The sequence below is a fragment of the Bradyrhizobium sp. TM102 genome (assembly GCF_009176685.1).
Lineage (GTDB): Bacteria > Pseudomonadota > Alphaproteobacteria > Rhizobiales > Xanthobacteraceae > Bradyrhizobium > Bradyrhizobium ottawaense.
Map to the genome: position 1 here is coordinate 6460298 of NZ_AP021855.1, position 57671 is coordinate 6517968.

Annotated in this window: 49 protein-coding genes and 2 pseudogenes (2 of these 51 running past the window's edge); 20 read left to right on the forward strand and 31 right to left on the reverse strand. The window is 60.4% G+C overall.

Translation table 11 applies throughout. The annotated features are described in order from the left end of the window. Positions 1 to 5423, reverse strand: partial view of an S-layer family protein gene (locus GDN70_RS30585; protein WP_173015896.1) — the beginning only. It extends 7996 nt beyond the left edge of the window; the window shows 5423 of its 13419 coding nt (coding positions 1-5423); it begins with the start codon at positions 5421 to 5423; its stop codon lies off the left edge, out of view. Between the two features lie 881 nt (positions 5424 to 6304). On the opposite strand from GDN70_RS30585, the gene GDN70_RS30590 reads away from it, so the two are divergent. Together GDN70_RS30590 and GDN70_RS35250 are read left to right on the forward strand one after the other, a co-directional pair. Next, complete coding sequence (locus GDN70_RS30590; protein WP_173015897.1) at positions 6305 to 7405, forward strand: helix-turn-helix transcriptional regulator; 1101 nt, start codon at positions 6305 to 6307, stop codon at positions 7403 to 7405. 260 nt (positions 7406 to 7665) lie between these two features. Next, positions 7666 to 7839 carry a hypothetical protein gene (locus GDN70_RS35250; RefSeq protein ID WP_157158179.1) on the forward strand — a complete coding sequence of 58 codons (174 nt, stop codon included), beginning with the start codon at positions 7666 to 7668 and terminating at the stop codon, positions 7837 to 7839. A gap of 176 nt (positions 7840 to 8015) precedes the next feature. Here the strand turns inward: GDN70_RS35250 and opgC are convergent, their stop codons facing one another. Continuing rightward, a complete protein-coding gene (gene opgC / locus GDN70_RS30595; RefSeq protein ID WP_152103418.1) occupies positions 8016 to 9443 on the reverse strand; it encodes an OpgC domain-containing protein in 1428 nt (475 codons plus the stop codon). Positions 9444 to 9943: 500 nt separating this feature from the next. Between opgC and GDN70_RS30600 the strand changes: the two genes are divergently transcribed. Then, the gene (locus GDN70_RS30600) at positions 9944 to 10603 is read left to right on the forward strand and encodes a response regulator transcription factor (protein ID WP_028144290.1); all 660 of its coding nucleotides are present in this window, start codon (positions 9944 to 9946) and stop codon (positions 10601 to 10603) included. On the opposite strand, the gene GDN70_RS30605 is transcribed toward GDN70_RS30600, so the two are convergent. Together GDN70_RS30605 and GDN70_RS35820 are read right to left on the reverse strand one after the other, a co-directional pair. Next, on the reverse strand, positions 10598 to 12718 hold the full coding sequence (locus GDN70_RS30605) for an MASE1 domain-containing protein (RefSeq protein WP_173015898.1): 2121 nt from the start codon (positions 12716 to 12718) through the stop codon (positions 10598 to 10600). The two genes, GDN70_RS30600 and GDN70_RS30605, sit on opposite strands and share 6 nt — an antisense overlap. Positions 12719 to 13923: 1205 nt before the next feature. Next, positions 13924 to 14319: a hypothetical protein gene (locus GDN70_RS35820; protein ID WP_038972552.1), complete on the reverse strand. Its 396-nt coding sequence runs from the start codon at positions 14317 to 14319 to the stop codon at positions 13924 to 13926. Positions 14320 to 14410: 91 nt separating this feature from the next. On the opposite strand from GDN70_RS35820, the gene terL reads away from it, so the two are divergent. After that, the gene (terL, locus tag GDN70_RS30615; RefSeq protein ID WP_050995697.1) at positions 14411 to 15136 is read left to right on the forward strand and encodes a phage terminase large subunit; all 726 of its coding nucleotides are present in this window, start codon (positions 14411 to 14413) and stop codon (positions 15134 to 15136) included. 341 nt (positions 15137 to 15477) lie between these two features. On the opposite strand, the gene GDN70_RS30620 is transcribed toward terL, so the two are convergent. Continuing rightward, positions 15478 to 15957 carry a hypothetical protein gene (locus GDN70_RS30620; RefSeq protein ID WP_240536459.1) on the reverse strand — a complete coding sequence of 160 codons (480 nt, stop codon included), beginning with the start codon at positions 15955 to 15957 and terminating at the stop codon, positions 15478 to 15480. A gap of 164 nt (positions 15958 to 16121) precedes the next feature. On the opposite strand from GDN70_RS30620, the gene GDN70_RS30625 reads away from it, so the two are divergent. From GDN70_RS30625 to GDN70_RS30635, 3 genes are read left to right on the forward strand one after another with little or no spacing between them, the layout of a single operon-like run. Then, a complete protein-coding gene (locus GDN70_RS30625; protein ID WP_371731598.1) occupies positions 16122 to 16967 on the forward strand; it encodes a YqaJ viral recombinase family protein in 846 nt (281 codons plus the stop codon). Next, positions 16951 to 18087 (forward strand): ERF family protein, encoded by a 1137-nt coding sequence (locus tag GDN70_RS30630; protein WP_038951187.1) that lies wholly within the window; start codon positions 16951 to 16953, stop codon positions 18085 to 18087. The genes GDN70_RS30625 and GDN70_RS30630 overlap by 17 nt, the downstream gene beginning before the upstream one ends. Further along, a complete protein-coding gene (locus GDN70_RS30635; protein WP_038951188.1) occupies positions 18084 to 18659 on the forward strand; it encodes a hypothetical protein in 576 nt (191 codons plus the stop codon). Before GDN70_RS30630 ends, GDN70_RS30635 begins: the two co-directional genes overlap by 4 nt. Before the next feature lie 674 nt (positions 18660 to 19333). Here GDN70_RS30635 and GDN70_RS30640 read toward each other — a convergent pair. Together GDN70_RS30640 and GDN70_RS30650 are read right to left on the reverse strand one after the other, a co-directional pair. Continuing rightward, on the reverse strand, positions 19334 to 19699 hold the full coding sequence (locus GDN70_RS30640; RefSeq protein ID WP_152103419.1) for a hypothetical protein: 366 nt from the start codon (positions 19697 to 19699) through the stop codon (positions 19334 to 19336). Positions 19700 to 20149: 450 nt separating this feature from the next. Continuing rightward, on the reverse strand, positions 20150 to 20380 hold the full coding sequence (locus GDN70_RS30650) for a hypothetical protein (RefSeq protein ID WP_028144296.1): 231 nt from the start codon (positions 20378 to 20380) through the stop codon (positions 20150 to 20152). 678 nt (positions 20381 to 21058) lie between these two features. Between GDN70_RS30650 and GDN70_RS30655 the strand changes: the two genes are divergently transcribed. Further along, the gene (locus GDN70_RS30655) at positions 21059 to 21319 is read left to right on the forward strand and encodes a hypothetical protein (RefSeq protein ID WP_028144298.1); all 261 of its coding nucleotides are present in this window, start codon (positions 21059 to 21061) and stop codon (positions 21317 to 21319) included. Positions 21320 to 21441: 122 nt separating this feature from the next. On the opposite strand, the gene GDN70_RS30660 is transcribed toward GDN70_RS30655, so the two are convergent. Then, positions 21442 to 22449 (reverse strand): ABC transporter substrate-binding protein, encoded by a 1008-nt coding sequence (locus GDN70_RS30660; RefSeq protein ID WP_081494362.1) that lies wholly within the window; start codon positions 22447 to 22449, stop codon positions 21442 to 21444. Between the two features lie 135 nt (positions 22450 to 22584). On the opposite strand from GDN70_RS30660, the pseudogene GDN70_RS30665 reads away from it, so the two are divergent. After that, positions 22585 to 22858: pseudogene (locus GDN70_RS30665) on the forward strand (single-stranded DNA-binding protein); the annotation flags it as partial. An 898-nt stretch (positions 22859 to 23756) separates the two neighbouring features. On the opposite strand, the gene GDN70_RS30675 reads toward GDN70_RS30665, so the two are convergent. The 5 genes from GDN70_RS30675 to GDN70_RS30695 form a co-directional block, all read right to left on the reverse strand. Beyond that, positions 23757 to 24140: a hypothetical protein gene (locus GDN70_RS30675; protein ID WP_152103421.1), complete on the reverse strand. Its 384-nt coding sequence runs from the start codon at positions 24138 to 24140 to the stop codon at positions 23757 to 23759. Between the two features lie 377 nt (positions 24141 to 24517). Next, entirely contained in the window at positions 24518 to 26152 is a 1635-nt protein-coding gene (locus GDN70_RS30680; RefSeq protein ID WP_152103422.1) for a calcium-binding protein, read from the reverse strand. Between the two features lie 414 nt (positions 26153 to 26566). Continuing rightward, positions 26567 to 27469 (reverse strand): SMP-30/gluconolactonase/LRE family protein, encoded by a 903-nt coding sequence (locus GDN70_RS30685; protein ID WP_050995742.1) that lies wholly within the window; start codon positions 27467 to 27469, stop codon positions 26567 to 26569. Then, complete coding sequence (locus GDN70_RS30690; RefSeq protein WP_038949624.1) at positions 27466 to 28638, reverse strand: Xaa-Pro peptidase family protein; 1173 nt, start codon at positions 28636 to 28638, stop codon at positions 27466 to 27468. Before GDN70_RS30690 ends, GDN70_RS30685 begins: the two co-directional genes overlap by 4 nt. 48 nt (positions 28639 to 28686) lie before the next feature. After that, on the reverse strand, positions 28687 to 29346 hold the full coding sequence (locus GDN70_RS30695) for a GntR family transcriptional regulator (protein WP_028142367.1): 660 nt from the start codon (positions 29344 to 29346) through the stop codon (positions 28687 to 28689). Between the two features lie 227 nt (positions 29347 to 29573). Between GDN70_RS30695 and GDN70_RS30700 the strand changes: the two genes are divergently transcribed. From GDN70_RS30700 to GDN70_RS30730, 7 genes are all read left to right on the forward strand, one after another. Next, a complete protein-coding gene (locus tag GDN70_RS30700) occupies positions 29574 to 30593 on the forward strand; it encodes a TRAP transporter substrate-binding protein (protein ID WP_028142366.1) in 1020 nt (339 codons plus the stop codon). Positions 30594 to 30664: 71 nt separating this feature from the next. After that, entirely contained in the window at positions 30665 to 31174 is a 510-nt protein-coding gene (locus GDN70_RS30705) for a TRAP transporter small permease (RefSeq protein ID WP_028142365.1), read from the forward strand. Positions 31175 to 31232: 58 nt separating this feature from the next. Continuing rightward, positions 31233 to 32513, forward strand: coding sequence for a TRAP transporter large permease (locus GDN70_RS30710; protein WP_028142364.1), 1281 nt, complete (start codon positions 31233 to 31235; stop codon positions 32511 to 32513). A 31-nt stretch (positions 32514 to 32544) separates the two neighbouring features. Next, a complete protein-coding gene (locus tag GDN70_RS30715; RefSeq protein WP_038973344.1) occupies positions 32545 to 33039 on the forward strand; it encodes a type II 3-dehydroquinate dehydratase in 495 nt (164 codons plus the stop codon). 2 nt (positions 33040 to 33041) lie between these two features. Further along, positions 33042 to 33710 carry a hypothetical protein gene (locus GDN70_RS30720; RefSeq protein ID WP_240536517.1) on the forward strand — a complete coding sequence of 223 codons (669 nt, stop codon included), beginning with the start codon at positions 33042 to 33044 and terminating at the stop codon, positions 33708 to 33710. Further along, positions 33710 to 34525 (forward strand): sugar phosphate isomerase/epimerase, encoded by an 816-nt coding sequence (locus GDN70_RS30725; protein ID WP_038973319.1) that lies wholly within the window; start codon positions 33710 to 33712, stop codon positions 34523 to 34525. Before GDN70_RS30720 ends, GDN70_RS30725 begins: the two co-directional genes overlap by 1 nt. 16 nt (positions 34526 to 34541) lie before the next feature. Then, positions 34542 to 36251: an FAD-dependent oxidoreductase gene (locus tag GDN70_RS30730; protein ID WP_038973320.1), complete on the forward strand. Its 1710-nt coding sequence runs from the start codon at positions 34542 to 34544 to the stop codon at positions 36249 to 36251. Between the two features lie 282 nt (positions 36252 to 36533). Here GDN70_RS30730 and GDN70_RS30735 read toward each other — a convergent pair. The 12 genes and pseudogenes from GDN70_RS30735 to GDN70_RS30790 form a co-directional block, all read right to left on the reverse strand. After that, positions 36534 to 37551 (reverse strand): annotated as a pseudogene (locus GDN70_RS30735) (Gfo/Idh/MocA family protein); the annotation flags it as partial. A gap of 6 nt (positions 37552 to 37557) precedes the next feature. Further along, positions 37558 to 38007, reverse strand: coding sequence for a type II 3-dehydroquinate dehydratase (gene aroQ, locus GDN70_RS30740; protein ID WP_038973321.1), 450 nt, complete (start codon positions 38005 to 38007; stop codon positions 37558 to 37560). 13 nt (positions 38008 to 38020) lie between these two features. After that, complete coding sequence (locus tag GDN70_RS30745) at positions 38021 to 38767, reverse strand: amino acid ABC transporter ATP-binding protein (protein WP_028142358.1); 747 nt, start codon at positions 38765 to 38767, stop codon at positions 38021 to 38023. A 59-nt stretch (positions 38768 to 38826) separates the two neighbouring features. Next, complete coding sequence (locus GDN70_RS30750) at positions 38827 to 39654, reverse strand: transporter substrate-binding domain-containing protein (RefSeq protein ID WP_152103423.1); 828 nt, start codon at positions 39652 to 39654, stop codon at positions 38827 to 38829. Positions 39655 to 39705: 51 nt separating this feature from the next. Further along, entirely contained in the window at positions 39706 to 40362 is a 657-nt protein-coding gene (locus GDN70_RS30755) for an amino acid ABC transporter permease (RefSeq protein ID WP_038973323.1), read from the reverse strand. 12 nt (positions 40363 to 40374) lie between these two features. Then, positions 40375 to 41043, reverse strand: a complete 669-nt coding sequence (locus GDN70_RS30760) for an amino acid ABC transporter permease (RefSeq protein WP_038973324.1) — start codon at positions 41041 to 41043, stop codon at positions 40375 to 40377. A 51-nt stretch (positions 41044 to 41094) separates the two neighbouring features. Next, positions 41095 to 41958 (reverse strand): shikimate dehydrogenase, encoded by an 864-nt coding sequence (locus GDN70_RS30765; protein WP_028142354.1) that lies wholly within the window; start codon positions 41956 to 41958, stop codon positions 41095 to 41097. 6 nt (positions 41959 to 41964) lie between these two features. Continuing rightward, positions 41965 to 42792 carry a shikimate dehydrogenase gene (aroE, locus tag GDN70_RS30770; RefSeq protein ID WP_038973325.1) on the reverse strand — a complete coding sequence of 276 codons (828 nt, stop codon included), beginning with the start codon at positions 42790 to 42792 and terminating at the stop codon, positions 41965 to 41967. 3 nt (positions 42793 to 42795) lie between these two features. Further along, positions 42796 to 44022 (reverse strand): CaiB/BaiF CoA-transferase family protein, encoded by a 1227-nt coding sequence (locus GDN70_RS30775; protein WP_038949614.1) that lies wholly within the window; start codon positions 44020 to 44022, stop codon positions 42796 to 42798. Next, positions 44019 to 44489, reverse strand: coding sequence for a MaoC/PaaZ C-terminal domain-containing protein (locus GDN70_RS30780; RefSeq protein ID WP_038949613.1), 471 nt, complete (start codon positions 44487 to 44489; stop codon positions 44019 to 44021). The genes GDN70_RS30775 and GDN70_RS30780 overlap by 4 nt, the downstream gene beginning before the upstream one ends. Positions 44490 to 44501: 12 nt before the next feature. After that, a complete protein-coding gene (locus tag GDN70_RS30785; RefSeq protein WP_028142350.1) occupies positions 44502 to 44888 on the reverse strand; it encodes a VOC family protein in 387 nt (128 codons plus the stop codon). Positions 44889 to 44892: 4 nt separating this feature from the next. Beyond that, complete coding sequence (locus GDN70_RS30790) at positions 44893 to 45837, reverse strand: ketopantoate reductase family protein (protein WP_028142349.1); 945 nt, start codon at positions 45835 to 45837, stop codon at positions 44893 to 44895. A 102-nt stretch (positions 45838 to 45939) separates the two neighbouring features. Between GDN70_RS30790 and GDN70_RS30795 the strand changes: the two genes are divergently transcribed. Continuing rightward, on the forward strand, positions 45940 to 46920 hold the full coding sequence (locus tag GDN70_RS30795; protein ID WP_152103424.1) for a LysR family transcriptional regulator: 981 nt from the start codon (positions 45940 to 45942) through the stop codon (positions 46918 to 46920). Between the two features lie 781 nt (positions 46921 to 47701). Here the strand turns inward: GDN70_RS30795 and GDN70_RS30800 are convergent. The 3 genes from GDN70_RS30800 to GDN70_RS35625 form a co-directional block, all read right to left on the reverse strand. Continuing rightward, positions 47702 to 47893, reverse strand: coding sequence for a hypothetical protein (locus GDN70_RS30800; RefSeq protein ID WP_028142347.1), 192 nt, complete (start codon positions 47891 to 47893; stop codon positions 47702 to 47704). A gap of 326 nt (positions 47894 to 48219) precedes the next feature. Then, entirely contained in the window at positions 48220 to 49188 is a 969-nt protein-coding gene (locus GDN70_RS30805) for an ABC transporter substrate-binding protein (RefSeq protein WP_049824211.1), read from the reverse strand. A gap of 599 nt (positions 49189 to 49787) precedes the next feature. Next, positions 49788 to 49952, reverse strand: coding sequence for an H-NS family nucleoid-associated regulatory protein (locus GDN70_RS35625; protein WP_371731599.1), 165 nt, complete (start codon positions 49950 to 49952; stop codon positions 49788 to 49790). A 368-nt stretch (positions 49953 to 50320) separates the two neighbouring features. Between GDN70_RS35625 and GDN70_RS30815 the strand changes: the two genes are divergently transcribed. After that, entirely contained in the window at positions 50321 to 50854 is a 534-nt protein-coding gene (locus tag GDN70_RS30815) for a transglutaminase-like cysteine peptidase (protein WP_240536525.1), read from the forward strand. A 267-nt stretch (positions 50855 to 51121) separates the two neighbouring features. Then, entirely contained in the window at positions 51122 to 52213 is a 1092-nt protein-coding gene (gene gmd / locus GDN70_RS30820; RefSeq protein WP_028142344.1) for a GDP-mannose 4,6-dehydratase, read from the forward strand. A gap of 92 nt (positions 52214 to 52305) precedes the next feature. On the opposite strand, the gene GDN70_RS30825 is transcribed toward gmd, so the two are convergent. The 3 genes from GDN70_RS30825 to GDN70_RS30840 all read right to left on the reverse strand — a co-directional run bounded on the left by GDN70_RS30825 (position 52306) and on the right by GDN70_RS30840 (position 56408). Then, a complete protein-coding gene (locus GDN70_RS30825) occupies positions 52306 to 53613 on the reverse strand; it encodes a WcaI family glycosyltransferase (protein WP_028142343.1) in 1308 nt (435 codons plus the stop codon). A 63-nt stretch (positions 53614 to 53676) separates the two neighbouring features. Then, positions 53677 to 54651, reverse strand: a complete 975-nt coding sequence (locus GDN70_RS30830; protein WP_028142342.1) for a GDP-L-fucose synthase — start codon at positions 54649 to 54651, stop codon at positions 53677 to 53679. 755 nt (positions 54652 to 55406) lie between these two features. After that, on the reverse strand, positions 55407 to 56408 hold the full coding sequence (locus tag GDN70_RS30840; protein ID WP_240536519.1) for an ABC transporter substrate-binding protein: 1002 nt from the start codon (positions 56406 to 56408) through the stop codon (positions 55407 to 55409). Positions 56409 to 56659: 251 nt separating this feature from the next. On the opposite strand from GDN70_RS30840, the gene GDN70_RS30845 reads away from it, so the two are divergent. Continuing rightward, positions 56660 to 57671: the 5' portion of an undecaprenyl-phosphate glucose phosphotransferase gene (locus tag GDN70_RS30845; protein ID WP_244625837.1), read on the forward strand. 488 nt of this gene lie beyond the right edge of the window; only the first 1012 of its 1500 coding nucleotides appear in the window; it begins with the start codon at positions 56660 to 56662; its stop codon lies beyond the right edge, outside the window.

Sequence of the window (57671 nt, forward strand, 5' to 3'; positions counted from 1 at the left end):
TCGTTGAAATTGGACCCCAGGACATTGAACACGCCGCCCGTGATGGTGTCGTGGCCGACCGAGCCGTCGCCGTCGGCGGTGCCCGCAGTGAGGTTGACGGTCACGCCGGCAGTGGCGTTGTTGTACTGAATCTGCGTCGCGCCGTTGCCGGTGATCTGGTCGTTGCCGCCCTGCCCCTGGAACGAGGTCCCGTTCGGACCAGAGAATCCCGTTGCGTCGAAGATGTCGGCAAAGTTGCTGCCCAGGGCGCTGTTGACGCCGGTGAACGTGTCGTGACCGGTCGAGCCGTCGCCGGTGGCGGTGCCGCCCGCGAGATTGATGGTCACCCCGCCGGTCGCGTTGGCGAAGATCAGGCGCGTGTTGCCGTTACCGGTGATGACGTCGTCACCGCTCAGCCCTTCGAACTGGTTGAAGGTCCCGTTGTTGCCGACATTCGCGCCGGCCACCCCGTAACCGGTCGCATCGTAGGTATCGTCGAAGTTGGTGCCCTGAATGCCCTCGATCGAACGAAGCGTATCCGTGCCGTTCGAGGCGTCTCCGGTGACGATGCCGGCCGCCATATTGACGGTGATGCTTCCCGTGATGAAGAAGATGTTGTTGTAGGACGAGACGTCGAAGCCGCCGCGGCCGTCGATATAGTCGTTGCCGGCGAGGCCGGTGAAGGTGTCGTTGGTCGCCCCGCCCAGCAGCGTGTCGTCAAACATCGAGGCCTGGACGGCGTTGACGCCGGTGAAATGATCGGTGCCGACGGATGAATCGCCGGTGGCGGTGCCGGTGACGAAGTCGACCTGGACTCCGGCCGTCGCGTTGTTGAAACCGAGCCGCGTGAAGCCGTTGCCGGTGATGGTGTCGTCGCCGCCATTGCCGGTGAACTCGTTGAACGTCCCGTTCGAGCCGGCGTTGACGCTGCCCGAGCCGAAACCGGTGGCATTGTAGGTATCGGCGAAGTTGGTGCCGCGGATCGCCTCGATCCCGCGCAACGTATCCGTGCCGACGGTCGCATCGCCGGTGACGGATCCGGCGGCGAGATTGACCGTAATTCCCGTCGTGGTGTTCGGATCGACGTTGTAGTCCACGCGGTCGTAGCCACCGCGGCCGTCAATGTAGTCGTTGCCCGCAAAGCCCGAATACACCTCTGCGGTGAACATCGGATTGTTGCTGCCCAGAATCGTGTCGTTATGCGCGGAGCCCCAGACGCCGTTGAAGCCGGACCCGACGAGGGTGTCGTGGCCCACCGATGCATCACCTTGGGCATAGCCGGCGACGAGATCCACCGTCACCGCGCCGGTGGCGCTGACATAGGAGACGCGCGTCAGCTCGGCGCCCTGGCTGTTGGTGTTGCTGATGATGGTGTCGTCGCCGCCTCCGCCTTCGAACTCGTTGTAGCCGACAGGGCTACCCGGGACATGTGCATCGCCGGTGAAGCCAGCCCCGTTGAATGTATCGGCAAAGTCGCTGCCGACGGCAGCTTCGATGTTGACGAGGGTGTCCGTCCCCACGCCGGCGCCGGACGCCGTTCCGGCCGCCAGATCGATCGTGACGCCGCCGGTCGCGTCGGTATAGACGGCGCGGTCGAAGCCCGGGCCACCGTCGAGGATATCGTCACCCGAACCGCCGCCGAGATAGTCCTTGCCAGCGCCGCCAAAGAGGATGTCGTTTCCGTCGCCACCGCTGATGCGATCGTTGCCGTCCTGGCCATCGATCAGATCGTTACCACCTCCGCCCGAAAGCACGTCATCGCCGAGCGAGCCCAACAAGGCGCTACCGACCGGGATCAGCACGGCATTCGCAACCTCAGTGTCGAGATTATCGACAAAACGGTCTGTGAGCTGATCAATCGATTGTTGATCCGAAAAATCGGTCGCGGCGAGTTGGTCGGCAGCCGCGCCTTGAGCGACTTGGCCGGCCTGCGCCAATTCAGTGACGTTCGTGGCAGCCTGAATGCTGTCGTTCGCGGCAGCAACGACCTCGATAACCGTCGCGGCGGCCGCCGCATCGACGCCGGAGGATGTGACGACGCTCTGAACCGTATCGGAAGATGCCAGATCGAAGACGGGCGCGCCGGGGCCGCTCAGAGACGCCGTAATAGCGCTTGCAATCGCTGTAATGACCGCGCCCGTCTCCACGCCGACGGCCGACACCTGGGCGACCGTGCTTTGGACCTGGATAGCCGCCGCAAGCACCGCCGTTGCCGTCGGATCGCCATTCACCGCAGCGGGCACCGGATCGTACGACAGCAGGTCAATGGGGTTGGCAGGATCAGAGGCGAGATCGACGTTGAACGCGGCCGCAATGGCGCTCATGGCCTGGTCCGCCGTCAGCGGGTGCTCATCGTTTGCCGTGCTGTCGACCAGTGCGGCGATCAGCGTCGTCAGCGGAGTGATGACGGTGGAGCCCTCCGGCGCCCTCAGCACGCCGGCGACCTGCAATCCCGTCGAGATATCGACGCCGCCGATACTCACGAGCGGACCGGAGCCGCCCGCCAACGTAAAACTGCCGTCAGCCCGTGTCGTCGTGTGCGCCTCGCCTGCGTCGAGTATTCCGTTGTTGTTGGCGTCAGCAAATACGGTTGCGCCGCCGATATAGCCGTCGATATCCAGCGCGTTGATCTCGTTGGCACCGGACGTCACGGTCAGCGCGAGCTCGGCCGAGCTCACCGCCTGATGAACGCCGTCGTCGGAGATGGCGGTGACCTGCAGGGTGAACGGATCCGCGCTGCCGACGGCATGGTTCGGGATCAGGACGACGTTCTGGATTGAGTCGCCCGTCACGAGCCAGGCGCCGTCCCCGATCGCTGCGCCGTTCTGTACCGTAAAGCTCGACGGCACCCCCTCGATCTTCACCGACAAGGTGCTGCCCAGATCGACCTTGTCGGCCGCTATGTGAAGCGTGATGTTTCCGTCGGCGGCGCCCGACGAGTCCTGTACGCTCAGATTCGGTGCGTCCTGCGCGCCATGGATATCGAAGCTGATATTCTTGGTCGTGCCGTCGACGGACGTGACCGTGAAAGTCTCCGTCTTGGTGTCATTGGCGCCGAGATACTGAATAGCGGCGTTGTCGACCGAATAGGTGTAGTGGCCGTCGGCCAGCAGCGTCACCGTGCCGAGGTTGCCTTGTGCCGTGATCTCGCTGGCCTGGAACGCGGCCTGGTTCTGGTCGGCATCGACGATGGACAGCTGCCCGGACGCTGTCAGTTGGCCGTCCTCGGTGACCTCGTGATCCCCGACATTGCCAATGGTCGCGCCGTCATTCTCGCCGTGGATCGTGAACGTGACGTCCTTGGAGGTGCCATCCTGAGAGGTGACCCGGAACGTATCGATCTTGGTTTCGCCGGCTCCGAGATATTGCGCGGCGTTGTTGGCGACAGCGTAGGTGTAGCCGCCGTTGGCCGAGAGGTTCAGCGTGCCGAGATTGCCCGGCCCTGTGAGCACGCCGGCCTGGAATGACGACTGGCCCGCATCCGGGTCGCTGACCGAGATGCTGCCCACCGCGGTCAGATTCCCGGCGTTGTTCGCCGCAAGGTCTTCCGTCACGTCCGCAATGGTGGGATCGCCGATCGTCGCCGCGTGATTGCCGCCGGCCGGGCCATGAACGGTGAAGCTGACCTGCTTGGTGGTGCCATCGACAGCGGTCACGGTGAAGGTGTCGACCTTGACGGCGCCGGCCGCCAGATTGTGCGCAGCACTTTCGGCCACGACGTAGACATAGCTGCCGTCGCCCGACAGCAGCAGGAAGCCCAGATTGCCGGCAGCGGAGCCAACGGCCGGCTTGAACGCCGCCTCGCCCTGATCAACATCCGTGATGCCGATGCTGCCGGACGCGGTGAGCACGAGCGCCGACGGATTGTCGTAGACGTCGTGAACCGTGGGTGTGCCAATCACCGCTGCGTCATTGACGCCCTTGATGACGAAAGAGACCTGCTTGGCCGTGCCGTCGAACGACTTGACGGTGAAGGTTTCGACCTTGGTGTCCCCCGCACCAAGATATTGCACGGCGCTGTTGGCGACCGAATAGCTGTAGGTGCCGTTGGCATTCAGCGTCAGTGCGCCCAGATTGCCCTGCCCCGTGATCACGCCGGCCTGGAACGTGGACTGGTTCTGGTCGGCATCCGAGATCGAGATCGTGCCTGACACCGACAGCGTCGGCGCGCTGGCGTCTTCGGTGACGGTGGTGAAGGCGGGCGCACCGACCACGGCGGCGTCGTTGGTGCCGTGAACCGTGAAGGAGACCTGCTTGGCCGTGCCGTCCAGCGCGCTGACCGTAAACGTCTCGACCCTGGTCTCGCCGGCGCCGAGATATTGAACGGCACTGTTGGCGATCGAATAGGTGTAGCTGCCGTCGGCCTTCAGGGACAGGGTGCCGAAATTGCCCAAGGCGGATACCACGGTGGTCTTGAACGCCGATTCGCCCTGATCGACGTCGGAGATCGCGATCGTTCCAGTGAGCTTCAGGGTCGGATTGCGGGAATCCTCGGTGACATCGGCAGCCGAGGGTGTGCCGATGATTGCGGCATCGTTGGCGCCCTGGATCGTGACGGTCGCCGTCGCCGTCGATGTCAGGCCGGCGCTGTTGGTTACGGTGTAGGTGAAGGTCTCGGTCGCGGACTGGCCGGCGCGCAGCGACTGGAACGCAGAACCCGGGGTATAGGCGATGTTGTGGCCGTCGGCGGCGATGCTGACCGTCCCCAAAATTCCCTGTGTATTGACGGAGGTGACGCGCAGCGTCCCGCCCGCGGGGTTGGTGTCATTGGCGAGCACGTTGATCGCGGTGACGCCGGCATCCTCGCCGATCGTGACCGCATCGGCATTGGCGACCGGTTTTTGCACGAGCGAAACCTGGAAGACGGCGTCGTTGTAGTCGGCGTCGCCCGGCGCGGTGTAGCTGCCGTTGGACCTGCGCGTCGCGGCGGTATCCTCCCAGGCGATGGTGCCGGTCGCGCCGTCGGCAGTGTCGCCGGCGAGCTTGGCTGCCGTCTGCTGGCTGCCCGTGACCGACGAGGCATAATCGACGCCGCCCGCGTTCTTGGAGGTCTCGGTAAACAACGCATTGGCGCCGGCGCCCGTGAGCAGATCGGGCTTGCCGGCAACGTAGATGACGTTGCCGTTGGCATCGACATCAGCGACCGCCCAGGTGCCGTCCGAAAGCTTGATGACCTTGATGGCGCCGGTGAGATCGTCGGCATCGTTGCGGCCCTGCGCCGCACCATCCGGAATGAGGAAGAACTGGATCTTGCCGAGATCGGCGGTGTTCACCGCGAAGTCGACATGGGAGACACCGGGGGTGAGGGCGCCAGCCCCTTGCGAATCCGCATTTGCAAACAGGATTCCGCCGAGCCCCGTTGAGCTGTTGTACCAACCAAAGGTGTTGCGAAAGGCCGCGGACTCCGAGACAAAACTGGCGCGCAAAATCGTCTGGTCGCTCATGGCGAGCCCCCCCTTTAACATTCTGATGCTCAAAGTTCGCCGTCAGCCCAACGGCGCGAGTTGGAAATGAAATGGTCTTGTTATGGTTGTATTGGGTATCGATTCGACGAGGCGTCGTTGCCTGACGGCGAACGGCGAAGTCCTGTCACGGAGCGAAGGACTTCTGATAATTGCAAATTGTTTCCATTGTTGCGTGACTGCGTCAAGGCAGCACAGCTGCTAACCTTAAGCGCGGCGTGAATTGAACAGCGCAGCCGAGAGAGCGTGTGTCCCGGCTTTGCGATTGCGCCCGAGTTCGGCAGACCATGGGGTCGAAGCTTTGCCGAACTGCAGCACAATACGGGATGGAATGAAGCGATCGCCTTGCCTCCCCGGCTGGCCTTGACCAGATCGCTTAAGCTGCCGAGAAAATGGATTGCGACCGTTGATAGCGCGGCTGAACAATTCGCGCCGCGCCTGGGGACACGTATTGCGACATTCTGACGCGCCCAAATATCCCTGCTGCAGCTCGATATCGGGAGCCGAAAGCCGACGCCGAAATCCGACTGACTCAAGCAAAGCAATGTCATCTCAATTCCTGGTGCAGCAAATATTCCTCGTCCATGGAATAGCGCCGGCACATCTGGACGCATGACCCGAATGGGTCATTCCGGTCCGGGCGCCGCCGCCTTCCGCAGCCATCCGCTAGACTTTCGTCAAGTGCGTTTTTTTCAGGAAAAACAGGCAAGGGGGCTTGCTTCGAGCCGCCTCCTCACGAAGCATCGCCGGTCGGGGAAACGCGTTGGAGGGCCTCAGATGTCGGGGACTTTCTGCCCGGCATGCAGCAAGAATGCATGCCGGGCTGCAACGAAATGCGCGGGGCTGGGCGAAGGGGACCGCGCTTGAAAGCCGACAAAATCGACGGTGCAGGACTGTCGAGGGTCCTCAATCGACTTGGCGAGGCCGCCGTGAATCCGGAAGCATGGCGCGACATCATGGATGACATCTGCAGGGCGGTGGGCGCGTCGGCGGCCATACTCCTTCAAAGTGACGTCAGGACTCCCGACGTTCCACGCACGGCATCGATCGCCGAGGCCACCGATCTCTACTTCAGGAACAACTGGCACTTAAGAGACCCGCGCGCCAAGGCTTTTCCGCGCATGATGGCGGGCGAGGTCGTGACCGACCTCGATATGATGACCCCGGAGCAGATTCGCGCCGATCCCATGTACAACGAGGTGCTGTTCCCGTTCGGATACCGGTGGTTCGCCGGCATCGGCTTCTGGGCCGACAGCGCAGCGTGGGCATTGACGATCCAGCGAACCGGCCACGAAGGCGCATTCGAGGCACCCGACAAGCAACTGCTTGCCCAATTGGCGCCGCGCCTGACCGAGACCGCCACGCTCGCGACGGTGATGGGAAGGGTCGCGCTCACCTCGATGACCGATGTGCTCGACCGGGTCCAACAGCCCGCATTGATCCTCAATCGGGAAGGAATGGTCCTGCGCACCAACACGGCAGCCGAAGCCGGATTCGACAACGAGATCCGCATCAGGGAGCGGCGCCTCGTTGTTCACGACAAGCAGGCGATGACAAGGCTCGATCAGCTGATCAGCATGATCCGATCGACGCCGGATGCCGCGGCCATGCCCGCCTCTCCGATCCTTGTCCGCCGGACGACAAAGCCACCGGTCGTGTTGCGGATCCTGCCGGTGGACGGCGCGGCGCGCTCCGTCTTCCTCGGCGCTCGCGCCATGCTGATCCTGTCCAACCTCATCCCGCGCGCCGCGCCGGACCCGGCGCTGATCGGCCAGGCCTTCGATCTCACGCCGGCGGAATCCCGGCTGGCCGCCCTGCTTGCAACCGGCACATCGCTCGCCAGCGCGTCCGAGCACCTGCGCATCTCGCGCGAAACCGCCCGCAACCACCTCAAGTCGATCTTCTCGAAGACGGGCGCGCACCGCCAGTCGGAGCTTGTCAGTCTGGTTTCGCAACTTGGTTGATTTGCATCGTCCAGCTCGGGGACCGGGACCGGGGTCCCCGAACCGCACGATTGCGCGCTGCGCACGATGGAGCGGGCGCTGACCATAACGAACGGGTCATTCCCTGCGAACAGGGAAATTTACAGGGAAAACGCCCACCGCAGGACCCGCCTTGGCAACGAGAGTTGGCGGGAACCACTTGAAAATCCGCAGAAATCCCGAGCGTCGCGGTCGCATCGGAACAGGGAATTTTTCGCTGGCAAACAGGGACTCTCCTGGCCGTGAGCACGGAAAAATATCCGGCGGACTTCAGTGGCGCGCCTGTCGGACACTGGCAACGCGGCTACAGTGACAAGGTGACCCCGATCATCGACCGGTTTTGCACGGTGCATGCCAAAGCTGACTTTCGGCTCCTGGCCTATGCTCAATCTGCCCGCTGCGGCTGCGTGCTGTGACCTTCGAAATGGCTCCGTACATCAGCAACACGGCGGAACGCCAGATGGCGACTGAACCGTACGATTCCCGTTGCTGAGACATTCGGCCTCTCGCTGCGAAGAAACGCGATCCTTCACCTCCTAGTGATCTCTCAGAGCGGCTTCGAGGTCTGCCGGAACTTTTCCGTGCCGATGCGTCAAAAGCCATATTCCGCCGATGGAATGGTCGCTGTTGCATTCCTGGCTGCAGGCTTCGGCGACGCCGCGATGACATCCGCCTTCGGCCGTACTAATCCGTCTGCGAGGCCAAACACCTGGTACACTCGGTGGGATTGCCTATCCACGAACCAGCAATTGATGACGGGATTCCGGCCGCCGGCCCATCCGAGCTCGCGCAGTCCTCGGCGGAACGCCTCCAAGGGGCGCCAGCCAACGGTGCCCCAGGCAGCCGGCGGGACGCGCACGCCTGCAGCCAGAGCAACAGTCGGCTGCAGCCGGGGCGTGATCTTGACCAAGTTCAGCAGCGTCGCTGCCACGATCATCATGAGGACTCCACCAACGCTGAGCGTGATCTGCATCGCAAGCCCTTCCGATATGTCGAGCAGCGCCAGGAGGCTAGCGAGCGTCAGCAGGACGCCGAGGCAGAAGATTGGCAACGAGTGCTTGCCACAGAGGATGGCGCCGCGCATCACCGCACTCGTCAATGCTTGCCGATTGGGCGGCGCGAACCATACCGCCACAACCGCTAGAGCCAAGAAATGCAATAGACGCAACGGATCGAGATTGGATTTGTCTAGCGGGTAAGCCAATTTGGTCAGCCCCTGCGGGATCAACGCTTCCAACGGCTTGATTCTCCAGCTCAATGCGATGACGAGGCTGAAGATCAGATAGAGAGCGGCGGGCACGAGCACCGTGCGAGACGTTAGCCAGGGGCGCACTCTTTCGCCCTCGATTATCATCCACGCACCAAGAACCGCCAATAGCTGCCAGGCCAGTGGATTGAAAGCCCAATGGCCGCTCGGCCACGCCGGCATGGACCAGCCGAACATTTGCACCAGCGCATAAAGCGCCAGCGAGGCGCCAAGCGTCACGTTCGGCATTCGGAGCAGCAACCACAGCAACGGCGCGAAAAAGAGGTGGAGAAGCACGAAGTTCGGCAATACGTCGGTATTGACCGGACGGTATTGCAGAATCGCTGCGTGGGCGAGCGCCGAGCCCGGCTGATCCAACAGAATGCGCGTATTGCTCTCATCAGCAAGACGGTCCCCGCCTGCGAGGTGAACCAAGATGGCGCAGGCGAGCGTCAGCAGCAGAAATGCGACATAGATGTCCCAACTTCGCCGCAGGGTCCGGCGGATCACGCTGGTCCACCCCTCGCAACTCCGTACTTTGCCGTAGGCTAGCGCGCAGGTGACTCCCGAGACGAACATGAACACTTCCGCGGCATCGCTGAAGCCGTAGTTCCGTAGCGTCAGCCAACTTCCAATGTTATTGGGGACATGATCAAGAAAGATGCACCAGAGCGCGATGCCGCGGCAGGCATCAATGCGAGGGTCGCGGCTGTTGACTTTGAGCTCCGGCGGAGCGCCCGCAAATAGCTTCGGGGATGCGGTCCGATCCTGCATTGGCTTGCCTCGTCCAGGGTACGCGCAGGCTTCGAGAGGAACGATCGAGAGGAACTGAATGTAACAAAAAGCACGCTGCGGGATTCTGACAGCGACGCAGTCCAGAATTGCTTCACACCGACCCGGCCACAACAGCAACTGCGACAATGACGATATGGCCGGGCTGCGCAAAACCCTCTGGTGGAATGGCTGACTGTCGTCATCATCGTGCAAGCGCCGCAGCCTGTAAATCGGCCGGAGGTCGGTACAGAGAGGTGCCTAGGTCCTATGACCAAGGTACCGTCCGTCCTGCCGTCCGTTTGACCTTGGTCAGACATATGATGAGCAATTCATCGCTCGCATTAGAAGGGGCCCGCGAGCTGCGCGCTTCACGTAGTCCGCTCCCTTCTTACCTGACGGCGAACCGCCGGCCGGAGCCGAGATAGAAGATGGACGATTTCGAAGGTGGGTATATGATTTCCTATTGATCTCCGGGCGGCCAGAAGACGGAGACCTTTTCTATGAAGGTGCTTGTTGTTGACGATCACACATTGATTCGGGCCGCGCTGCACGCTGTCCTGAAGCAACTAAAGCGAGAAGCCGTTATATTCGAAGCTTCGAGCGGCCGAGAGGCCATGCACATCGTCGAGGAGCATCCCGACATCAGCCTCATTCTGCTTGATATCAATTTGCCTGATCGCGACGGCTTCTCCGTCCTTTGCGAACTGCGCGATCGCTATGCGAGGACTGCCGTCGTCATTCTCTCGTCCTCCGATGATCAAGACACAGTCAGGCGCGCCTTCAAATTCGGCGCGCTGGGTTTCATTCCGAAAACCACGGAACGCGAGGTGATGCTCAAGGCTATTGAATTGGTGTTCTCCGGCGGAGTTTACATCCCGTTGGAGATACTGGAGAAGACAGCGGGCCCACGGCATGCAAACAAGCCAATGGCGCCCGACTCGCTCAAGGGGCTCGGGTTGACCGATCGGCAGATTGAAGTACTTGCGCTCCTGATGAAGGGGAAGAGCAATAAGGTCATTGCCAGGATGCTCAATATGGCAGTGCCTACGGTGAAGAATCACATCACGGTCGTTCTCAAGGCGCTCGGCGTAGCGACGCGCACCGAGGCCATCATAAAGGTCGGAAAAATGGGCTGGGAGTGGCCGAAATCTGGATCATGAAACTGCCCCAGCGTCTCTCCCACCATCGTGATCCCTAAACAGCTTGTGCATGACAGCGCGGAGCTGCATTGGGTCGACAGGCTTATGCAGCAAAACGTATCCTCTATCCTTGGCGTCCCGCAGTGGTTCAGCTGCCGTATCGCCGCTGATGAGAATGGCAGGAATTGACGAGCCAAACGCCGCATTGATTTGTTCAATTGCCCTGATTCCGGTCTTCCCGCGTGCGAGATGATAGTCCGAGATTATGAGGTCGGGGCGTTGTTCGCGCTCAGCAAGTCGAACCAGTGCGGCTTCGTCGGATCCGGCGGCAAGAACCGAACATCCCCATTTGCTGAGCAATCCGCCCGTTCCCTCCTGCACGATGGGAGTATCGGCAATAACAAGAATTGCCTTGCCGTCGACTGCAAAAGCGCCGGGGTGTGGTAAGTCGGCGGGCGCTGCGGCTCTGACGCATTCGTCGACCTTCGGAACCAGAATCGTGAATCGCGAACCGCGACCCACAGTCGAAGCGAGCTCAATGGGATGGTTGAGAAGCAAGCGAAGCCTGTCGACAATGGCAAGGCCGAGCCCCAGGCCGCCGGACCGGTTCTGCTCCGGAGCAGGAACTTGAAAAAACTCGCCAAAGATATTCTGCTTCTGATCCTCGGGAATGCCGGGACCGGTATCGTATACTTCGATGCGCAGCATTTCACCGCGCCGACGGCATCCGACCAGGATCCCGCCCTTTAACGTATAGCGCACAGCATTGGATACCAGATTCAGCAATATGCGTTCGAGCAGCATGGCGTCGCTCCGTACCCAGGCGTCACTTGGCCTGACCCGTAAGCGCACGCCTTTTTCTCGCGTCGCCTGATCAAACGCCGTCTCGCTTTTTTGCAACAGGCGTCCGATCGGGAATTCGGTAATGTAAGGGATGAGCATCCCGGCATCGAGTCTCGAAATGTCCAGCAGCGAATTGAACATTTCATCCATTTCCTTGCGCGTTGCGTCGACCCGCTCGATCGTCTTTGCCCTCTCCCCCGGTTCGAGCGGCGTGCGCAGCTGGGCAACAAACAGCCCTAATGCATGTAACGGTTGCCGCAAATCATGGCTTGCCATGGCAAAAAAGCGTGACTTTGCGGCACTGGCGAGCTCCAGCTCTTGCGTTCGCTCTGCGACCTTCTGCTCGAGTTCGACGCGCGCGCGGCGCAGACGCTCCTCCGCTTTCTTGCGCACCTCGACATCGGCGCTCAGCAACAAGCTTGGAACGGTAATGCTGATCAAGAACATCAACACCAGCAGGAACGATGCGTTAAGGTCCGTAGTTGCGAACGGGCCGCCGCCCGTGAGCGTGCCCCAGATCGTGATGCCCGCAAGCATCAGGGCGACCGTCGCGGTATCGCGTGGACCGCGGCGCAGCGCCGCCCACAACATCGGCAAGATCGCCAGAAAACCCAGTGGATCTCGGCCGGGCGTTTGCTCAATCAAAGGGCTGAAAGCAATGAGTCCAACAACCGCCGCTGTCGTGAGGACGCCAACCGTCTCCTGAAGCGCATGGCGTTCGAAGTCATGATCGCGGCTTGATGCCCAAAGCACGATAACGGGAGTAATGACCAGTGCGCCTGTCACGTCTCCCAGCCACCAGGTGATCCACGCGTCCGCGAAACTTTTCTGTTCGATGTACCCGAAGATTGTCAGACTGGTCAGTCCAATGCTGGCGCTGATCGGCGTCGCGATGACGACGCAGATCACCGCAAACTTTGCGACAGAATCGGGGGTTGAAAACGTGTTACATCCGCTCGACCACCGATTAATGAGGTAAGCGCCTACAATCGCTTCAAGAGCGTTGCCGGCCGCAATCGCGATTGCGGTAGCAACCGAGCCCGCCGTCGTCGCATTTGCAATCAACGCTGCCGCAAAAATTGCTGGCCAGGTCCGATATCCCCCCAACAGCACCGCCGCCAGCGCGACACCTGTCGGCGGCCAAATTGGCGTTGAACTGGGATGAATGGACGCGAGAGCAAGCCCACCTTTGGCCAAGACGAGATAGATGGCGCCGATTGCGACCAGACAACCGACGTAGCTGACAACTCGGCTAGAATTTGTCTCGGGAGCTAATGATCGAGGATTGGACATCGTCCACGTCCTGGACTAGGCAAATGCTTCGTCTATCGAAACTGACTTTTGATCTCTGGATCTAACATCGCTAGATGGATACTGGCAGATGCACTCAGGTCCAATTGATCACAGCAGTTTGCTGGCGGACTAAGAGACGGCACGTGATCGAGCTGGCCGACTTGCTGTTCAATCCCCGCCGATTGCGTTAGAACCAGTGGGACGAACAGGGCACCGTTGCACCCCGAGGAATTCGCGCCATCTCGTGTTCACCCCGAGCTTTTGGGGGATGCATCGTACGACGAAGATAGGCGCTCCGAAAGCCGGATCTGGACCTGGACCAGGTCGCTGTGCGCGACAAAGGCCTATCTCTCGTTGGAGTCTCGGGACTGAACCACTTGCACGATAGCTTGCTGCGACGTGACGAGGAAGCGGAAGCTTCGCAGAAGCATCTCCATGACCGATGAGGCGACGAGTCCGTTGCGTGGGCCGTGGCGTTTGCGATGGGCGGTGCAAATCGGCCTTGATCGAACAACCGTAAAGAAGCCTGTGATCGAGTGACATCGTTCGACGACTTGCGCGGCGGTCATCAAGTTTGAAGCGCTGCGTCCTTTGTTCGCTATCGCTGACAAAACGGCGCACTCACTTCACCGCATTCAAGCATCTTTGAAAAAGCAGCACTGGCGTGCTCACGCCGCCAGCGGGCGGCAATTAATCACTTGCGTGGGCATCCGAAGACGAATGCGCCGTACTACACGGCCTTCGTCCGGATTGATCAAAGCGAATTGGCGGGCATACCGAAGATTCGCCGGTGTCCCGGCATGCCGGCGATCGTCTTGCTCGCGACCGCTCACCGGGCCGCGTTCGAGTCCACCGTCGGCCGCTCGCATGTCATTCGATCAATCATTCCGACACAAATGACGTGTGAAACGCTTGATAGCCTCTTGCTCTTAAGCGCCAGCCGCACGTTTCGGCGCGCAGTGAGATTACGCCGCTGTAATAGCGACATACCGGCTCGGTCAAGGGATGGCGTGAGAAATCGGATTACTCCTGAGAATATGAAGTCTCGAGATTTCATCGATTTTGGCGTAGGCCGCTCTACAGCCCAAAGCCTCGGCCAATCTCCCGCATCAGCCTGAGCGCGGCGTCAGTATGGCGGCCAATAGAACAGCGCGCGATCAAGCTGCGAAAAGATGCCCATTCCAAATAGCGCGATAGCAACGCCTCTAAGCATGGTTGGGGAAAGCCGGCCAATAGAACGCAGTTGATGGTTCGCCACCGTTGAAGGCCATTGCTGCACATGAGGAGGAATTCCGCTCGATGGGGCCCGATATCGCCGAGCAAGAAAAGAAGCAATGATGTAACGTCTCGACTGGCCCAAAGGCGACGATCGCGATGGCGTCCCGCCGATCAGCAGCCAAGGCCACACCGGAGCTGGTGGCCCACGCGGACGGATCCACGCGAATGACCCATAGGTAGCCGCCACGCGTGATCAGGCGCACGCGGTCGCCATCGCGCTCCAGTCGGAGCCGATAACCGTCGTATTTTACTTCGTGGAGCCAATCGGGGCCGACCGGGACCGCAATGCCCTTCGTCGGCAGGCAAAACTCAAATGAACGCATGCGGGAAGAATAGGCATTCTCGGCTGATTTGCGAGAGGCGGCCCGAGGGCAAGTTCGCAATCAAGTTCATGGCTTGGGCGGCATGGGAGCGATGTCGGTACCACCGCTGTCGGCAATAACTTGCTCCACTGCCGATGCGAGCACATCAAGGTTAGGAGAGGCGCTGCATCCGGTCCATGAATCGATCAAGACGCTGCGCAAGCTGCGCCAGACGCTCGGGCCGGACGTGTTTGCGGCGCAGTACCAGCAGGCGCCGGTGCCGGCCGGCGGCGCCATGATCAAGCGCGATTGGCTGCGATATTACGACGAAGCCCCCTCAAGAGATGTGCTGGGCTGCCGCGTCATCCAGAGTTGGGATACGGCCGCCAAAAATGGCGCGCAGAACGACTGGTCTGTCTGTACGACGTGGCTGGTCATTGACGGGAATTACTACCTGCTCGACCTTGTGCGCGGTCGGTTCGAATATCCCGCCCTCCGCGACACCGCACTCCAGCTCGCCAAGCGCTTCAAGCCGCACGAGATCCTGGTCGAAGAGGCCTCGACCGGAATTGCCCTGGCGCAGGAACTCCGAGACCAGGGCGACTGCTTCGTCAACCCTATCAAAATCAATCATGATAAGGTTGGTCGGCTCTACGTCCAGCAGAGCAAATTTGCCGCCGGACGCGTACTGTTTCCGAGAAATGCGTCGTTCCTGGCCGAGCTCGAGATGGAGCTACTGACCTTTCCGCAGGGCCGCCACGACGACCAGGTCGACAGCATCAGCCAGGCGCTGGCCTACGAGGACAACGGCTACGATTACACGCTGAGTTGGGTCTGATGAGGCCGCGAGCTTCTCCATCACCCTCATGCAGCCCGAGCCGCAGGTGGTCGAGCCGAGTTCGCGACGGGTCCAGACGTGAACATCAAAACGATCGTCGGGGGCGCTCAGCGCCCCCTTCGGCGAAGGGCGTCGACGTGGTGGCATTTGTCGCGGTCGCCAGGCGCTCGGCGGTGAAGCCGTGAAGCTGTTAGTGGAATAGTTATGGGTACCAGGGCGCAGTTCGGGCCCCAAGCAGCCCCACGCGCTAAGCTCCGCCAGACTTACGTGGCCCTGAGGAGCTTCGCCGCAGCTGTGGACCAATGCAGTCAATTTCCCGAACGAAGCCAAGTGCGCGCGCGTCAACCTTCCGTGGTGCCTAGCGAGCGAAGCGCCCGCCGCTGTTGCGCCAAAGCGTACCGCTCATAGCGCTCAAGCGCTTTGAGGCGTTTGAGGCCTGCCGGAATGGGGTCGGCCAAAAGCCCGGCCAACATGTCCTGCCGCAAACGGCGGAGCCGCAGCAGCGCGAGCTTGGACCGCGCCAGCGCCAGCGCCGAGGCCGGGGTGACCCCATGCCCGAGCCCAGAAGCAATCGCGACTGCAAAATTCGCGGTCTCCGCCGGATCGCCGATCGCGCTCCGCGCCAAGCCATGGCGCAGCGCATTTTGGCTGGACCTTGTCTTTCCACCCGCCGATTTCGGTCCGGTGCTGCGTGTGGCATTGCGGCGATTGGCTTCGATTTGTCGAACTGACGCCATGTCCCAGGTCCTCGGTTTTGGCTGATCATAGCCATTGGAAAGATCGCTCCAACGCATTGAAAAATAAAGGGTTTTCAGGCCCAAAGAACAGCAAATTCGCTGCAGAAAGGACTGGCATTCCCGCGCAAAAGGAGCGTTAATCACAAGACCGGCCGGGGGCTCTTGGCCCCGGTCTCTCCCCTCGCAGTGGCGGGGCTTTTGGTGGTGCGGCGGCAAGCCGCGTAACCCAGGAGAGACCGGTGACCACGATTGCAACCGACGGCGCCGCGGCGCCCCGTTCCGTCATCACATTCAACCGCCACGACCGCCGCGCCTTCATCGGCGGCTCGGACGCCCGCATCATCATGGGCGATGATCAGGACGAACTGCTGCGCCTGTGGCAGGAAAAACGCGGCGAGAGCGCGCCGCAAGATTTGTCCCGCAACCTGATCGTTCAGCTTGGCATCGCCACCGAAGACCTCAACCGCAGCTGGTACCAGGACGCCACGGGTCACACGATCACCGACGTCCAGAAGCGGGTGCGGCACCCCGTCCATACCTGGATGGCGGCCACGCTGGACGGCATCGTCGCGCCGACCGGCGCGGTGTTCGAGGCCAAGTTCATGCTGCCCTGGGCTTTTACCGAGGAGGCGGCGGCCGACAAGCACATGGCGCAGCTGCAACACAACATGTGGGTGGTCGCGGCGCGCGCGGCCGTGCTCTCGATCATCACCGGCGGCGGCAAATGGGTCGAGATCACCGTCCATGCCGACCCGCTCTACCAGCATCTGCTGCTGACCGCGGAAAAGAAGTTCTGGCGCTGCGTGCAGAGCGGCGAGCCCCCGCTGCTGTTTGGCATCGACACCCCGCGGCCGCGGCTCGCCGCCGTCAAGGTGGTCGACATGACTGCCTCCAATCTCTGGGCCGCATGCGCGGCGACCTATTTGCGCACCCGCGAGGCCCATGGCGAGCACGAACTGGCCAAGAGCGAGCTCAAGAAGCTGCTGCCTGAGGATGCGAAGGAAGCGTTCGGCCACGGCATTCGCGCCAAGCGCTCCGGGGCCATCAGCTTTGATCCGGTTGAGATGGAGGCCGTCCATGCACCAGGCCAGTGAGCATATCGGGGCGATCGCGGCGGCGCTGGCCCGCGCCCAAGCCGAACTGACCAACCCGGAAAAGACCCTGACCGCTCAGATCCGCTCGCCGTTCCTGCGCGATGACGACCGCACCTTTCGCTACGCCTCGCTGGCGAGCGGCCTCGACATCGTGCGCAAGACGCTGAGCCAGCAGGAGATCGCCGCCATCCAGACCACCCGGGTCGAGGCAACCTCCGGCCACATCCATCTCACCACCCTGCTCGCCCATTCCTCCGGCGAATGGATCTCCTCGGACTGGCCGGTCTGCGCCGCACGGGACATCGAGGCCCCGCATCGGATGGGCGCGGCGCTCACCTACGCGCGACGCTACGCCCTGTTCGCGCTGGTCGGGATTGCCGGCGAGGATGATCTAGACGCCCCGGATACGGCCGCGGGTTCCCCCGCACCACCTAACCTCAAGGCCTCGCCCGGCAAGGGCGCTCTCAACCGTGCCCCGGTGCTGCGGCCGGGGGAGTCCGCCGCACTCCGGGAGCAGCTGTTGCGCCAGCTCGAAGCGCTGCCCGCCAGCACCGATCTGCTCAGCTGGGCCATGGCGAGCCTCCCGCTCAAGAACAGCCTGCAGGAGCCGGATGCCCGGCGCGTCGAGGCAGCTTATCAGGCCAAGCTTGAGGACGCTGGCCGTGCTCAGGCGGAGCAGGCGGCCGACTTGGCTGGCATGCCAAACCTGCCCGCAGCGCCTGCTGCTGACGCCGAGGCCGCGCTGCAACCCGCGCTCCCCGAGGCCGGGCTCGCCTATCCCAAGGAGCCGCCGCGCAAACGCAGCAAGGCGCACCTGTTGTTTGTTAGGGGGCAGCCCTGCCTGGCGTGCCGGCAAACCCCGTGCGATGCGCATCATCTGAAATTCGCTCAAGCCCGGGCGCTCGGCCGTAAGGTCAGCGATGAGTTCACTGTCCCCCTGTGCCGCGCGCATCACCAGGAGCTGCATCAGCACGGCAACGAACGGGCGTGGTGGGCGAACCTGCAGATCGCGCCGTTGCCGGTGGCACAGGAGCTGTGGGCGGCGAGCCCCGTCCACGATCCTGCCAACGTCGCCGCCGCGCCTGTGGCTATCAGCTTTGGGTCGGAGGCCGCCCGATGAACGGCCTGTTCCCAACCGGGCGCGCGCTAGCCATAACGGCGTTGCCGGCCGAGTTTGAGTCGTTGGCGCCCCCGCCCCTGCTGCTGCCGGGCGAACAGCTCGAACACTACCAGGCGCTCCGGCAGGCGATCTTTGCCGACCTCGCGCCGCGGTCTGCCATCGAGTGGCTGCTCGCCATTGACGTCGCCGAGCTGTCCTGGGACATCCAGCGCTACCGCATGTTGCGGCATAAATTGCTCGAGGCCTATCGCCACAAGGCGGTTGAGGCGGCGCTGCGGCGCATCGACATGGTTGGAATTGATCCCGAGTTCGAAGCGGAGGCCGAGACCTACACGCTACAAAATGCACTGAGCTGGCGGATGGATCCCGTCGCTGCGTCCGAGATCGAGGCGCGGCTCGCGGCCTATGGCTTTGACCAACACGCCATCACCACCGAAGTCTACGTTCAGGCGCGCGAGGTCCTGGTCTTGTTCGAGGGGCTGCTCAACGCAGCACAAACCAAGCGCATGCTGCTCCTTCGCGAAATCAGGAATCAGCGCCTCCTCAGTGGACCGCTGCGCCGGCCGCGTTGAAGAATAGCTTTGGTCATGGAGCACGTGCCCCTATTCAGATTTACGCTCAAGGACAATTTCAGTCGGATCGCACTTTGAACGGCGCCGAACCCGTGTGAGACCGGATTCTTCGCAATCCCTCATGTATGGATGGGCCCGTGGCTGCCCTTCGCTCACAGGACTGCGATGTAGCTTTCGGAACTGAGCCGAACATCGCAATTCGAGAGCCAAGGGCAGCCTTTCACCGGTCCATGATGTCGGTATCACCGCTGTCGGCAATAACTTGCTCCACTGCCGATGCGACACGTCAAGGTGTTCAGCCCATCTGACAACAACTCGCGCTTTTTGAGATCAGTCGCCAGGTTGCGAATAAGGGCGCACTCAGCGGCGTCTCGGCGAAGCTTCTCGGACTGGACCTGCCTGTCTTTCATAGCAGTCGCCAAGTTCCTGGTTGGAACATTACAAATATCTGTTCCCGGTCACAAGTGAACACAGCGGTATCGCCGACTGGGACTAGCCTCCAATTGCATGGCGCTCCTCAGCGCCAGCCGTCGGACCGCCTTGGCCCCGCACTGTCCCCTCCAGCCCCTAGGGGCCAAGGCTGGCCCGAGGGGCTTTGCAGCATTAAGAGCACGGGGGATTGTTTCGCGATCAGCCGATGCAACAGTGAGACGCCTTTGGTCAGCCGGCTAGTACTACGTTTTAGCAGCCTGACCATTTCCAGCCCTCAACGCATTAGCTCGTAGTGTGGCAACGGCTTTTCGAGCCGCTTCGCTCCGTAGTTTTGCTGCGGCGTTTGCTGCACGTGTGACAGCAGCCTTCTTCCCGGCGTCTTTCATGTAGGCGTTGGTGCGTTTTCCTTTCACTTCCTGCCCGTGAGCAGGTTGCGCCTTCAGCGCAGCAAGCGAAAAAAGACCAACGATGGTGATTGCACAGCCACGCGAGATTGTCTGGATCATTATTCGACGCCTCATGCCGTCCCCCGCCGGTGGCGCAAGAACGGTCAGCTCTTCTAGCGCGAACTCATCTTTGCAGTGATCGCATCGGGTGGCTTTGAGCATGCGTGCATTTGCATTCAGTTGTGGCGGAATTCGGTAGGTTCTTACTCCCTGCGCTAAGGCGCGCGCCTCCAGTTAGACGATGGTCTGGGCTTTGCATTAGTTGCGGAACGCGGCGAAGCAAAGTCGCGGGCGTTGCAGATTTACCACCCAAATAAGCATTCAAGATACTAAGCTCGTCAATGGAGACGGGCCGAACCATACTTTCATAGCTTACTTTTCATTCGAATAGCGGGGACGGAAAGTGTTTGATGTTTATCGCAATGAGAGGCGCGACTTTCTGGTTCTAAGCGCAGGCTCTGCAATACCCATTGTTTGCTCTCAGAATAAGTGGCGCAAGAGCAGAAAACGAGTTCTCAAAGTCAGCAGCGAGATCAAGTCAGCCGTTCAAAGACAGGGCTATTACCTTCGCAGTTTGCGCATCACCAAGGAGCGGATGATCTAGGTCGAGCGCTAAAGGCTCTGTGGGCGGTTAGGTTTCGCCGCATCATCCAGCTGCGCCAGCCCAGCCTCGATCACGATGATATCTTCCTCGATCTGCTGAATGGTTGTCCGGCAGTCAAAGCCGGTGCGTGCCTTCAGGTCCACGGCCAGCTTCCGGCGCTGTATGCGCAAATCATCGAGAGCTATCCTGTCATTGAGGCGAACGTAACCGTCCACAATAAGCTCGATCGCCTTTGGCATCACCGACCCCAGTCCTAGTCACCCGCAACCATTAGCCCGCGACACTCTTCACAACGGCATCCCTTCGCAGATTGTGGCCGGCAGCCGTCAAATGGGACCCTATGATCAGACCGAGCCGGCTTAACGTCAGAAGGGAAAGAGGGTCGCAGAGTTCGATGGAAAGTCCGGCTCCCAATATCGCAATGGCGCGTTTTTGATCGCTATCGAGATCGGCCCATGAAATGTCCATCACGCGCCTCCGCGCTAAAAGGAGTTATCTAAAACCCAAACGCGTGCCTGATTTGCCGCAGCATATCCGCGGCCGCGTCGGTGTACCGACCGTTAGTTAGATATCGGTCCAGCTGCGCTGTGCTAATCAGCGCCACAACTGCCACCGTGAAGCCCTTAAACATTGGGCCTCTCCTTCAAGAGACCGCCAACAGGGCGGTCGAAGTATTAAACTGGTTCTCGGAATTGCGCTGGCCGCCTGTGGCGACCTAATACAGCAAATGGTGACAGCGACTAGTAACGAGTTCCTTAACGGGCGCAAATATGGATGCGAGCGCCATGGGATGAGCGAAGACGCTGCAAACGGCCGCCGCCCGGTGATGCGCGGTGATGGCGGCTCCGAAGGAAGATCGAGCCCCAGCACAAGTTCTGAACACTTGTCACGGTGTGCTTCGGCCCGATATTCGACGTATGCAACTTACCGATATCCACGACCAAGCAATTCAAGCCCGCATGGCGCTCATCGTCGGCGCAAGGACGTTCGACCGTCTCTTCGCAGGCGTGCGGTTCGATAAAGTCGATGGGGACATCCCGTTCGTCTACGCTAAGGATGAGGACACCGCCGCGAAGATCGAGGACGAATTCGCGTTGCACATATCGATCATTGCCTCAAAGATGTTGGAGCGGGAGATCAACATCGTGATGGTATTCCCGAGACAGCTCGTAAGTTGAGCTTACGAGTGAGGCCGGGAGAGCAGCGGTGGACGTGGCAATGTCCGGTCTTCTGCCGCCAGCCGTGGGAATTCGACTGGTGTATGTTCGCTCAGGGGCCGTGAGCAGGAAGTATGCCTTCCTCACTCGATCACTTCGTCGGCGCGGGCGAGGAGCCCTGCCGGCATAGCCACGTCGAGAGCCTTTGCCGTCTTGAGGTTGACTGCCAACCAAAGCTTGCTTGGAAATTCGATGGGAAGATCGCCGGGTTGAGCCCCCCTACGTATCTTGTCCACAAAATAGCCGGCGCGACGATAGCACCAGCGCAAGTCAACGCCATAGCTCACAAGGCCGCCGTGGATGACGTGCTCGCGATAGCCGAAGACCGTTGGCAGCCATTTTTCAAGGGCGATAGCGCCGATCTGTTCGCTCATGTTGAGCAGAAGATTGGTCTGAAGGACGACCGCGACATCGACTCCTTCGCTCGCCAGCGCAGTGAGCGCCTTTGGAACGTCCTGCGCCGTACTGGCATCGGCCTCGACGACGCTGAGGCTCAAAGCAACACAAGCTGCCCTCAAATCCCCGACTTGAGGCGGACCCTTGGGATCGTTCATGTTGGTCAGCAGTCCCACCCGACTTGCTTTTGGCACGATTTCTCGCGCGAGTTCAATTTGCTTGGTCGGCAAACCCGCGATGTATGGCGCAATGCCAGTTACATTTCCTCCCGGGCGAGCTTCGCTGGCAATCAAGCCGAGATGGACCGCATCGGCAAGCGCGGGGCAGACAATCGGTATTGTCGATGTTGCCTTTCGGGCAGCGACGGCTTCCAGTGTTGCAGGCGCAGCGATGACATCGGGCTTGAGCAGAGCCACCATCTCCTCAATCGATGGTACCCGGTCCGGGAAAACGTCCGTTCGCCGAATGATATCGATGTTACGACCTAGCTCGTAGCCGAAGTCAGAAAGCCCCTTGACGAAATTGCCGAACACCAATTCCACCATGAATTGGGGCAACTTCATCCCCGGAGGTGGAGCTCCTGCCCATGCGATGACCGGTCGTTTTCGCACAGGCTGCGCGCTGGAGCCCGGACCAAACAGTGTCGATCCGGCTGCGCCAAGAACGCCGAGCCCCAGGAAGTCCCGTCGTCGCATGTGCCCCCTCTAATGGCCACGCTATTGAGCCTGAGATTAGCACCTTGCGTCGGACAGTGGAGATTTTTAGCGAGCCCTTTTTACTTGAGGCTGCCGAAGTCCGCCTCAGGGTCACAAGTAACGCTCGTTGGCAAGCGCAGCCCTCCCTGCCTTGTCTGCAAGCAGACGCCCTGCGATCCCCACCATCTCAAATTCGCGCAACCGAGTTCTATCGGCCGTAAGGTCAGTGACGAATTTACGGTGCCCTTGTGCCGCTCGCATCATCAACAGCTGCACCGGCACGGAAACGAAAAAGCGTGGTAGTCGAAACATGCAGATCTCGCCGCTGACCGTTGCAAGCGAGTTGTGGGCAGCGAGCCCAATCCATGAGCATGCCCCGGGCCCGGTCGTTGAGACGACCCCACGATGAATGGTCGTTCCTGGCTCGCAGCCCTCGCAGATCTACGTGGGTGCTTCTGTTCACGACCTCAGCTTCCGTGCTGTGCAGCAGATCCGATGCGTCCGCTTTAGGGCCGGAACGGGATCTTTGAAAATTTGCACACCTAAGTCATATCCGGCACCCGTTGAAACCGGTGAATGGAGAGTCCGTGTCACTGCCCTAGCTGAAGCTGCTTGAGTCCATCCTCGATCACTCGGAGGTCATCAAGTAATGCATCCCGAGAGTCAGCCGGATTAACGCTTGATGTGGACTGTAGCTGTTCGAGCAATTGGCGGCGAAGGTCTCGCATATTCTCCAACGCTTGCCGGTTCTTCAGACGTACATAAGCCGAAACAATCTCTTCAATGTTTGTTTGCCAATGGGTAGATCCAAGAACCAAACTCTAACATTGGTTGTATTGTAACCACTTCGAGATAATGAGCAAGCCGCCGTCATATAGACTTTAGCAACCGCCCAAGGTGCCCTTGGGACGGGCCGTGGGGATGTAGGTACTTATGCGTCCTTGATCGCGGCATGCCCGACCTCCTCCGCCTTACCAACGACAAGGCCAGCTGGCTTCTGCGGCGAGGTAGTCACGCACACTCTCTCGCCGCACACACCACCGGGCTGCCGCATAGAGCGTCACTGCAGAGCGTCTTTTAGCGTTGCAGCATCGATAGAAGCCGCGGCGTGATTGTCACGGACTGCTAGAGTCTGCTCAACAAGTGCAGCCGCGAACCGGCTGTTACTGGAATCGCCGTCCGAAGCCGTCGATCCGGCCTTGGCGGCGAAGGCGACCATGGTATTCGGACTGGCAGCGCCTAGCTGCCGCGCCGAGCGGACCTTCGACAGACGCGACGCAACTTCGCAGATGCGCCCGCAGCTATCGTCAGCTACCTGACTTTACTTCTGCAATCGCTTCAAGCAATCGCTCCGCGATGCTCTCCAGCTGCGCCGCCGCCCGGAGATAAGTGCGAGCGATGATGGTCAGTGTTTGGCGACGGGCCGCCGTCACCGCGAGTTCAGCCAGTTGTTCTGCCTCGGCAGCGTTGTCGCGGTATCGCTTTGCTTCAGCAATGCATTGATCGGATCGTCCTGCCGAAGCAAGTTCGCCGGTTATTAGGCATACACGACCCCAGCCTTCGGTGGTGGTAATTGCGCTACTAGTAAGTGAGGTCGAAAGCAAGGCTGTGATCTTCGGAGGTGTTACGGAGGCGAACCTGCCGCAGGATCTTAAAAACTCGCGCCGATCGTCTTCTTCTGGAGAGGACATTGCGGCTTCCTGTGATTTGTTTGAAATATTTACTAGTCGATTAGAGAGTTAAGCAGCTCAATTATGAAATGTAACTATATCCCATGTCGTATCGGAGACCCGCCGCCGCGGGCATTGAAATTTTGACGAGGTCCGGTGCGGGTCAAAATGCGAAGACCTCGAACTGAGCAAATCTGGTCCGCTCTGCCTCAACGAGCGGACTTCCGACCGCCGAGGCGCAACTTCGCAGATGGGCCACAACCGGACTCATGTATTGCCGCAACTTTCAGGCTTGGTGTTGACCACGTTGAAAAAGCATGCATCACGACGAGACGGTCCGAGCGCAAGGAACGAGGTTTAGAACGCATGTGCGGTATGCGGGCAGTGTTAGTATCGGCTCAGGTCAACAGATCGTACTGAGAAGGCGCGAAAATGAAATCTTCAGGCCTGAGCGTTTGCTCGCTGAGCACAACCACGTCGTTGCCCGGACTGAACGTGACCGTGCTCTCGTGCGTGACAGGATCGAACGGTGAGATGCTCAGATCGCTGAAGTCCTCGATACCGAGCGCAGAGACGTCGATGTGATCGGCGCCCCGATTCGAGAGTCCCTGTCCGAAGTCCTCGACTTTATCGTGCCCGTTATCGAAATCGAACACGAACGTGTCGTTCCCTCCTTGGGCAAAGCCGAGCATCATCTGGGCATCGCCCCAGATGTTATCGTTTCCCGTGCCGCTAACCAGCTTGTCGTTGCCGCCGCGCGCGTAGTCGGACATGGATTGGGCGTCGCCGACGAGAATGGTCTCGTAGCTGTCCGCGGCACGCGGATACGGATCATTGCCGCCGACCAAGGTGTCATTGCCGCCAAGCGCGCGGCCCGACATAGTCGACGCATCGCCATATGCTTGATTGATGAGCTGGGAAAATACGTTGCCGCCGAGATAGCTGTCGTCGCCGCCAACGGCCTGATCGCCCATATTGCCGCCAGCATCGCCGTAGAAGAGATTCTGGTTTTGCGTGCCTGAGGCCTGGAATGTGTCATTGCCGCCGTTGGCACGACCAGACATGTCGCCCGCGGCGTCGCCATAGAACGTACTTCCCCCTAAGCCGGTCTTGTTGAACGTGTCGTCCCCTCCGTGGGCAGAGCCGGACAGGTTTCCGCCAGCATCGCCGGAAAAGACATTTCGGTCGGCGAGTGTTGCATCGCTAGAGTCGTCGAACCTGTCGTTTCCGCCGGCGGCAGAAGCGGACATATTTGCACCGGCATCGCCAAAGACGAAATTGAACGGATTAATCCCGCTCACAGCGAAACTATCGTTGCCGCCGGCCGCATGACCGGCCATGTCGCCTCCGGCGTCACCATAGAGATAGTTGTTGTACTCGGATCCGCTCGCAGTGAAGCTGTCATTGCCGCCGCGGGTATGCCCGAGCAAGCCTCCGCCAGCGTCGCCATAGAACACAAAACTGCCATCCGGTCCGATGTGACCAACGAATGTGTCATTACCGCCGACCGCGCAATTGATCAGGTTTCCACCCGCGTCTCCATACACGGTAATTGTTTGATGTCCGCCAGCGGTGACACCGAAGTTGTCGTCACCACCCTTGGACTGACCGGACAATATCTCGCCAGCGTCGCCATAGGCATTCACCCTCGCTCCGGGCGTAAAGGCCAGGGGCAACTCGAGATTGAACATGTCATTGCCCGCAATGGCCCAGTCCGAGATATTGCCTCCAGCGTCACCGTACATATCCAGGCTGAAAGTCTCGCCAGGAATTATAGCGGACGCCGGTAATTGAGCGGACAACGTGTCGCTGCCACCCCGGGCATGATGAGAAATGTTTCCGCCCGCATCACCGAATAGGCTTCCAGAGCCGGACGTCAGCAACGTGTCGTTGCCGCCGATCGCGCGGCCGAGCAAGTCCACGCCAGCATCCCCGAACAGTGTGTTTGTCGGATGGGAACCAACCAGTGTTTGCGCTGCGCCATGCTGTCGTCCCGTGAGTGATCCACTTGTGTCGCCAAAGAGAACAGCCATGTGACCCTCCCTCGTGGTTTGCAGGTTGCCGCGGAGATGCGTCCCAATGACTTACAACGTTTCGTTGTTAAAATTAAATCACATTTTCAAACTAATTAAATCACATATTTAAATAGATTCTGGGTGGGTAAGCGGCGGCGGTTTCGCAACTGAGCCGCTCCTATCCAGCCTACATTGGCAATCATGACTACCGGCCAGGACCCACGGGCTTCCGCTCCAGGTCAAATGCTGCCATCGCGCACCATGCCGCGATTGGTCAGCTGAGGGCCACAACCGGGCACATGTATTGCCGCAACTTTCAGGCTTGGTGTTGACGACGTTGAAAAACATGCATCACGACTCCGAGCGCAAGGAACGAGGTTTGGAACGCACGCGAAGCCGAAGTCAGCCATGGGCAGTAGCGAACATGCAATTTCAGCGGGAGCTGGACACGAAACGATGTTCAAAAAGCCCCTCGGCAATGCCGTGGACCGCAAGAAGATGTCCCGCCCGAGTTTCTGCCCACAATTGATGCGGATCTAGAAACTTCCTCGCCGATGTGATGAACAGCGTTTTGAGATCGCTGCCTCCAAAACACACGCAGGTCGGATTCGTCAGCGGTAAGTCAATGACCGTGTCAATCTCGCCGTTCGGCCTATAACGCGCCACCCGTCCGCCCGAAAAGAACGCCGTCCAAATCCCTCCGTCGACATCTACGCACGCACCATCTGGCCGCTGCTGCGAGGAACTGTAATCCGCAAACAGGCGCCGGTTGCGGATTACGCCGTCGTCGAGATCGAAGTCGAACATCCAAGTGCGGTAGCGCCGCGTGTCTGTGAAATAAAGCGTGCGATTGTCAGGCGAGAATGCGATCCCGTTGGTCACGATCACGTCGCCGAAAGACCGCGTCACCTCGCCATTTCCCGTCACACAGTAGAGCGAGCCGTTCGGACGGTGTAGCTGATTGTCCATGGTGCCGATCCACAATCTGCCACGCGCGTCAACGCGGCCGTCATTCAGCCTGTTGTCAAGCCCGCCTTCGACTTCGCACACTTGGGCTATCGGCGCGCCGTCGGCACCTTGGCGAAACAGACGCAGATCCTGCGCAAGCAGGTGCGCGCCGTCCGCCGTCAAAGCCTGGCTGCCCAGGAATTGGCAATCGTAGGAGGATGTCTGGTAGGCACCCGTCGACGGATCGAACGATTGGTGCAGCCTTCTATCGATGTCGATCCACCACAGCTTGCGGGAACGATCGCACCACAGGGGCGTCTCGCCAAGGATGTCTGCGCTGGCAACGGCAGTCTCGACTCTGGACGCGGGAATCAAATTGGCGCTCATGCCGAAATCCGATACCAGTCGCGCGCGTCATCCCCGAAGGCCTGAAAGCCGGTCGCGGTCACGGCGATGGTATCTTCGAGCTTGATGAAGCCACGCCGCGAATGCGGCAGCGTGGTCTCGATCGAAATGACCATCCCAGCTTCGAGAGGTACATGGGCGTCGTCGGCGGGATAGGGAATGGGGCCGGTCGCCATAAGCCGTGGCGCTTCGTGGCTGACGATGCCCATGCCATGGGCCACGAACTGCAGCTGCTTGCCGTGAGGCGACCGCGCCAGCGCTTCCGTGGCGGCGGCGTAAATCTCGCTACCCATCAGGCCCGCGCGAATTGGGGCGCGCGCGGCCTGTTGGATCAGGTCGATTTCAGCGAGCAGATCGACAAGCTCGCTGTCCGGCGTCCCGTGCACCGCCATTCGGCAAAGATCGCCGATGTAACCTCGGTAGTTGCCGCCCGAATCCAGCGAGATGATATCGCCGGGCTTGAGACGTTGGTGCGAGGGAGCCCGATTGAGGCTCGTTCCCATCGTCACCAGGGCGTATTCGAAGGTCATGTCACGGGACAATTCGGCTTGCCGCAGACGATCTATGATCTCGCGCTTGCTCTGCCCGAGGCCGGTTTGACTGGCTGCCTCCATCATGGAGGCGACCACCCGCTCGGACGCTTCGCGGAGGATCTCCAGCTCGCCCGCGGTTTTGATCGATCGTAGTTTCTCCAGCGGCCGCATGGCCTCGACGAGCTGACAATGCGGGAGCTCCGTGCGCAGCACGTCGGCTGCGTCCAGCGGTAGGAACGACGCCTCAACGCCGATACGAAGCGCAGGCGTCGCCATCGTCTTGATGTGTTTGAGCGCGAGCGTCATAGCCTCGACCGAGGTTGACGATCCAAACACGACCGCCGGCAACCAGCATCCGTCGATCGTCCTGTTCTGGATGCTGTCCCCCTCGTTCCGATTGGCGATGTAGACCGACTTGTCGAGCGCGCCCTTCACGTAGACGAAGATGGGGAGATATCGGCTGATGCCGATCGCCTCCATGTAATCGAATTGGAAGTGATAGTACCCGCCGAGAAGGTACCGGATGTTGTGCTTCGAGGTGACAATCAAGATGTCGATGTTGAAGTCGTCGAGCAGGCCATCCAGCTTGACCGTGGAGAACGGGATTGTCGCGCTCATTGATCGTTCTTCTGCATCGACGATTTGATCCCGGGGCAGACCCAAAAGTCAGCTGTCCTTCCAGGAGGACAGCGCATGCGCGACACAGCCATTGATGTGCTCGCTGAGGACGGCCTTAGCGCTCTTGATGTCCCGCTTCAGGGCGCATTCAAGCAGCGCCTTGTGCTGGTTGATCGTCTCCCTGCCGCGATAGCGCAGCGCATAGCGGAAATATTTGTCGAACACGATCGCGTGAGTATGCATAAGCTCGCGCGACCCGCAGCTGGAGATCAGCGCTTGATGGAATTCGCCGTCGTAGCGCTTGCGCAACTCGGGATCGTCGCCGTCCTTAAGGACAGTGCGCTCGGTGGCTGACAGCTTGTGATGCGCTGACACCACGCGGCCCTCCCACTCGACGTCCCCGGCCCGAAACGACTCCGCCATAGCGTGATGCTCAAGCAGGATCCGCAGATCGGCAAGCTCGCGCAGGTTCTGGATCGAGATAGGCGCCACCTCAAAGCCACGCTGGCCTTCGGCGACCACAAAACCTTCCGACGCTAGGCGATTGAGAATCTCACGCAGCGTCGAGATGCTGACGCCGTAGTCCTCCTTGACCGCATCGAGCTTGAGACGGCCCGCGGGCCTGAGCACGCCGAAAATGATGTCGGACCGAATGCGCTGATAGCCGCTGTCGCCCGCTGATAAGGGCCGTTCCTCAAGTGCCGTCATTGCCTCTGATCTCGCTTGACCGATCATGCTCCACCGGGAGGCGAGCCGAACCATCTTTACCGCAAGGATTATAGGACCGCAATCACCTCTGACGTTCTAAGCTATCTCATATGACCTTTGATCTATCATTTGACATCCAAATCGATGTATGATGTCTAAAAACAGCTAAAGGCACGAAACGAGCGCCGAAGTCGCCGGTCGCGCCCGGTCAAACCAGGGAGGAAACGATGAGCTTGTTGGTACGGGCGCTGTCTGCGACGGCGATCTGCGTAGCGCTGACGGTCGGGGCGTCCGCCGCCGACGACATCCAGGATCGGACGATCAGGTGGGGGCACCTCAACAACACCGATCATCCCGTCAGCTTTGGCGTGCAAAAGTTCGCTGAGATCCTGCTGGCCAAAAGCGGGGGCAAGATGAAGGTGCGCGAGTTCGCCGCTTCGCAGCTCGGCAACGAATTGCAACAGCAATCGGCGCTACGGGGCGGCACGCAGGAGATGCTGTCGGCCTCGACGACGTCGCTCGCGACCGTCATTCCAGAGTTCGGCCTGATCGATTTCCCGTTCCTGTTCAACACGACCGAGCAGGCCGATGCTCTCGCGACCGGCAAATTCGGCAAGGCGATGATGGATGCGCTGCCGTCGAAAGGGCTGATTGGCCTCGGATATTGGGGCCTGGGCTTCCGCAACGTCACGAACAGCACTCGCCCGATCACCAAGCTTGAGGACTTCAGCGGCCTCAAGCTTCGTGTGATTCCGAATCCGGTCTATCTCGAAAGCTTCAGTGCCTTTAAGGCAAATCCGGTCCCGATGGCTTTCGGTGAGCTGTATTCGGCGCTCGAGACCCGCACCGTCGACGGCCAGGAGAATCCATACACGGTCATTCTCTCGAACAAATTCTACGAAGTGCAGAAATACGTTTCCGCCACAAATCACACCTTTACTCTGAACATCATCCTGGTGAGTAAGATCTTCTGGGACAAGCTGTCGCCGACCGAGCAGGGCCTGATGCGTGAAGCTTATGAAGAAAGCCGCGGCTATCAGAAGGAGCAGACCCGCCTTCAGACCGACAAGGCTCTGGCGGAGCTGCAGGCCAAGGGCATGCAGTACAACGCGATCGCTCCCGAAGAAACGGAGCGCATGCGGAAGGCGGCGCAGCCGGTCGCGGACAAGACGTCGGCCAACCTTCGTCCCGAGACGGTGAAGCTCTTCAACGAAGAAGTCGAGCGCATCCGCAAGGACGTGAAGTAGTCGACTTCTTTTATAACGCAGGCCGAGCCGGCCAGTGGCCGGCTCCGCTCTCAGATGCCCGGACGTCACGCATGGCGCGAGTTCTCGACCTCTATTGCACGTTCCTGAAGGCCGTCATTGCCGCGTGCCTCGCGGTCATGGTGGTCCTGGTCTTCGGCAATGTCGTTCTGCGTTACGGCTTCAACTCCGGAATCACGATTTCCGAAGAGTTGTCGCGCTGGTTGCTGGTCTGGTTGACCTTCCTCGGCGCAATCGTCGCGCTTCGCGAACACGCTCATCTTGGCGTCGATAGCCTCGTCCGGATGCTGCCGGCTTCTGGCAAGCGCATATGCTTCGTCATCAACTATTGCCTGATGCTCTTCGCCGACTGGCTGTTGCTGTCGGGAAGCTGGCGCCAGACCATCATTAACATCGACGATCGCGCGCCGGCGACTGGTCTCTCGATGGCGATCTTTTACGGGGTTGGCGTGATCTTCGGCGTGTCGGCCGCAGTCATCCTTCTCTACGACCTCCTCCGCGTGCTTACGGGACAGGCGAGCGAATCCGACATGGTGGCCGTCAAGGAATCGGAAGAGCACTGATGTCTCATCGAACCGCGCCAGGCAGCATCCACCTCCAGCAGTCCACCGGGATCGAGTCATGACGATCGCCGTCTTCACATTCTCGCTGCTGGGCGCCATGGCTCTGGGCATGCCGATCGCCTTCGCGCTCATCGTCTGCGGCGTGGCCCTGATGAGCACGATCGGCATGTTCGATGCCCAGATCGTGGCGCAGAACGTCATCAACGGGGCCGACAGCTTTCCGCTGATGGCGATTCCCTTCTTCATGCTCGCAGGCGAGATCATGAACAAGGGAGGGCTGGCCAAGCGTATCGTCAACGTCGCGCTGGTCGCGGTGGGGCATTTCCGTGGCGGGCTCGGCTATGTCACGATCCTTGCGTCCTGCATCCTCGCGTCGCTGTCTGGCTCGGCGGCTGCCGATGCAGCGGCGCTCGCGGCCCTTCTGGTGCCCATGATGGTGGCGGCGGGGCACAAGAAGTCCTATGCGGCGGGCCTCGTGGCGGCGGGCGGCATCATTGCTCCCGTCATCCCTCCCAGCATCGGCTTCGTCATCTTCGGCGTCGCCGCGGGCGTATCTATCTCGAAACTGTTTCTGGCTGGCATCGTGCCGGGGCTGCTGCTCGGCGCAGGGCTTTGTCTGGCCTGGGCGTGGGTGGTGCGGAAAGAGAACCTTTCGCCGCCGCCACGGGCCTCGTGGTCGGAGATCGTCAAGGCCGTCGTCGACGGTTTCTGGGCGCTGATGCTGCCGGTCATCATCGTGGTCGGCCTGCGTTTCGGCATCTTCACGCCCACGGAAGCCGCGGTGGTCGTCGCCGTCTACTCCCTGTTCGTGGCGACCTGCGTCTACCGCGAGCTGAAACTTTCGCAGCTCTACGCGATCTTCGTCTCCTCTGCCGTGACGACGAGCATCGTCATGTTCCTGGTTGCTGCGGCGCTGGTATCATCCTGGCTCATCACCGTGTCGGAGATATCCGCACAGGTCGTGACCCTGTTGAAGCCCTTCATGGGCGACAAGACGCTGCTGATGCTCGCGATCATGGTCGTGGTTGTCATCGTGGGGACGGCGCTCGACATGACGCCGACGATCCTCATTCTCACACCGATCCTGATGCCGATCGTCAAGGCGGCGGGCATCGACCCCGTCTATTTCGGCGTGCTCTTCATCATCAACAATGCCATCGGCTTGATCACGCCCCCGGTGGGCATCGTGCTCAATGTCGTCTGCGGCGTCTCCAGGATCAGCATGGAGGATATCATCAAGGGTGTCTGGCCCTTCATGATCGCGCAACTCATCGTCCTGTTCGCGATGGTGCTGTTCCCGGGGTTGGTGACGATCCCGGCAAAATGGTTTGGCGGCTAGTCGCGCGTTGGCAAAGGACAAGAGGGACAAAATGGCCGCTCAAATCATGATTCTCAATGGACCCAATCTCAATTTCCTCGGCATCCGCGAGCCTCACATCTACGGCTCGACGACGCTTGAGCAGATCGAGGCGAGCTGCCAGGCGCTGGCCGATCAGCTCGGAGTTTCGATGTCGTTCCATCAATCGAACATAGAGGGCGAACTCGTCAGCCTGATCCAGTCCGCCCATGGCAACGCGGATGCCATCATCATGAATCCCGCGGCCTATTCATTTACCTCGATCGCGCTGATCGATGCGCTGAAGATCTTCGAGGGCGTGAAGATCGAGGTGCATATCTCGAACATTCACGCGCGGGACGAGCTGCACCGCCACTCCATCACCTCGAGTGCCTGCACGGCGGTCATTTGCGGCCTGGGTCCTTATGGCTATCTTGCTGCGATCCTGGCCGCCGTGCAGCGGCTGGGGCAATTGCCTGGTACCATTCCGTCGGCTCTGCACGGGCTTGCGGCCGGCAGCAGAGCGTAGGCATGGAGGGCGGGATGCGCGGCAGAGGATTTCTCGCCATCTGGAGCGACGTCGAGGCACACGACCTGACCAATTACCGGCACTGGTTGACGCGTGAGCACACGACCGAGCGCGTGACAACGAGGGGATTCCTGGCATCGCGTGTGTTCCGGGCGGCAAGGGACGACATCAACCGCTTCTTCATTTTGTATGAGCTGGAAGCACCCGAAGTGCTCGACGGCGAGGCCTATCTGGCGCGCCTCAACGCACCGACGCCGTGGTCACAGCGCATCATGCCGAAGCTCGGCAATTTCATGCGCGGCGGCGGCGTTATGGTGGCGCGCGCAGGACGGGGCGAGGGAGCCACGATCACGGCGCAGCGGATCGAAAAGCTGCCAGCCAGCCCGCAAAACCTCGCCGATGCGCTTGTAGCCTGCGATGGGGTCGCCGCCGTCCAGATCGGCGCGACCGACCAGGCGCGGACATCGGTGCAGACAATTGAAAAGGGCATGCGGAAGGATGAGGGCTTTTTCTCGGGTCTTCTGGTGATCGAGGCGCTCGACGCTACCTCCTTGCGGGCTGCTTTGCAGCAGGCGCGGACGGTAGCTCCTGACGTCATGGGCCGGGCCAGCGAGCCGGAAGTCTATTTGGGAATGTTTGCGCTCGAGGCCCGCATTGCGGATTTCGGCTAATGGCCATGTTCTCTCTCGCTGCGCTGACCGTGCTCGAGCTGGCACCTCCCGAGATGATTGAACTCGCGGCCCGTTGCGGCTACGACAAAGTAGGACTGAGGCTGTTACCCGCAACGCCTGGCGGAGTTGCATATCGCCTGATGGACGATGCACCGCTGCTACGGGCAACTTTGCAACGGTTGCAGTCGACGGGAATAACCGTCGCCGATCTCGAGGTCGTTGCGTTCAGACCGGACACCGACATTGCCTTTTTCGCCCCCTTCTTCGAGGCCGGGGCCCGCCTCGGGGCCAAGCACATCCTTGTCGCATCCTATGATCCAGATCTGGCAAGGTTCGAGGACCGCTACCGGCAGTTTTGCGAAGCTGGAGCGGAGTATGGCCTCACGTCCGACCTCGAGTTCATGCCATGGACTAGCGTTCCAGATCTGCGGACAGCGCTGCGGCTCGTCAGCGACCTCGCTCATCCCGCGGCCGGCATTCTAGTCGACGCGCTGCATTTTGATCGATCGCGAAGCTCGCTTGCGGACCTTCGCTCCATCCCCACCGATCGTCTTCATTATTGGCAGATCTGCGACGGCCCGGCCGAGCGCCCGCTGAACACGGAACAGCTCATCCATGCCGCGCGCGAGGAGCGCATGTTTCCGGGCGAGGGTGGCATCGATCTGGTCAGCTTGACTAAGGCGATGCCGGACAGTCTGACGATCAGTGTCGAGGTTCCGACCGTTCGATTGGCAAAGACCATAGACGCCGAAGCGCGGGCGCGCCGAGCGCTGGCAGCGGCCAAGGTCATTGTCGAGAGGGCGCGCGCGACGTGAAAGAAGGCGGCTTGAGATGGTGCAAGCCAATCACTCCTGGGACGGTGAGACCGATCTCCTAGTCATCGGCGCCGGTGCGGCGGGCATGACGGCCGCACTTGTGGCCGCCCTCGAAGGGCTTCAGGTTATCCTCTGCGAGAAGTCGGACATGGTGGGCGGCACGACCGCAACCTCCGCCGGCACCGTCTGGATCCCGGGTAGTCGGCAAGGACGGCTCACCGGAAAGCCTGATACGCCCGAGGGCGCCCGCACCTATCTTGCTGCAATGCTCGGTGACCACGCGACCGACCAACGCCTGGACATGTATCTCAAGGCGGGTCCGATCGTGCTCGACTATCTCGAACAGAAAACGAGCGTCCGGTTCGCGGCGCCCCCAGTCCATCCCGACTACAAAGACCTTCCGGGCGCCGCGATCGCCGGCCGCGCACTCGGAGCAGTTCCGTTTAACGGACGCGAGCTCGGAGACGACTTCGCCCGGATCAGACCGCCACGCCGCGAATTCATGGTTCTCGGCGGGATGATGGTTGGGAAGGCGGACATTCCGCCGCTATTGGCGCCTTTCCGCGACTGGTCCAGTTTTCGGCATGCCGCAGGTCTGCTCACCCGGTATGCGCTGGATCGTGTCAACTACAGGCGCGGCACACGCCTGATTATGGGCAATGCGCTTGTGGCTCGACTTTTTGACAGCATTCGGCGCGCCAATGTCACTCTTCGCTTTGAGACGGGGTTGAGCGAGTTGATCAGCGACCGCGGTGCGATCGTAGGGGCTGTCCTCTCATCACCAAACGGACAGCTGGCCATACGCGCCCACAAGGGCGTGGTGCTCGCAACCGGAGGGATTGGCTGGAGCCGAGAGCTCCGCGAACGGCTGTTTCCGCACGCGGCGCGCCGCTACTCGCTCGCGCCATCGAGCAATACTGGCGATGGCATCCTGGCCGGGGAGCGCATCGGCGCCGGCCTGGAGCGCGGCCTCGATAGTCCGGCCCTGTGGATGCCGAGTTCTGTCATGAGGCAGACGGACGGCCGCCTTTCAGTCTTCCCCCATATCCTGCTCGATCGTGCCAAGCCGGGACTACTCGCCGTCAACAGGTCAGGGCGACGCTTCGTCAACGAGGCTAATTCCTACCACGACTTCGTCGCCGCGATGCTGGCGTCGAATGCTGCGGCGACGCCGGCCTTCCTGATCTGCGACAGAACCTTCATCAGGGATTTTGGAATCGGGCTGGTTCACCCAGGAACCAGAAGCCTGACCTCTTACCTGCAAGCCGGTTATCTGCTTGAAGGTCAGACGATCGAAGAGTTGGCTCAACAGATCGGCACTGACGCCGACCAGCTTGCTTCGACCGTGAAGCTATACAACCGCTACGCCGAAGCGGGGATCGATGAGGAGTTTGGCCGAGGTACCAGCGAATTGAATAGGTTCAATGGCGATCCCGACAACAAGCCGAACCCTTGTCTCCGGCGGATCGGCCCAGGTCCGTATTATGCCGTTGCCGTATGGCCATCAGATCTCGCCAGCAGCGCCGGCTTGCGAACGGACGCTCGCGCTCGGGTGATGTCTCACGACGATAGAATCATACCAGGGCTGTATGCCGTTGGTAACGATTCATCTTCCATTTTCCGCGGCATGTACCCAGGACCCGGTACAATGATCGGCCCGGCCGTGGTATTCGCCTGGTGCGCTGCAATCGATTCTGCAGGAACTTTCACCGAATACTTAAAGTAATCACCTGCAAGCGACTGGGCAGGCAAGTGACAGACCGCGTCATGCCTCGGGAGACGCAGGGTTGCCGATCTACCTCGATCATCAGTGACTTTGTCGCTTCCTGCCCGAATCGGGGCATTCGCGTCGATTCACGCGCGTCTCTGCGATGTCTGGTCTGGCCTCGACTGCCGACGTCCGGGACACCATGCCGATCTTCGCCTTCGGGCCACAAGCGGTCGTCAGGCAGCAACCGCAAGATTTCGGCTGGTGGTCATCAGGCTCAGAAAAAGATGCGGACGTTCCATCTCCGGTTTCCGCCGCGCGTTTGACCACGTCGATCACTGTGAGGGTTTTCAGCCCTTCGCGCCCGCTCACCACAGGCTCGGCCGTACCGCGGATGACTCCGCAGAAATTGGCGATCTGCAGAGCAAGCGGGTCTTCGTTCTCGTAGCTCAGCCGCTCGCGCTCAATCGGCGCCCACCAGCTGGCCTTGCTAGGATGATGCCATAGATCGAGTTGCGGAATAGCCAGCGATGCCCTCGTGCCGCCGATCTGGTAGCAACTCTCCTGCGTATGACTGTAGGCCGAGTTCTCACCGGCGGTGAATTCCCAGCTCCAGGGCGACTGGATGGTATCGGAGACATTGACCGTTCCCAATGCGCCGGAGGCGAAGTGAGAGGATCACCGCCGTCTCTTCAACCTCATTTCCACGCAGCCGATTGGATTGGGCCGCTTGTACCGCCACGATATCCCCACAGAGGTACCGTAGCAGGTCGACATCGTGGATGAGATTCAGGAAAACGGGACCCGCCCCTCTCTCGCGACGCCAGGCCACATCGAAATAGTCGTCCGGCTTGATCAGCCAGAACATGCCATGCACCGACACGATCTGGCCCAGCCGGCCCCTTTCGATCTCCGCCCTAGCGCGCTGAATCATCGGGTTGTGGCGGCGATGATGGCCGGTAAGCAGCGGCACGCCCGCCCGCTCGGAGGCTTCGACCAGTGCATGTGCAGCGACGACGTCATCCGCTAACGGCTTCTCGATGAGCGCCGGGATGCGAGCTGCGATACAATCCATGCCGTTGGCTACATGCATCTGATTAGGGGTGGCGACAACCACCCCCTCCGGCCGATTTTCGGACAGCATGTCCTGAAAGGACGGAAACCAGTCCACCTTCGGCGACGCCGCCAACTCTCGGGCCGCCGGCATCGGATCGACGATCGACGACAGTACCGCCTCCGGCCGCGCGAGAATGTGCTCGACGTGTCGCTTGCCGATGAGACCCGCTCCCATCAGCGACAGGCGGACGGGTGCACTCATACGATGCTATCCCTTGCTCTCATCAAGCAGCTTGGCCACGCGACGCAAGCCGAGCAGATAGCCCTGGGTGCCGAAGCCTGCGATGACCCCATCAGCCCGTTTGGAGACAAACGAATGGTGACGGAATTCCTCGCGCTTGTGCACGTTGGAAATGTGCACCTCGATCACTGTCCCCTCGAATGTGTTCAGCGCATCCAGGATGGCGACTGACGTATGGGTGAAAGCCGCGGGATTCATCACGATCCCGGCAGCCGTCTCGCGCGCCTCGTGGATCCAGTCGATCAGCTCGTATTCCCTGTTCGACTGGTGAAAGCGAATCTCCAGGCCGAGCTCCTCGGCCAGCGCACGGCAATCTCGCTCCACATCCGCGAGCGTCTCGTGGCCATAGATGTGGGGCTGGCGCTTGCCGAGCAAATTGAGATTTGGTCCGTTGAGGACGTAGACAAGACGACTCACGAAAGACCTCCATTCAGTGATGGGCAAGGATCTCGCCAAGAAACTGCCTGGTGCGGGCATGCTCTGGATTGCGGAAGAACGCCTCGGGCGCGCCTTCTTCGATGATCTGGCCTTCAGCCATGAAGATCACACGATCCGCAACCTGGCGGGCAAAGCCCATCTCGTGCGTGACGCAAATCATGGTCATGCCGTCGTTGGCGAGGCCTATCATCGTATCGAGCACCTCCTTGACCATCTCAGGATCGAGAGCCGAGGTCGGCTCGTCAAATAGCATCACCTTGGGCTGCATGCATAGCGCGCGCGCAATTGCGACGCGCTGTTGCTGACCACCCGAAAGCTGAGCTGGATACTTCTCGGCCTGTTCACCAATGCGCACGCGCTCGAGGTATTTTCGCGCGGTCGCCTCTGCCTCGGCCTTGCCGATGCGGCGCGCGCGAATGGGGGCGAGCATGCAGTTCTGCAACACCGTCATATGCGGAAAAAGGTTGAAGCTCTGAAAAACCATCCCGACGTCCTGACGTACGACATCGATGGCCTTGATGCTGTCGTCCAGCCGATGACCGTTCACCACGATACTGCCCTGCTGGATCGCCTCCAGGCGGTTGATACAGCGGATTAGCGTCGACTTTCCCGAACCGGACGGACCGCAGAGCACGATCTTCTCGCCCTTGCGCACGGTGAGATCGACATCGCGGAGAGCTTGGTACCCGCCGTACCACTTCTGCACACGCTTCATTTCGATCAGAATCTGGTCCTGCATGCTGGCCTCCGCTGTCGGGCGGCGGCCAACGCGGATCGCGCGTCGGCCGCTCGCAGGGACTACTGAACGGCGAAAGGAACGCCGGGGACCGTGTCGGGGAAAACCGGGACCGGCACCTTCATCCATTTGGCGTAGAAGGCGGCCAGCTCGCCGTTCGACTTGATCTGGTCGATGAACTTGTTGACCGTCTCGTTCCACTCCTTGTCTCCCAGGCGCGTGCATGCGCCGTTGTATAGAGCGGAGAAATGAAGCTTCGGTTCGAACCCGAACTCCGGTTTCGCGGCATTCAGACGCTGCGGGTAAAACAAGTTCGCACCGACGGCCTGGACCTGGCCAGAGAGCAGCGCCTGTATCGTGGCCGCGTCATCGTCGAATCTGCGGATTTCGGTCCCGGACGGGGCGTTGTTGGTGACCTGCGTATCTTGCGTCGAGGAGCGCGGGACACCGATGACATATTTGCCCATATCAGCATTGCTGTTGATCGGCGTCGCCTGGGCCGCGACAAGCGTAATCTCATTGGCGACATACGGCTTGGAATACTGCACTGCCTTCGCACGCTCCGGCAGCATGGCCATGGTCGCGAACAGGATGTCCACACGGCCTGTGGTCAGTGCCGGGATACGATTGGCAACGGCCAGAGGTGCGAACTCGGCCCTCACGCCAAGGAATTCAGCGAAGGCACGCCCCATGTCGGCATCGATGCCCTCCTGCTTTCCCGAGCTGTCGACAAAGCCCCAAGGCGCATTATCGCCCTGAATGCCGATGACGACGACGCCCTTCTTCTTCACGTCTTCCAGAGTGCCCGCCTGCGAGCCGCCTGCGACAACGATGGCCGACAGAGTCAGCAGCGCAATGCCGACCTGGCGGCGATTGAGTGAAAACAACATGAGTATCTCCTCCTGGTGATGGCTGTATTTGATTGGGCAGGTGCGCCGTTCCTACCTTTGATTGGCCAGGGCGGGCCTGGCCTCCATCCGGCTGCCCCACCATGAGAGTGGCCAGCAGAGGATGAAATACATCGCGCCAACCACGCCGAAGACCAGCAACGGCTGGTAGGTCTGGTTCGATACGATTTGACCGGCGCGGGCGAGTTCGATGAAGCCGACAATGGCGGCGAGCGAGGTGCCCTTGATGAGTTGCACGAGATAGCCGATGGTCGCCGGCAGCGAGATGCGAATAGCTTGCGGCAGCACGATGTCGCGCATGCGCCAGGAATAATGTAGACCGAGCGCCATTGCGGCCTCGGTCTGACCGCGAGGCACGGCCTGGATTGCGCCGCGCCAGATCTCGCCGAGAAAAGCCGAGGCGTTGACGGTGAACCCGATCGCCACCGCAACGAATGCTGACAGCTTCAATCCGAGGAGCGCCAAGCCGTAGTACACCACAAACAGTTGCAGCAGCAGCGGTGTGCCCTGGAAGATAACGATATAGATCCGGACCATCCATTCCACAGTCGTGCGACCGCAGGTGCGCAACAGTGCGACGATCAGGCCGGCGGTACAGCCACCGACGAATGCAACCAGCGTCAGCAGCACCGTCCACTGCAGACCACGCAGGAGGAAGCCGAACTCGGGAAGACCGAAATGCGGTGTCATGATCTGCCCTTCTCAGCGCGTCGGATATGAGAAGAAACGGTGGGAGATGATCGCGAAGCCCGACATCAGCAGCCAGGAGATCGCGAGGTAGAGGAAGGTGACGAAGAAATAGACCTCGAAGCTGCGGAATGTGTCGCTTTCGATGCGCTGCGCAACCGACGTCAACTCATCGGCGGAGACGGCCGAACAGATCGACGAGGTCAGCGTCAGCATGATGAACTGCCCCGTGAGCGACGGGTAGATCGCGCGAAGCGCGGGCTTGAGTACAATGAAACGAAACACCTGTCCTTTGTGCAATCCGAGCGCGTAGCCGGCCTCAACCTGTCCCTGGTGAACAGACTGCACGCCGCCACGGATGATCTCGATGGCGTACGCGCCTCCATTCACGCCGAGTGCGATAATGGCGGTGGCGGTCGGATTGAGCTTCAATCCGATGAGCGGCAGTGCAAAGAACAGAAAGAAGATCTGCACCAGGAAAGGCGTATTGCGCACGATCTCGACGAAGCCGATCACGATGGCACGTAACCAAGCCGCCTTCGAATCGCGTGCCGCGACGCCGGCGACGCCGATGATCATCGCCAGTGTCATGCCGGCAAGCGCCAGACCTAACGTGCCCACGCACCCCCACAGCAGCGCGGGCATGGCATGCCAAACCACCGAGAAATCGAGCGTATAGCCCATCTTGCGTTTCCTCTCGGGCGTTGTGCGTGCCGCTCGCCCATCGGCCGGGTGTCACCCTCCCAGGGATGCGAAAGTTGAGAAGAAGACGTCTGGATCGGGTGAAACGCCCGTGAACAGGCGGAAAGCTTCGGTGCCCTGGAAGATCGCCATGCCGCCACCGTCGACGGTGCGGCAACCGAGGGTACGGGCCGCGCGCAGCAGTGCGGTTTCCAGCGGGAAATAGACGATCTCGGCGACCCATAGATCGGGACGCAGCAAGGCCGTCGGCAGCGGTGTGCCCGGATACTTGTCCATGCCGATCGGAGTCGCGTTGACAATTCCGTCTGCGGCAGCCACGGCCGCTGCAACATCCTGGCCGGCCTTCAAGCGCCCCTCTGCAAATCGGGGGGACAAGCCGTCGACCACACTCTGCGCCTTGGCCAGGTCCAAGTCGACAATGATCAACTCCTGCACGCCGAGTTTCATCAGCGCAAAAGCGACTGCCGCGCCTGCGCCGCCGGCGCCGAATTGGACGACACGACCGAGCGACGCGCCTTGCATGTTGCGGCGAAAGTTCTCGGCGAAGCCGAACCAGTCGGTGTTGTGGCCGATCATTCGACCGTTCCTGATAACCACGGTGTTCACGGCACCAAGCGCCTGCGCGTCAGGCGAAAGCTCTTCCAACAGCGGAATGATCGCCTGCTTGCAGGGATGGGTCACGTTCAGCCCGTCAAAGCCCATCCGCCTCGCGGCCGTGAGCAATTCCGGCAATGCCTCCGCACCGAGCTTCAACTCGGCCAGATCGATCTTCCTGTAGAGATAGCGGATGCCAGCGGCGTCAGCGGCCGCTTCGTGCATGGGCGGCGTGCGGGACGCAGCAATGCCGCTGCCGATCAGGCCGACGAGGAAGCTGGGTTTGGGTTGAATGCTCGGCATAGCCCGTCAGCGCAATGGTAGGGTCAGCTCGGCGATGACCTGAGCCGTGCTCGGTCGAACGCCGCGCCACCAGGCAAAAGCTTCTGCCGCCTGCTCCACCAGCATGCCGACGCCGTCGGCGAGCTTGGCTACGCCTTCGGCGCGGGCCGCTTGCAGAAAGGGAGTCAATCCCTTGCCGTAGGCAAGTTCGTACGCCAACTTCGCACCGCGGAAGACATTGCCGGGAAGTGGCGGCATCTCACCTCGCAGGCTGGCCGATGTCGCGTTAACCACGACGTCATAACCCTCGGCAAGATCGGCCAGTTCAGCATAGCCGCTGACGATCAGGGGACCACAACCGGCAAACTCTTCGGCCAATGCCACAGCCTTCGATAAGGTACGATTGACGAGAACCAGCTCGGACGGCTCCTGGCGCAGGAACGGCAGCAGCGCGCCACGCGCCGCGCCCCCGGCACCGAGCATCAGGACTCGCTGGCCGGCCATTTTGACACCGAGATTGATGGTGATGTCGCGCACAAGGCCGATCCCGTCAAAATTCTCGCCAATGATCCGATGGCCGTCGAACTTCAGGCAGTTTACGGCGCCAGCTCGGTCGGCGTTCTCTGAAAGCTCGTTTGCGTAGGCGAAGGCATCGAGCTTGAACGGGGCAGTGATGTTCAGTCCCTTGGCGCCCTCGGTCCGGAATTGATCAACCCGCCCGCTGAAGCCATTGAGGGGACCCTCGATCGCCTCATAGACAAGGTCCTGTCCTGTCATTCTGGCGAAAGTGCCATGGATGTGAGGTGATTTGCTGAAGCCGATCGGGTTGCCGATCACCGCATAACGGTCGCTCATCGCTCACTCCTGCACTGCGAGTTCGTTGTAGAGGACCCCGTCACGCACCATCGCCTCGACGAGCTCGGCCGAAAGTCCCAGCGACTCTGCAATGCGGCGATTGTCCTGGCCGAGCAGCGGCGCCGGAATTCGCACCGTGGTGTCGCAGTTGGAGAAGCGGAAGGGCAAGTTCGGTAACGTCACCTTGCCGAGCACAGGATGTTCCTGCTCGACCAGCATGCCGCGCGCGTGGATCTGCGGATCCTTCACGACCTCTTCGATGGTCTGCACGGGAGCGGACGGCACGCCTGCTTCGTCGAGTGCCGCAAGACAGGCGTCCCGAGAGGGCTGCGACAGCGTCCAGGTGCGCACAATCTCCATAGCTTCAGTATAGTGGGCGTTGCGCGCAGCAGGCGTGGTGAAGCGTTCGTCGGATGCCAGCGCGTCTCCTCCGATCAGGCTCGCCAATCGTCGCCACGCATCATCAACTTGCGCGGCGATGACAAGATTGCCGTCCCTTGCCGGAAAGACGCCGTAGACGGTCGAGTCTGGCTGTCCGCTTCCAGTCTGCTTCGGCAGATCGGTACCGCCGGAGAGGAAGTAGCGCTGCACTGCATAGTCGTGCATCGAGACCATGCAGTCGTACAGCGCCAGATCGATGTGTTGACCGCGCCCGGACGACGCGCGGCCGACCAGCGCGGCATTGATGGCAGCCACACCGTGAATGCCGGTATACATGTCGGCGAGTGGCATCCGCAGCAGCGGCGGCGCTTCGCCGGGGCAGCCCAGCTGCGCCAAAGCGCCCGACATCGCCTCTGCGATCAGGCCGAAGCCCGGACGGTCGGCATAGGGACCGGTGTGGCCATAGGCGGAGACCGAGCAGTAGATCAGCCCGGGATTGCGCGCCGACAGCGCCTTGTAGCCGAGCCCGAGTCGATCGAGCGCGCCGGGGCGGTAGTTCTCGATGAAGACGTCGGCCGTGTCGACCAGCTTCATCATCATGTCAAGACCGCGCTTATCGCGCAGGTCGATGCACACTCCCTGCTTGCCCATGTTCTGCTGCAGGAAGTAGCCGGACTGTCCGTCCTTGAAATAGCCATGGGCGCGGCCCGCATCGCCTGCCGTCGGACGCTCCACCTTGATGACCTCGGCGCCCATCGCGGCAAGGCAACGGCCCATGAACGGGCCTGCCAGGAAATGGCTGTAGTCGATGACGCGAATGCCCTTGAGCGGCAGATCCTGCGCGGTCATGCCCGCTCTCCCGCGACGCTAGTCTTCGATCGCATGGGAATCATCAGCCGGTGCTCGCCTAGCTGCACCACTTCGCCGCGCTGGTTGATCAGCTCCGAGGGCAGCACCACGATGCCCCACCCTTCCCGCTTCGTGGCGCGCATTGATCCAACGCGGAACTTCACATGCACGGTATCTCCGAGCTTGATCGGCAGCTTGAAATCCCACGTCCAGCCCAGCGACATTCCGGGAAGGAAGCGGTAGTCGGCACGGGTCTTCAAACCGTCGGCCAGCGACAGACCAAACAGCCCGTGCGCGACGCGCGTACCGAATGGTGTGGTCTTGGCGTATTCCTCGTCGACATGAACAGGCGTGAAGTCGCCCGTCAGTTCTGCGTAGGCATTCACCATCATTTCGGTAACCGTCACTGAGGGAGTGACGCATTCGTCGCCGACCTTGGCATCGTCCCAGTAGCGCTCATCGGTCATGTCGCCTGTTCCTTAGGCCCGTGGATTGATCGCCAGGGCCGCTTCCACAGCGCCTGCACTGGCTTGCAAGATTTCGACGTTCAGCCCGCCCGGCAGTTCGAGCCAGTTCGGTCCCGTAGGCAGCGCCTTGGCGCCCCAGGCGGCGGCACGGGCGAGCACACCTTCGTAGTCGTCGACCATGATCCCGAGATGGGCGAGGCGCCCCTCCGGTCCGACGAAGTTCGGATCCTCGATGAGTTGCACGCTTCCGAGCACCCATACCTGACGCGGGCGGGCACCATCGGCGGGTTGCTCGTCGCGAATGGGAAGACCAAGCACCTCACGAAAGAAACCAACGTGACGATCAACGTCCGGCACACGGATGGCGACGTGTTCGATGTAGGCACGGGGCAGCGACATCGTCTTAGGACCTTCCAGGATAGTCGCTGCGGGCGTATTCGATGCCCTTGACCAGCGCGACAAGGGTGGAATTGACGGGGGTCGGGACGTTGAGCCTGGCGCCCCAGCGCACGACGGACCCGTGGATGTAGTCGATCTCAGTCAAGTTGCCGGACTGCAAACTTTGCAACATCGACGTCTTGAACTCGGGCGGTAGACCAGCGGATGCCATTGTCCAAGCGCGCCGCGGGTCGGTGATCGAGATCTTCACGCCAGCCGCCCGCGCGACCGCGATGCCCTCTGAGATCGCGGCCAGCGCGCAATCTTCCAGGATCGGCAGCGAATAGAGACCGCCATAGGTCAGGCCGGTAATGGCAGTAATTCCTCCTCCGGCAACGTTGATGAACAGCTTGTCCCACATCGTGCCCAGGATGTTGTCGCTGAGCAGTGTGAGGATGCCGGCGCGGTTGAACGTCTCGGAAATTCGCCGTGCGCGTTCCGTCAAGCGTCCATCAAGCTCGCCGATGATGGTTTCCTTGCCGATGACCCCGGAGCGAACGTGACCGGGGCCGAGCAGCACGCCACCAACGTAGGTCTTGCCCGCCATGACCCGGTCACGACCAACTTCCTCCGACAGGATGTCCTCGTGGCCAAGACCATTTTGAAGCGACATCACGACCGTGTGCGGCCCGATGATCTGCGCGGCCGCCCGGATGGCCTCACTCGTGTGGTAGGATTTGACGAGGACGATGACGAGGTCAGCCTTGACGCCGACCTGGGCCGCGGACGTGCAGGCGGTGACCGTCACGACGGTCTCGGCGCTACCTTCGCGCATGCGAAGCCCGCGGGCGTTGATTGTGTCAACATGGGCCTGGAACGGATCAATTAGCCAGACCTCGGCTCCCCCACGCGCCAGCGTGCCGCCGATGGTCGAGCCTAAGGCCCCCGCTCCGATAAAGCAGATCCTCATCGAACGCTTCCCCCAGCGCCATTCTCGGCGTTGGTCGCGTGGTAGCAGGCTGGTTGACATTAAGATATGCTATGATTCTTATATGCATTATTGTCATTTGCAATGAAACCTCAGGATCACCCCGAGACGAAACTGCTGGAGCCTCGCCTGCTCAGGCTCTTCGATGCATTGTTCACCACGGGCAGTGTCACCAAGGCAGCCGAGAAACTCGGTCAGAGTCAGCCGACCATTTCGATCTGGCTGGCACGCCTGCGAAAGGAACTGGACGATCCACTCTTCATCCGCTCAGCACAGGGAATGTTGCCGACTCCGCGCGCCGAGGCTCTCATCGGCGCGGCCAGACAAGCGTTGGAGATGCTGCGTCGTCTGGCGGAGCTTCGCTCCGACTTTGATCCGGCGACTGCCAAGCGCCGCTTCGTCATCTGCATGACGGATGCGAGCCACATCACGCTGCTTCCGGCCATCCTCGCTCACGTTCGTCGCGTTGCGCCGGGCATCCGCATTGAGGCGGCGCAGATCGGCGGCGATACCCCACGAATGCTGCAGTCTGGCGAGGCCGATCTGGCGCTCGGCTACATCTCGGACCTCGACGCGGGGCACTTCCAACAGGCACTCTTTCCGCAGGATTGGGTCTGCCTGGCAAACGCAAGACATGCCCGGATCCGCAAGCCCATCACCGCAAAGGATTTCAGGCGGGAGGCACACGTCCTCATTCGCTCCGGCACCGGACATCAGTTGCTCGCGGACGCGCTACGGGAGCAGCGGATAGTCCTTGATGTCGTGCTTGAGCTACCCGGCTTTTTGGGGCTACCCGCGATCATCGGCACGACTGACCTGATCGCTACCCTCCCAAGGCACATTGGCGAAACGTTGGCTCATTATTACGGACTGAGCGTGCTCGACTGCCCGCTGGCGATCGCCGGCTTTACGGTGAAGCAATATTGGCACGCCCGCTTCCATCACGACCCGGCAAGCCAATGGTTGCGTGACGTATGCGGGGAGCTTTTTCAACAGCAGAAAGTGCGGGGTCTTTATCGTTCCGGTCCGCCAAGGAAACGAAGACCACGCGATTTGCAGTCGTAATGGTCCCCGGTAGCGGGGCAACGACCGCCCCCCTGGGGCCGCCGGCTGGGCCGACTGCGGCACGGCTGCAATTCCGCACATGCGCATCTCGACCGGTTGTCCGCTTCGTTCGCCATAGCACCCTATTCTACGATGAGGGCAAAACAGACCTGCCCGAGCAGCTTCCGCGGTATATGTTGGGATGGAAGCCTCGGAGATAAGCCAGCCTGGCTACGCCGTTTAGTTCGATTCTGGACCGAGCCTTAGAATCTGTGTTTCCAAACGCGCCCAAAGTGCAACTGCTTACCGAATGAACTCAACAGCTTGAGATCTGGCTGGGGCGGGAGGGATCGAACCTCCGAATGGCGGAATCAAAATCAGGCAGGAGTCTGAGCAAAATCAACGGTTGTTCTGAATATCGTGCGATATTCGTCCCCAGGGAGAACAATAGGTCAGCGAGCTGTTCAGAACGGCGCCCGCCTTCAATTGCAACCTCGCCGGGTACGGAAGCGGGCTTTTGTCCTGGATTTCCCCGCCACAAGCCGGGCGCGCTGATCTTCTTCAATCGCCACGTCGTCGGCGGCGTGTATCCGGCAAGCTCCGATTTATCCATGAACCGGCTCGATGCTGCCGGGGCCGCGAGTTAGCTGCACGCCAGGCGCGCTTCACGCCCGGATCGCCTCATTCTCAAGCCCAAATAAGAGAACGAGAAGTTAGCGAGGGCGGATGTAGCCCTCGTGAGTAAAGGCCCCCAGGGTCATTGCGGAGGCCCGCTCGGAAACGCCGCGTCAGGTCTGCTCTTTCATTTACCCTTTTGTTTTTCTTCTGCGCTTTTTCCATCGGAGCTTTTAGAGCGTTCTTCGAAGCGATCAGCGCCCTTGGCTAGATCGTGCCCCGTCTTGCTCTCGCTCTTCGCTTCTTCCTTAACAGTTGCCTCGCGCAAGCCTTCAGCGGCCCGTTCCTCCGCCTTTGATGCTTTTCGTTCGTCATCCATTTGCTGTTCCTCACTGATAAACACGCTTGTCCAGGAATACTTCCTTGTCTCTCTCATCAGCCGCAACAATTTCCCAATCAGATCGCCCGGACATTGTTCCAGTTCCGTTGAAGCTAGGTGCGCCTCCATGGCGTAAACCTCAGTCGAGCCGCGGTCCACGTTCCCTAAACAGCGCAACGCCGACATCGAAGTTACAAACAGTATGCCCGCCCTGGGTCAATCGTGTCGATCTAGTCGCGTTCTCGGCACGTCCGGGGGTGCCTTAACTGCTGACATGCCGGGCTGAACCGCGGTCTTCGCCTCAGGGCTAGGAGCAGAGGCATGCGTCACTCGATCACTTCGTCGGCGCGAGCGAGGAGATAGGGCGGGATAGTAAGGCCGATGTTCTTTGCTGTTTTGATATTGATCGCCAACTCGAATCTAGTCGGCTGTTCAATCGGAAGGTCGGCGGGTCGAGCGCCGCTCAGAATTTTTGCTGTATAGTCGGCAAGCTGACGCTGAACATCGGTGATGCGGGGCGAATAACTCATAAGTCCGCCGGATTTGACGAAAAATGACCATTCATAAGTCGCGGGGATCCGATACTGCTCGCACAACGCTGCGAGTTGCTCTCGGCGTGCAATATAGAATGCATCTGGACTGACAAGAAGCGCGGCATGCTTCCGGTTTCTGATTTCGCCGAAGGCAGCATAAATTTGCTCATCGGTGCTCGCCTCCAGGACGTGAATTTCTCGGCCAAGCGACTTGGCCGCAGCTTCGGCATCCGATACCACTACATTCGCGTTTGGATTCGTTGGATTTACCAGCGTAGCGATTGTTCCGCCTCCCGGTGTCAACTCTGCCAATAACTCAAGTCGCTTGGCGGTCAGTTGCGGAGTGTACATGCTCACGCCAGTCGCGTTTCCTCCCGGCCTGTTCAAACTGGAAACAACGCCAAGAAGTACCGGGTCCATGGCAATTGCAAACACGATCGGAATCGTCTTAGTCGCTTTCGTTGTCGCCAAGACTCCGTTTGTACCAGTGGCAGCGACGATCACTCGAACGCGATCCTGAATCAGATCTGCGATCAATTCCGGAAAGCGATCATACTTTCCATCCGCGAAGCGATACTCGATGGTGACGTTCTGGCCTTCTACAAGGCCCTTGGTGCGGAGACCATCCCGAAAGGCGTCGAGCAACTCCTTACTTTTGTCGGCTGAGTCGAAGCCAAGATAGCCAATTGTTGGAAGTGCGCCCTTTTGCGCGTATGCCGCGCAAGGGAAGACAATTGCCGCGACGCCGAAAAGTGCAATCAATCCTCGCCACTTCATGGGCAGGCCCGCAAGGTCGTAAGGCGGCTAAGTGAGTATAGGTCAGCTGTTCGTCGCGCGCGATACAGATTGTCGCGCCGAGAAATACCGCATCGCAATGGGCCGGAGCCCGACCGGCTTTGGATCCAAATGCGAAGAAACTCAACGTCAGCATATCTAGTCCGCGCCGCCTCGCTGAGCGCAGGCCGAAGAGCGCGCGGCGTCATTCGCGAATGGGACGCGAGGAGACGTCCCCGAAATTATAAGGAGCTGAGGTCTGCTCAGGGTCACAGGTGGACGAACGAAGCTAGGCCGGCAACTGTCCGTTCTCCCCTTGAAGCGGACCCTTGGTCCGCGCTCAGCCGGGGCAGCTTCGGGCCAAAAACTGACATCGTCAGGCCTTCCGCCGGCCTCCATCCTATCGCTCGTTTGCCCGCTCACGGGTACCGCTGAAGGCCCCGACGCGGAATTGCTGGCTCCCCTGGGGAGCTTGCTCACCACCTGATAACAAAAAGCCCCGGGCGACGCCGGGGCTTTGAACTGCTTACCTTGATCAGGTGGGCAGATCAGTATTTCGCGTTTCCGACGCGATCGCGACCCACCGCTCAATTTGTCTCGCGCTTTTGAACCGAAGCCCGCTCGATGAGGAAATCGTCTAACTGCCGACCGCCTCGGAGCTGCGGTTGGAGCCACCGCGGTAGCCTGCCGCGACCGCACCATTCTCCGACGGGTTCTTCGGATTTCGGTATTTGGGACGAACGGGCGGGTATGGACGGCGATCCTGTGGAGCCGTTCCTCCAACTGTGCTTTTTGCACCAAGATTTACGTCACGTTCCGGCGAAGAGGACATCCGGACGAGGTCTTGCACGGACCCTAGCTTCATTCCGCAAGCAGCTTCATACGACAGAGCGGGAGCAGACACCTCCAAATCTTGCAGGTGTTCGAGGCCACAGACTCCTATACCCTGGCCGCCTTCACCTCGTTCAGATCAAGCGCGCGCACGCTGCTCCACGATTGTGCATCGATTGCCTCACAATTATCGTAGCGCTTCCACCGCATCGCAATATACTTCGCCTAGCAATCAGGAATGCCAGGCGAAGTTTTGATGATCAGGCATGCGGTCCGCATGCTGGCCATAATGTATTGCGTTTGCAGCCAGCCCGCCTATTCGAACTACGAATCCCAAGCGGTGACGCCACCGCTGTCATTCTCACAATTCTGCATTCAATATCCCGACGATTGCCAACGTCACGACGACCGCAGGGTCCGAGATTTCCGTTCCTCAATTCAGCGTTGGCGAGAACTCGCACAAATCAATTCAATCGTGAATTTTGGCATAACCCCAAGGGATCCGCCCGCAAGCCGACGTGACGCGGAATGGCAGATATTCCCTGACGAGGGCAATTGCGGCGACTATGCCGTCACCAAGCGGCATCTGCTGCTGCGATCCGGCTGGCCCAGCTCGGCCCTCCTTCTCGCAGAGGTCGTCGTGCGAGCGACTGGAGAGCACCATCTTGTGCTGCTCGTGCGTGAGGGAAGAGCAGTCCTCGTACTCGATAATCTGAGTCCAGTGGTCACGCCGCTTGTAGATGCTTTGGATCGGTTCACTATCCTGCGTGCGGAGTCGGGAACGGATCCACAACGGTGGACACGGGAAGTCGCGACCTTCTAGCTGGCATTCTGATCAACGGGGCCAAGCCTCATATGGTCAAGAATCCGATCTAGTTCTTTCCGCGGTTTGGAGGCCTCTCGCCCGACTACGATCAAACGAGGGACGGACACCTTGAACGGCACTGCGCCTCGCACGTACTCGGAGGAGATCCTTTGGCGCGCCGGCTGGAGCCAAACGCTGTTAATCTAAGCTTGATTTTCGCTCCATTTCGCCCTCCCTAACCAGGTCAATTTCGTGTAAGCACCAATTTCCATCTTTGGGACTGATATGACAAAGAAACGAGCACTTATTACCGGCGTCACTGGCCAGGACGGCGCCTATTTGGCCGAACTTCTTTTGCAGAAGGGATACGAGGTCCACGGCATCAAGCGCCGGACCTCGCTGTTTAACACCGATCGCATCGATCATCTGTATCTCGATCCGCACGAGCCTGACCCGCCCTTTCGGCTCCACTATGGCGATCTGACGGACTCCTCGAGCCTGATCCGGATTGTCGGCCAGGTGCAGCCGGACGAGATCTACAATCTCGCGGCGCAGAGTCACGTGGCCGTTTCATTCGAGGAGCCGGAGTATACGGCGAACTCCGACGGCCTGGGCACACTTCGAATTCTCGAGGCCATGCGGATCGTTGGACTGGAAAAGACGACCCGATTTTACCAGGCATCGACCTCGGAACTGTACGGTCTGGTCCAGGAAATCCCGCAAAAGGAGACCACTCCTTTCTACCCCCGGTCGCCGTACGCCGTCGCCAAGCTCTATGCCTACTGGATCACGGTCAATTACCGTGAAGCTTACGGGATGTATGCCTGCAACGGCATTCTCTTCAATCACGAATCTCCCGTCCGGGGTGAGACTTTCGTCACCCGAAAAATCACGCGGGCATTGGCCCGGATCCATCTGGGCCTGCAGGAGCGGTTGTATCTCGGCAATCTCGATGCATTGCGCGATTGGGGACACGCGCGCGACTATGTCGAGATGCAGTGGCTTATGTTGCAACAAGAAAAGCCGGAAGATTTCGTCATCGCGACCGGTGTTCAACATTCGGTTCGAGATTTCGTTAACGTGGCGGCGAGCGAAGTCGGCATGCAGATCCGATGGGAGGGGGCCGGCGTCGACGAGAAGGGTTACAATGTTGCAAACGGAAAATGCGTGGTGTCGGTCGACCCGCGCTATTTCCGCCCAACAGAGGTCGCCACTTTGCTTGGCGATCCGTCCAAGGCGAAAGAAAGACTCGGCTGGCAGCCCCAGACCTCATTCGAGAGCCTCGTTCGCGAGATGATGAAGGAAGATCTCGAATCCGCAAAACGCGATGAGCTGATTAAGCAGCACGGCTTTAGGTATTTCCCGCGCCACGAGTAGTCCTGGCAGATCGGCCAGCAAGGCAAGAAGCCAGATGAGCGCCCATCACGGCGCTCATTTTTTTGGACGACAACGAATTGAGATCAGATGCTTTAAGGTGACCGAACGGCATCCTCCACTGGAAGCCCAATGTCGCCGGCAGCGTTTTTCGAGTCGACATTCTTCTGCCCTGTCGCACTGCCCTGCCCTGCCATGGCCTCCGACCACCGGTGCACAATTGCGCGTCGATCCCAACGATCAAGCGCGCGCCTTCTTCCTTCTTCGCCGTAATGCTCACGGAGAGCCGGCGCCTCGCTGAGCTGGCAAATTGCAAGCTCAAGCGCCGACGAATCTCCGGGTGGAATCACCAGGCCCGCATCCGTGACTTCCGCCGCGAGGCCCGTGCCTTCTTCAGCCATCGCAATGACCGGCCGAGCCGACGCGAAGATCGCGCCAAGCTTGGAGGGCAACACCAGATCGGCGGCCTCGGCTTTCTGCGGGATCAGATGAAAATCGGCCGTGGCCATCAATTGATTGAAACTTTCGTTGGGCTGAAGCCCGAGAAAATGGACATTGCGACGTCCGGCAGCGAGCTGCTCCAGCCTCATTTTATGTGGCCCATCGCCTGCAAGGATGAAGTGGATATGAGGATGGCTCTCCTCCAAACCGATCGCAGCCTCGATCACGAGTTCAAGGCCTTGCTTGTTCGACATTGTTCCGGAGTAGAGCGCAACGATATCGGCCGCGCCCAGCTTCAGCTGCTGACGGTATTTGGTCATTCGCGAACCCGGGCAGATCGCGTTGGTGTCAATCCAGTTTCTCACCTCGGCTGTCTTGTCAGGACTCAACCCCTTGATTCTCAACCGGTCCACCATCGCTTGAGAGATGGTTGAAACATGGTCGAACGATTTGAGGATCGCCGCTTCGGCTCGAAGCATCCATTTTCGCAAGTTAGGATTGCGTAGCAGACCAAGATCAAATGCCGCGTCCACCTCGAAGTCCTGCACATGAAGCCATGATTTGGCACCGACGCAACGAGCGACGAATGAGACGAAGGCAGCCGACATTAATGATGGTGCGACGGCGATCATAACGTCGGGGCGCCAGGATAGCGCCTCAACGAGGATCGGCGCCCCGCTCGTAAGCGCGAATGAAGCGTGATGAACCAGCCGCTTGGCGCCCGAGGGATGTCCGGGCACATAAATCGGCGTACGGGTCACGCGAACGCCCTGAATATCTCTCGACCTGAAATACGACGACTTGAACGCCGGGGGAATCTTCCAGGCTGGATAATACGGAGGTGCCGTAATGACCCTGACTTCATGACCTTCGGCAGCCAAGCTTTCGCAGAGCTCAGCGTTGTATTTTGCCACACCGATCAGATCGGGGGCATAGTTGATGCCGACCAAGAGAACACGCATAAAGCCCCGCCCAAATCAAAAGTTCGCAATAAAAAAGTTTCTTGTAGTCTTACGTAGTTTTTCTCAGCGCGTCGCGCTGACTTCCAGATGACGTCCAGAGCCCTTTAAAAAGTCTGCGTAGGCGGCCGCGAGACCGGCCCGCAGGGCGACGTTCGGTCGCCAGCCAAGCCCGCGAATTCTCGAGCTATCGAGCAGCTTGCGTGGCGTGCCGTCAGGCTTTGACGCATCGAACGCGAGCTCGCCCTGATAGCCCACGACCTCCGCGACTGTCCTCGCAAAATCGGCGATCGACAATTCGTCGCCGCTGCCGACATTGATCGGAAGATCGCTTGAATAGTTCTTCAGAAGGAAGACGCAGGCATCGGCAAAATCGTCGACGTTGAGGAATTCGCGGAGCGGTGTGCCGGTGCCCCACACCGAGACGCTGGTTGCATTGGCCAGCTTGGCTTCATGGAAGCGCCGGATCAACGCGGCCGGGACGTGACTATGATCGGGATGATAATTGTCGCCGCGGCCGTAGAGATTGGTCGGCATTACCGAGATGAAATCGTCGCCATATTGCCGACGATACGCCTGGCACATCTTGAGGCCGGCAATCTTGGCGATCGCATACCACTCGTTGGTCGGCTCGAGCGGCCCGGTCAACAATTCGCTTTCGGCGATCGGCTGCTTGGCGTGCTTTGGATAGATGCACGACGAGCCGAGGAACAGCAGGCGCCGCACACCAACCGCGTGACTTGCACGGATCACGCTCAATTCCAGCGCAAGGTTGTCGCAGAGAAAGTCGACCGGGAAATTGTTGTTGGCCGCGATACCGCCAACTTTTGCAGCGGCATGAATCACGACGTCCGGGCGATTGGCCTCGAGCCATCTGAGCGTGGGTTCTTCCTTTGTCAGATCCAGCTCACGCCGATCAGCCGTCAGCACGGTGCAATTTTCCGACACAAGCCGGCGGACGACAGCTGATCCCACCATGCCGCGGTGACCCGCGACGAAGACACGTTTGCCCGTGAGATCGTAGGTTGAAGCCCCTGTCATCGTATCCTCTACCGGCGTTCGATTGGCCGGACCGTCAATTCCGTGAGATCCGGCTACCGCCGCATTACGCAATCACGCTGCCGATGCAGCCCCGCCAAACTGGTAACACAATCTTCACCATGCAACAGCCTATCCCGGCCCGACAAAGATATTCATGGTGAACCCGTGCTGCGCGCACAAAAGAGCAGCACACGGCGAAACAAAAATGAGCAAGGCAGCCGCATGAGCTGTGCGGCTGCCTTGTAAATCTTCTAAAAAGCGGCGCTCGCCGCTTTAGGTCAGCCGAAGTTCAGTACGCCCGACGCAGGACAGGGCCGACGGGCGCGCAAACGCGGTCCATATACCAGCCATAGGGCGTCTCGACCCGCACCAAGGGGCAATGGCGCGACGGCACATATCTATATGGGTAGGGCTGCGCCCAGAACGTGACAGGCGTCGCCTGGCTTGCACCCGTCAGGAGGGCCGCCGGCGCCGGCATTTGCATCGCCGCGCTTGCTCCGCTCGCTGCGCAGAAGGAAACGGCGGCGGCCAAAAGGCCTCCTCGCATCATGGTCTTAAACATCCCAAAAAAGCTCCTCGCCCCTGCGGATTTGGTCCATTCCCCGCGCCCCACCAGGCCGCAACCCGAGGACCACCGCGAACCAGCCTAAATAGTAAAGCCTAGATTACCAAGGCTAGGGCCAAAAAGGCAACCGACGGCGCAGCTTGGGGAGGGCCTTTATAGCGATATGGCGGGCAACTGTGGCTTCTTGGTCCTATTTTTCCTCGCTCCAGGCGCCCGGGGCAGCAAGGTCGGGTGAACGTCGGTACACATCTCGGAGGAACTGGTAGTTGACGGTCTGGGCCAGCGGCACGTCCTCTTCGCCAAGTTTGGCGAAGAGGAGAATGTCCCGAAGCGTCCGCCAACGGCTTTCGTCGTAATCGCCGATGCGCCCCCCTGTCGGCAAAACGAGCGGACGTAGCTGCTGCAGTTCGAATTTCAGCCGCTCGGGATTCAAACTGGCCGGCCCGGTCCCAGCCAGAACGGGCACGCTCCGTGCATAGTCCGCGTAGGTGAATTGCCATCCCCGGATGAGGCCCTGAAGGACATCGGCAATCATGGATGGCTGTTCATGGACGAGAGCGTTACTCGCGAAGTAGACCAAGCCAGGAACATGGATGCCATAGTCTTGCGGTTTGATGACATTCAGCTTCGTGAACGTCGAACTGGAGGGATCCGGCTGCTCGTCGATTCCAGCGATGATCGCATCCACCTGCCCGCCCCGCAGAGCTTCGAAGCTGTCGCGGTCTGGCACCTTGGTAATCTGGCTGCGGGGCAGCCCGAGCTGCGCCATCATGGCGTCGAAAACGACGTCGCCCTCACTCGCCCTGCGGTATCCGACTCGCTTTCCGACCAAATCAGCCGGACGCCGCAATCCCGAGGCTTCAAGCGTGAAAATCGCGACAGAGGTATCGAGGAAGCTTGCCGCAAACGCAGTCACAGGGACGCCGCGCCAGCTCGCCAGCAGGAACTTCTGGCCGCTCGTCACGCCGATGGCATGTTGGCGTGCAATCGTCTGGACGAACTCTGGGTCTTCGGGCAGGGCCGCCATTTCAATGCGGGAGGAGAAGTACCCCTGCCTCGATGCAGAGAGTTCGCCGGCAAACCGCGCGCCATATGGCCCGTCCAGGAGGAGTTTGACCCCGACGGCCGCGGAGGCCGTCGGAGTTCGTATGGGGGCCGCATCGGGGCGAAGAAGCAGCAGCGCGGTCCCCACCAATGCCGCCGCAGCGAGGCCAATGGCAAGGTAACGCCTCCCTTTCGGCCGGGTCCGCCGCCGGGACTGGGTTCGGGGCAACGAGAACTTCCTAACGGGTTGTGAAATTTAGCATATCAGTCGAGGCGAGATGGGCTACAATGAAGCTTCTGGGGTAAGGTTAATTTTCCCTTCGCCTTGTTTTAAAAGCGATTTTGACCGATAGCACGGCGCGTTCGGATAATGAATTTTGCGTCAATGGGCTTGGCAAGATGACAATTCTTTCCACTCGACCGGTGCCCGTCCCTGATTCTGCGACGGAAATTGGTGAGGTCGAGCAATCCCCGGCAACAGCAACCGGCTATGCGCCGAGCTGGCTGCGTCCCGTGGTGGTCGAGCGGTTGATGGCCGTGGTCGATGCGGCGCTGATCGTATTCAGCGGGATCGGCTGCGCGGTCGGCTATCACATCGCCACCGCGGGCACGCTCGGCAAGGCGGACGTCTATGCGGCGGCGAGCGTCCTGGTCGCAATCAATTTCATCCTTCTGACCAGCGTGCAGCACGGCTATCGCCTCAAAGCCATCACCGACTTGGCCCGCACGTTCCGGATGACGCTGACGACGTGGACCGGCTTGTTCGGCGCGTTGCTGGCGATCGCCTTCACGATGAAGGTCAGCGACGAGTTCTCCCGCGGCACCACCATCTCGTTTTATCTGGTCGGCCTCTCCGTTCTGCTCGCCTGGAAGATCGCGGCCGCGCGCTGGACCGCGCATGGCTTGCGCACCGGCGCTTTCGCCAACGGCCGCGCCATCATGATCGCCGAGTTCGGCCTTGCCACCTCGTCCAACGCGGTCGATGACCTCGGCCAGCACGGCTACCGCCTGATGCGGGTCATGGAAATCCCCGCCAAGGAGCTCGCCTCGCCGCTGCTGCTCTCCTCGCAGGCGCCGCGCTTCGAGGAGCTGATCACTTATGCGCGCGAGAACCGGATCGAGCACGTCTTCCTGCTGATGAACTGGAGCCGGCAGCACGCGATCGACAGCATCCTGGACGCGCTGAAGATCCTCCCCGTCCCGGTGCATCTGGTGCCGGACGCCAACACGGCGCGCTTCCTGCGCTATCCGCTTGAAGGCACCGGCAATACCTTCACCGCCGAGCTGCGCCGCGCGCCCTTGTCCTGGAAAGAGCGTGCGCTCAAGCGGGCGCTGGATCTCGTCGGCGCGAGCTTTGCCCTCCTGGTGTTCGCGCCCGTGATGCTGGTGACCGCGATCCTGATCAAGCTGA

What these genes read in the sequence shown, in the direction of transcription:
- opgC (WP_152103418.1), bottom strand. Translation starts at nt 9,443, where the DNA reads ATGCAGGATCGGACCGCATCCCCGAAGCTATTTGCGGGCGCTCCGCCG.
- GDN70_RS30600 (WP_028144290.1), top strand. Translation starts at nt 9,944, where the DNA reads ATGAAGGTGCTTGTTGTTGACGATCACACATTGATTCGGGCCGCGCTG.
- GDN70_RS30605 (WP_173015898.1), bottom strand. Translation starts at nt 12,718, where the DNA reads ATGTCCAATCCTCGATCATTAGCTCCCGAGACAAATTCTAGCCGAGTT.
- GDN70_RS35820 (WP_038972552.1), bottom strand. Translation starts at nt 14,319, where the DNA reads ATGCGTTCATTTGAGTTTTGCCTGCCGACGAAGGGCATTGCGGTCCCG.
- terL (WP_050995697.1), top strand. Translation starts at nt 14,411, where the DNA reads ATGTCGGTACCACCGCTGTCGGCAATAACTTGCTCCACTGCCGATGCG.
- GDN70_RS30630 (WP_038951187.1), top strand. Translation starts at nt 16,951, where the DNA reads ATGCACCAGGCCAGTGAGCATATCGGGGCGATCGCGGCGGCGCTGGCC.
- GDN70_RS30635 (WP_038951188.1), top strand. Translation starts at nt 18,084, where the DNA reads ATGAACGGCCTGTTCCCAACCGGGCGCGCGCTAGCCATAACGGCGTTG.
- GDN70_RS30640 (WP_152103419.1), bottom strand. Translation starts at nt 19,699, where the DNA reads ATGCTCAAAGCCACCCGATGCGATCACTGCAAAGATGAGTTCGCGCTA.
- GDN70_RS30650 (WP_028144296.1), bottom strand. Translation starts at nt 20,380, where the DNA reads ATGCCAAAGGCGATCGAGCTTATTGTGGACGGTTACGTTCGCCTCAAT.
- GDN70_RS30655 (WP_028144298.1), top strand. Translation starts at nt 21,059, where the DNA reads ATGCAACTTACCGATATCCACGACCAAGCAATTCAAGCCCGCATGGCG.
- GDN70_RS30660 (WP_081494362.1), bottom strand. Translation starts at nt 22,449, where the DNA reads ATGCGACGACGGGACTTCCTGGGGCTCGGCGTTCTTGGCGCAGCCGGA.
- GDN70_RS30675 (WP_152103421.1), bottom strand. Translation starts at nt 24,140, where the DNA reads ATGTCCTCTCCAGAAGAAGACGATCGGCGCGAGTTTTTAAGATCCTGC.
- GDN70_RS30680 (WP_152103422.1), bottom strand. Translation starts at nt 26,152, where the DNA reads ATGGCTGTTCTCTTTGGCGACACAAGTGGATCACTCACGGGACGACAG.
- GDN70_RS30685 (WP_050995742.1), bottom strand. Translation starts at nt 27,469, where the DNA reads ATGAGCGCCAATTTGATTCCCGCGTCCAGAGTCGAGACTGCCGTTGCC.
- GDN70_RS30690 (WP_038949624.1), bottom strand. Translation starts at nt 28,638, where the DNA reads ATGAGCGCGACAATCCCGTTCTCCACGGTCAAGCTGGATGGCCTGCTC.
- GDN70_RS30695 (WP_028142367.1), bottom strand. Translation starts at nt 29,346, where the DNA reads ATGACGGCACTTGAGGAACGGCCCTTATCAGCGGGCGACAGCGGCTAT.
- GDN70_RS30700 (WP_028142366.1), top strand. Translation starts at nt 29,574, where the DNA reads ATGAGCTTGTTGGTACGGGCGCTGTCTGCGACGGCGATCTGCGTAGCG.
- GDN70_RS30705 (WP_028142365.1), top strand. Translation starts at nt 30,665, where the DNA reads ATGGCGCGAGTTCTCGACCTCTATTGCACGTTCCTGAAGGCCGTCATT.
- GDN70_RS30710 (WP_028142364.1), top strand. Translation starts at nt 31,233, where the DNA reads ATGACGATCGCCGTCTTCACATTCTCGCTGCTGGGCGCCATGGCTCTG.
- GDN70_RS30715 (WP_038973344.1), top strand. Translation starts at nt 32,545, where the DNA reads ATGGCCGCTCAAATCATGATTCTCAATGGACCCAATCTCAATTTCCTC.
- GDN70_RS30720 (WP_240536517.1), top strand. Translation starts at nt 33,042, where the DNA reads ATGGAGGGCGGGATGCGCGGCAGAGGATTTCTCGCCATCTGGAGCGAC.
- GDN70_RS30725 (WP_038973319.1), top strand. Translation starts at nt 33,710, where the DNA reads ATGGCCATGTTCTCTCTCGCTGCGCTGACCGTGCTCGAGCTGGCACCT.
- GDN70_RS30730 (WP_038973320.1), top strand. Translation starts at nt 34,542, where the DNA reads ATGGTGCAAGCCAATCACTCCTGGGACGGTGAGACCGATCTCCTAGTC.
- GDN70_RS30745 (WP_028142358.1), bottom strand. Translation starts at nt 38,767, where the DNA reads ATGCAGGACCAGATTCTGATCGAAATGAAGCGTGTGCAGAAGTGGTAC.
- GDN70_RS30750 (WP_152103423.1), bottom strand. Translation starts at nt 39,654, where the DNA reads ATGTTGTTTTCACTCAATCGCCGCCAGGTCGGCATTGCGCTGCTGACT.
- GDN70_RS30755 (WP_038973323.1), bottom strand. Translation starts at nt 40,362, where the DNA reads ATGACACCGCATTTCGGTCTTCCCGAGTTCGGCTTCCTCCTGCGTGGT.
- GDN70_RS30760 (WP_038973324.1), bottom strand. Translation starts at nt 41,043, where the DNA reads ATGGGCTATACGCTCGATTTCTCGGTGGTTTGGCATGCCATGCCCGCG.
- GDN70_RS30765 (WP_028142354.1), bottom strand. Translation starts at nt 41,958, where the DNA reads ATGCCGAGCATTCAACCCAAACCCAGCTTCCTCGTCGGCCTGATCGGC.
- aroE (WP_038973325.1), bottom strand. Translation starts at nt 42,792, where the DNA reads ATGAGCGACCGTTATGCGGTGATCGGCAACCCGATCGGCTTCAGCAAA.
- GDN70_RS30775 (WP_038949614.1), bottom strand. Translation starts at nt 44,022, where the DNA reads ATGACCGCGCAGGATCTGCCGCTCAAGGGCATTCGCGTCATCGACTAC.
- GDN70_RS30780 (WP_038949613.1), bottom strand. Translation starts at nt 44,489, where the DNA reads ATGACCGATGAGCGCTACTGGGACGATGCCAAGGTCGGCGACGAATGC.
- GDN70_RS30785 (WP_028142350.1), bottom strand. Translation starts at nt 44,888, where the DNA reads ATGTCGCTGCCCCGTGCCTACATCGAACACGTCGCCATCCGTGTGCCG.
- GDN70_RS30790 (WP_028142349.1), bottom strand. Translation starts at nt 45,837, where the DNA reads ATGAGGATCTGCTTTATCGGAGCGGGGGCCTTAGGCTCGACCATCGGC.
- GDN70_RS30795 (WP_152103424.1), top strand. Translation starts at nt 45,940, where the DNA reads ATGAAACCTCAGGATCACCCCGAGACGAAACTGCTGGAGCCTCGCCTG.
- GDN70_RS30800 (WP_028142347.1), bottom strand. Translation starts at nt 47,893, where the DNA reads ATGGATGACGAACGAAAAGCATCAAAGGCGGAGGAACGGGCCGCTGAA.
- GDN70_RS30815 (WP_240536525.1), top strand. Translation starts at nt 50,321, where the DNA reads ATGTATTGCGTTTGCAGCCAGCCCGCCTATTCGAACTACGAATCCCAA.
- gmd (WP_028142344.1), top strand. Translation starts at nt 51,122, where the DNA reads ATGACAAAGAAACGAGCACTTATTACCGGCGTCACTGGCCAGGACGGC.
- GDN70_RS30825 (WP_028142343.1), bottom strand. Translation starts at nt 53,613, where the DNA reads ATGCGTGTTCTCTTGGTCGGCATCAACTATGCCCCCGATCTGATCGGT.
- GDN70_RS30830 (WP_028142342.1), bottom strand. Translation starts at nt 54,651, where the DNA reads ATGACAGGGGCTTCAACCTACGATCTCACGGGCAAACGTGTCTTCGTC.